This window comes from Rossellomorea yichunensis (assembly GCF_032337515.1).
GTDB classification, from domain to species: Bacteria; Bacillota; Bacilli; order Bacillales; family Bacillaceae_B; genus Rossellomorea; species Rossellomorea yichunensis.
Genome location: NZ_JAVYAD010000001.1, coordinates 730,450 through 788,120, shown reverse-complemented (window position 1 = coordinate 788,120; position 57,671 = coordinate 730,450). Strand labels below are relative to the sequence as shown.

General features: G+C 39.5%; 54 protein-coding genes, 1 tRNA gene, 1 riboswitch and 1 other annotated feature (2 of these 57 only partly in view). Of the genes, 7 read left to right on the top strand and 48 right to left on the bottom strand.

From position 1 onward, the window contains the following. From RSX31_RS03885 to selB, 12 genes are all read right to left on the bottom strand, one after another. A protein-coding gene (locus tag RSX31_RS03885; protein WP_315633390.1) for a bifunctional homocysteine S-methyltransferase/methylenetetrahydrofolate reductase crosses the window boundary here: on the bottom strand, window positions 1–834 show its 5' portion. It extends 1,017 nt beyond the left edge of the window; only the first 834 of its 1,851 coding nucleotides appear in the window; its start codon is at window positions 832–834; its stop codon lies beyond the left edge, outside the window. Window positions 835–850: 16 nt separating this feature from the next. Beyond that, on the bottom strand, window positions 851–2,035 hold the full coding sequence (gene metC / locus RSX31_RS03880; protein ID WP_315633388.1) for a cystathionine beta-lyase: 1,185 nt from the start codon (window positions 2,033–2,035) through the stop codon (window positions 851–853). Beyond that, window positions 2,028–3,149 (bottom strand): methionine biosynthesis PLP-dependent protein, encoded by a 1,122-nt coding sequence (locus tag RSX31_RS03875; protein WP_397548068.1) that lies wholly within the window; start codon window positions 3,147–3,149, stop codon window positions 2,028–2,030. Before RSX31_RS03875 ends, metC begins: the two co-directional genes overlap by 8 nt. Window positions 3,150–3,243: 94 nt before the next feature. After that, window positions 3,244–3,353, bottom strand: a riboswitch (SAM riboswitch). Between the two features lie 123 nt (window positions 3,354–3,476). Beyond that, entirely contained in the window at window positions 3,477–4,475 is a 999-nt protein-coding gene (locus RSX31_RS03870) for a tryptophan--tRNA ligase (protein WP_315633387.1), read from the bottom strand. Window positions 4,476–4,535: 60 nt separating this feature from the next. Next, window positions 4,536–4,778 (bottom strand) — a binding site (T-box leader). Between the two features lie 65 nt (window positions 4,779–4,843). Further along, window positions 4,844–5,470, bottom strand: a complete 627-nt coding sequence (locus RSX31_RS03865) for a metal-dependent hydrolase (protein WP_315633386.1) — start codon at window positions 5,468–5,470, stop codon at window positions 4,844–4,846. Between the two features lie 96 nt (window positions 5,471–5,566). After that, on the bottom strand, window positions 5,567–6,193 hold the full coding sequence (locus RSX31_RS03860; protein ID WP_315633385.1) for an NUDIX hydrolase: 627 nt from the start codon (window positions 6,191–6,193) through the stop codon (window positions 5,567–5,569). A gap of 13 nt (window positions 6,194–6,206) precedes the next feature. Beyond that, window positions 6,207–6,863 (bottom strand): HAD hydrolase-like protein, encoded by a 657-nt coding sequence (locus RSX31_RS03855; RefSeq protein WP_315633384.1) that lies wholly within the window; start codon window positions 6,861–6,863, stop codon window positions 6,207–6,209. Window positions 6,864–7,129: 266 nt separating this feature from the next. Then, window positions 7,130–7,309 (bottom strand): hypothetical protein, encoded by a 180-nt coding sequence (locus RSX31_RS03850; RefSeq protein ID WP_044337264.1) that lies wholly within the window; start codon window positions 7,307–7,309, stop codon window positions 7,130–7,132. Between the two features lie 88 nt (window positions 7,310–7,397). Beyond that, window positions 7,398–8,612, bottom strand: coding sequence for a cardiolipin synthase (cls, locus tag RSX31_RS03845; protein ID WP_315633381.1), 1,215 nt, complete (start codon window positions 8,610–8,612; stop codon window positions 7,398–7,400). Between the two features lie 150 nt (window positions 8,613–8,762). After that, window positions 8,763–9,320 carry a VanZ family protein gene (locus RSX31_RS03840; RefSeq protein WP_315633379.1) on the bottom strand — a complete coding sequence of 186 codons (558 nt, stop codon included), beginning with the start codon at window positions 9,318–9,320 and terminating at the stop codon, window positions 8,763–8,765. Window positions 9,321–9,398: 78 nt separating this feature from the next. After that, complete coding sequence (locus RSX31_RS03835; protein ID WP_315633377.1) at window positions 9,399–9,872, bottom strand: 8-oxo-dGTP diphosphatase; 474 nt, start codon at window positions 9,870–9,872, stop codon at window positions 9,399–9,401. Between the two features lie 7 nt (window positions 9,873–9,879). After that, the gene (selB, locus tag RSX31_RS03830; RefSeq protein ID WP_315633375.1) at window positions 9,880–11,766 is read right to left on the bottom strand and encodes a selenocysteine-specific translation elongation factor; all 1,887 of its coding nucleotides are present in this window, start codon (window positions 11,764–11,766) and stop codon (window positions 9,880–9,882) included. Between the two features lie 59 nt (window positions 11,767–11,825). On the opposite strand from selB, the gene RSX31_RS03825 reads away from it, so the two are divergent. Next, entirely contained in the window at window positions 11,826–12,029 is a 204-nt protein-coding gene (locus RSX31_RS03825) for a hypothetical protein (protein WP_148969220.1), read from the top strand. 143 nt (window positions 12,030–12,172) lie between these two features. On the opposite strand, the gene RSX31_RS03820 is transcribed toward RSX31_RS03825, so the two are convergent. The 10 genes from RSX31_RS03820 to RSX31_RS03775 form a co-directional block, all read right to left on the bottom strand. Further along, window positions 12,173–12,769, bottom strand: a complete 597-nt coding sequence (locus RSX31_RS03820; RefSeq protein WP_148969221.1) for an SCO family protein — start codon at window positions 12,767–12,769, stop codon at window positions 12,173–12,175. Between the two features lie 82 nt (window positions 12,770–12,851). Beyond that, window positions 12,852–13,673 carry a type II pantothenate kinase gene (coaW, locus tag RSX31_RS03815; RefSeq protein WP_315633371.1) on the bottom strand — a complete coding sequence of 274 codons (822 nt, stop codon included), beginning with the start codon at window positions 13,671–13,673 and terminating at the stop codon, window positions 12,852–12,854. Beyond that, window positions 13,670–13,966, bottom strand: a complete 297-nt coding sequence (locus tag RSX31_RS03810; protein ID WP_187443376.1) for a hypothetical protein — start codon at window positions 13,964–13,966, stop codon at window positions 13,670–13,672. Before RSX31_RS03810 ends, coaW begins: the two co-directional genes overlap by 4 nt. Window positions 13,967–14,078: 112 nt before the next feature. Beyond that, a complete protein-coding gene (locus tag RSX31_RS03805) occupies window positions 14,079–15,239 on the bottom strand; it encodes a Ger(x)C family spore germination protein (protein WP_315633369.1) in 1,161 nt (386 codons plus the stop codon). Next, entirely contained in the window at window positions 15,220–16,695 is a 1,476-nt protein-coding gene (locus RSX31_RS03800) for a spore germination protein (protein WP_315633368.1), read from the bottom strand. The genes RSX31_RS03805 and RSX31_RS03800 overlap by 20 nt, the downstream gene beginning before the upstream one ends. A 12-nt stretch (window positions 16,696–16,707) precedes the next feature. Further along, on the bottom strand, window positions 16,708–17,787 hold the full coding sequence (locus tag RSX31_RS03795; RefSeq protein WP_315633366.1) for an endospore germination permease: 1,080 nt from the start codon (window positions 17,785–17,787) through the stop codon (window positions 16,708–16,710). Window positions 17,788–17,994: 207 nt separating this feature from the next. Beyond that, on the bottom strand, window positions 17,995–21,129 hold the full coding sequence (locus tag RSX31_RS03790; RefSeq protein WP_315633364.1) for an SMC family ATPase: 3,135 nt from the start codon (window positions 21,127–21,129) through the stop codon (window positions 17,995–17,997). Beyond that, on the bottom strand, window positions 21,126–22,271 hold the full coding sequence (locus RSX31_RS03785) for an exonuclease SbcCD subunit D (RefSeq protein WP_315633363.1): 1,146 nt from the start codon (window positions 22,269–22,271) through the stop codon (window positions 21,126–21,128). Before RSX31_RS03785 ends, RSX31_RS03790 begins: the two co-directional genes overlap by 4 nt. 175 nt (window positions 22,272–22,446) lie before the next feature. Continuing rightward, window positions 22,447–22,584, bottom strand: coding sequence for a YvrJ family protein (locus RSX31_RS03780; protein ID WP_148969227.1), 138 nt, complete (start codon window positions 22,582–22,584; stop codon window positions 22,447–22,449). A gap of 107 nt (window positions 22,585–22,691) precedes the next feature. Further along, window positions 22,692–23,219: a hypothetical protein gene (locus tag RSX31_RS03775; RefSeq protein WP_148993700.1), complete on the bottom strand. Its 528-nt coding sequence runs from the start codon at window positions 23,217–23,219 to the stop codon at window positions 22,692–22,694. Between the two features lie 304 nt (window positions 23,220–23,523). On the opposite strand from RSX31_RS03775, the gene RSX31_RS03770 reads away from it, so the two are divergent. After that, a tRNA-Sec gene (locus RSX31_RS03770) sits at window positions 23,524–23,620 on the top strand. Between the two features lie 51 nt (window positions 23,621–23,671). Here the strand turns inward: RSX31_RS03770 and RSX31_RS03765 are convergent. Beyond that, a complete protein-coding gene (locus RSX31_RS03765) occupies window positions 23,672–24,997 on the bottom strand; it encodes an ATP-binding protein (RefSeq protein ID WP_315633360.1) in 1,326 nt (441 codons plus the stop codon). 200 nt (window positions 24,998–25,197) lie between these two features. Here RSX31_RS03765 and RSX31_RS03760 point away from each other — a divergent pair, with 200 nt between their 5' ends. Next, window positions 25,198–25,623, top strand: a complete 426-nt coding sequence (locus RSX31_RS03760; RefSeq protein ID WP_113968093.1) for a DUF2621 domain-containing protein — start codon at window positions 25,198–25,200, stop codon at window positions 25,621–25,623. A gap of 145 nt (window positions 25,624–25,768) precedes the next feature. Here the strand turns inward: RSX31_RS03760 and RSX31_RS03755 are convergent, their stop codons facing one another. From RSX31_RS03755 to RSX31_RS03740, 4 genes are all read right to left on the bottom strand, one after another. Beyond that, a complete protein-coding gene (locus RSX31_RS03755; RefSeq protein ID WP_148969230.1) occupies window positions 25,769–26,248 on the bottom strand; it encodes a site-2 protease family protein in 480 nt (159 codons plus the stop codon). A gap of 171 nt (window positions 26,249–26,419) precedes the next feature. Then, entirely contained in the window at window positions 26,420–26,899 is a 480-nt protein-coding gene (locus RSX31_RS03750; RefSeq protein WP_315633358.1) for a CcdC family protein, read from the bottom strand. A 122-nt stretch (window positions 26,900–27,021) separates the two neighbouring features. Further along, window positions 27,022–27,381 (bottom strand): response regulator, encoded by a 360-nt coding sequence (locus RSX31_RS03745; protein WP_148993695.1) that lies wholly within the window; start codon window positions 27,379–27,381, stop codon window positions 27,022–27,024. A 116-nt stretch (window positions 27,382–27,497) separates the two neighbouring features. After that, the gene (locus tag RSX31_RS03740; RefSeq protein WP_315633356.1) at window positions 27,498–28,205 is read right to left on the bottom strand and encodes a cytochrome c biogenesis CcdA family protein; all 708 of its coding nucleotides are present in this window, start codon (window positions 28,203–28,205) and stop codon (window positions 27,498–27,500) included. Window positions 28,206–28,471: 266 nt separating this feature from the next. On the opposite strand from RSX31_RS03740, the gene RSX31_RS03735 reads away from it, so the two are divergent. After that, a complete protein-coding gene (locus RSX31_RS03735) occupies window positions 28,472–28,648 on the top strand; it encodes an aspartyl-phosphate phosphatase Spo0E family protein (protein WP_148969234.1) in 177 nt (58 codons plus the stop codon). Between the two features lie 90 nt (window positions 28,649–28,738). On the opposite strand, the gene RSX31_RS03730 is transcribed toward RSX31_RS03735, so the two are convergent. From RSX31_RS03730 to yneA, 9 genes are all read right to left on the bottom strand, one after another. Then, entirely contained in the window at window positions 28,739–30,544 is a 1,806-nt protein-coding gene (locus tag RSX31_RS03730; protein ID WP_315633354.1) for an ABC transporter ATP-binding protein, read from the bottom strand. Between the two features lie 3 nt (window positions 30,545–30,547). After that, window positions 30,548–32,296, bottom strand: a complete 1,749-nt coding sequence (locus RSX31_RS03725) for an ABC transporter transmembrane domain-containing protein (RefSeq protein WP_315633352.1) — start codon at window positions 32,294–32,296, stop codon at window positions 30,548–30,550. Between the two features lie 143 nt (window positions 32,297–32,439). Continuing rightward, the gene (locus RSX31_RS03720) at window positions 32,440–33,561 is read right to left on the bottom strand and encodes a CamS family sex pheromone protein (RefSeq protein ID WP_148993692.1); all 1,122 of its coding nucleotides are present in this window, start codon (window positions 33,559–33,561) and stop codon (window positions 32,440–32,442) included. An 846-nt stretch (window positions 33,562–34,407) separates the two neighbouring features. Further along, window positions 34,408–34,629 carry a YneF family protein gene (locus RSX31_RS03715; RefSeq protein WP_044337285.1) on the bottom strand — a complete coding sequence of 74 codons (222 nt, stop codon included), beginning with the start codon at window positions 34,627–34,629 and terminating at the stop codon, window positions 34,408–34,410. 84 nt (window positions 34,630–34,713) lie between these two features. Next, window positions 34,714–35,151, bottom strand: coding sequence for a sporulation inhibitor of replication protein SirA (gene sirA, locus RSX31_RS03710; RefSeq protein ID WP_148969238.1), 438 nt, complete (start codon window positions 35,149–35,151; stop codon window positions 34,714–34,716). 271 nt (window positions 35,152–35,422) lie between these two features. Continuing rightward, on the bottom strand, window positions 35,423–37,426 hold the full coding sequence (gene tkt / locus RSX31_RS03705) for a transketolase (protein ID WP_148969239.1): 2,004 nt from the start codon (window positions 37,424–37,426) through the stop codon (window positions 35,423–35,425). A 185-nt stretch (window positions 37,427–37,611) separates the two neighbouring features. Further along, on the bottom strand, window positions 37,612–37,845 hold the full coding sequence (locus RSX31_RS03700; protein ID WP_148969240.1) for a DUF896 domain-containing protein: 234 nt from the start codon (window positions 37,843–37,845) through the stop codon (window positions 37,612–37,614). Between the two features lie 105 nt (window positions 37,846–37,950). Beyond that, window positions 37,951–38,601 (bottom strand): YneB family resolvase-like protein, encoded by a 651-nt coding sequence (locus RSX31_RS03695; RefSeq protein ID WP_148969241.1) that lies wholly within the window; start codon window positions 38,599–38,601, stop codon window positions 37,951–37,953. 11 nt (window positions 38,602–38,612) lie between these two features. Beyond that, window positions 38,613–38,939, bottom strand: coding sequence for a cell division suppressor protein YneA (yneA, locus tag RSX31_RS03690; RefSeq protein WP_044337290.1), 327 nt, complete (start codon window positions 38,937–38,939; stop codon window positions 38,613–38,615). Window positions 38,940–39,096: 157 nt separating this feature from the next. Here yneA and lexA point away from each other — a divergent pair, with 157 nt between their 5' ends. Beyond that, complete coding sequence (gene lexA / locus RSX31_RS03685; protein WP_148969243.1) at window positions 39,097–39,717, top strand: transcriptional repressor LexA; 621 nt, start codon at window positions 39,097–39,099, stop codon at window positions 39,715–39,717. A gap of 117 nt (window positions 39,718–39,834) precedes the next feature. Here lexA and glnA read toward each other — a convergent pair whose 3' ends face one another. The 4 genes from glnA to hflX form a co-directional block, all read right to left on the bottom strand. Then, window positions 39,835–41,169, bottom strand: a complete 1,335-nt coding sequence (glnA, locus tag RSX31_RS03680; protein ID WP_148969244.1) for a type I glutamate--ammonia ligase — start codon at window positions 41,167–41,169, stop codon at window positions 39,835–39,837. Window positions 41,170–41,206: 37 nt separating this feature from the next. After that, entirely contained in the window at window positions 41,207–41,623 is a 417-nt protein-coding gene (locus RSX31_RS03675) for a MerR family transcriptional regulator (protein ID WP_148969245.1), read from the bottom strand. Between the two features lie 139 nt (window positions 41,624–41,762). Then, window positions 41,763–43,040, bottom strand: a complete 1,278-nt coding sequence (locus tag RSX31_RS03670; RefSeq protein ID WP_148993689.1) for a methionine gamma-lyase family protein — start codon at window positions 43,038–43,040, stop codon at window positions 41,763–41,765. 17 nt (window positions 43,041–43,057) lie between these two features. After that, window positions 43,058–44,311 carry a GTPase HflX gene (hflX, locus tag RSX31_RS03665; RefSeq protein WP_315633344.1) on the bottom strand — a complete coding sequence of 418 codons (1,254 nt, stop codon included), beginning with the start codon at window positions 44,309–44,311 and terminating at the stop codon, window positions 43,058–43,060. Window positions 44,312–44,516: 205 nt separating this feature from the next. Here hflX and RSX31_RS03660 point away from each other — a divergent pair, with 205 nt between their 5' ends. Next, window positions 44,517–45,125 carry a trimeric intracellular cation channel family protein gene (locus RSX31_RS03660; protein ID WP_148969248.1) on the top strand — a complete coding sequence of 203 codons (609 nt, stop codon included), beginning with the start codon at window positions 44,517–44,519 and terminating at the stop codon, window positions 45,123–45,125. A 72-nt stretch (window positions 45,126–45,197) separates the two neighbouring features. On the opposite strand, the gene spoVK is transcribed toward RSX31_RS03660, so the two are convergent. From spoVK to RSX31_RS03640, 4 genes are all read right to left on the bottom strand, one after another. After that, window positions 45,198–46,151, bottom strand: coding sequence for a stage V sporulation protein K (spoVK, locus tag RSX31_RS03655; RefSeq protein WP_148969249.1), 954 nt, complete (start codon window positions 46,149–46,151; stop codon window positions 45,198–45,200). Window positions 46,152–46,535: 384 nt separating this feature from the next. After that, window positions 46,536–46,772 (bottom strand): RNA chaperone Hfq, encoded by a 237-nt coding sequence (hfq, locus tag RSX31_RS03650; protein WP_113968114.1) that lies wholly within the window; start codon window positions 46,770–46,772, stop codon window positions 46,536–46,538. Window positions 46,773–46,799: 27 nt separating this feature from the next. Beyond that, window positions 46,800–47,759: a tRNA (adenosine(37)-N6)-dimethylallyltransferase MiaA gene (miaA, locus tag RSX31_RS03645; RefSeq protein ID WP_315633342.1), complete on the bottom strand. Its 960-nt coding sequence runs from the start codon at window positions 47,757–47,759 to the stop codon at window positions 46,800–46,802. Window positions 47,760–48,058: 299 nt separating this feature from the next. After that, window positions 48,059–50,443 (bottom strand): penicillin acylase family protein, encoded by a 2,385-nt coding sequence (locus RSX31_RS03640; RefSeq protein WP_397548067.1) that lies wholly within the window; start codon window positions 50,441–50,443, stop codon window positions 48,059–48,061. 573 nt (window positions 50,444–51,016) lie between these two features. On the opposite strand from RSX31_RS03640, the gene RSX31_RS03635 reads away from it, so the two are divergent. Beyond that, a complete protein-coding gene (locus RSX31_RS03635; RefSeq protein WP_148969336.1) occupies window positions 51,017–51,454 on the top strand; it encodes a hypothetical protein in 438 nt (145 codons plus the stop codon). 197 nt (window positions 51,455–51,651) lie between these two features. On the opposite strand, the gene mutL is transcribed toward RSX31_RS03635, so the two are convergent. The 4 genes from mutL to RSX31_RS03615 form a co-directional block, all read right to left on the bottom strand. After that, on the bottom strand, window positions 51,652–53,541 hold the full coding sequence (gene mutL, locus RSX31_RS03630) for a DNA mismatch repair endonuclease MutL (RefSeq protein ID WP_315633340.1): 1,890 nt from the start codon (window positions 53,539–53,541) through the stop codon (window positions 51,652–51,654). A 13-nt stretch (window positions 53,542–53,554) separates the two neighbouring features. Further along, window positions 53,555–56,176, bottom strand: coding sequence for a DNA mismatch repair protein MutS (gene mutS / locus RSX31_RS03625; RefSeq protein WP_315633338.1), 2,622 nt, complete (start codon window positions 56,174–56,176; stop codon window positions 53,555–53,557). Between the two features lie 184 nt (window positions 56,177–56,360). Then, entirely contained in the window at window positions 56,361–56,981 is a 621-nt protein-coding gene (locus tag RSX31_RS03620) for a DedA family protein (protein ID WP_315633336.1), read from the bottom strand. 116 nt (window positions 56,982–57,097) lie between these two features. Continuing rightward, window positions 57,098–57,671 carry the 3' portion of a hypothetical protein gene (locus tag RSX31_RS03615; RefSeq protein WP_282137940.1) on the bottom strand. Its footprint extends 245 nt past the window's final position, so 574 of the gene's 819 nt are visible here — the last part of the coding sequence; its start codon lies off the right edge, out of view — the gene reads right to left on this strand; its stop codon occupies window positions 57,098–57,100.

Here is a 57,671-nt window from a genome sequence, read left to right as displayed (position 1 = left end):
TGCTACAGAACGAATGTGATCAGGTGTCGTCCCACAGCAACCCCCAATGATCCTTGCACCTTGCAGTCGCAATTCGTTGCTTATATCTCCAAAGTAATCAGGCTCAGCAGAGTAATAGAATCGACCTTCTTCATAGTTTGGCAGACTGGCATTGGGATAGACGGATAGAAATGCCCTTTTAGGTAATGGAACTTCCTCTAATGAGTTCACCATATGAAAGGGACCCATGCGGCAATTGATGCCGACAACATCGGCCCCCAATAACTCTAATTGTTGAAGAGCATCTTTTATCTCCATTCCATTTTGAAGAACTCCCGTTTCATGTAGAGAAACTTGAGCAATGACAGGAATGTCTGCTTCACGTTTTGTAATGTTCAATACAGTGGTTAATTCTTCGAAATCATAATAGGTTTCAAGCAGAATGCCATCTACACCCTCTAATAATAAACAGTATAGCTGTTCCCGAAAGCTTCTTTTGATTTCTTCCAGCGACACATTTTGTTTAATGCCCCTGATTCCCCCGATGGTGCCCAGAATATAGGTGTTTTCACCCGCTGCTTTTCTTGCCAGACGCACTGCAGCTGTATTTATTTCTTTAACCGAATCCTCCAATCCGTATCTGGAAAGCTTTTGATAATTGGCTCCATACGTATTGGTCTGAATGATATCTGCTCCTGCATCAATATACTCTTTATGGACTTTCAACACTTCATTTGGGTGAGAAAGATTCAGCTCTTCAAAGCATCTGTCCACTCCATATGAATACAACAACGTTCCAATCGCACCATCTGCAATTAAGATTCTCTCTTTCAGTGCTTCCAGCAACGGCTTCATGACATTCCCTCCTTTTTTATAAATTTATCACGTTATTTCTTTTGATCTTTTGTATACTATCTAAACCTTTTTGAAGATCCTTAATCAATTCGTCCACGTTTTCAAGTCCTACTGATAATCGTAATAAACCATCTGTAATCCCTCTTCTTTCCCGTTCTGCTTTTGGCATGGAAGCATGTGACATCCTTGACGGATAGGATAGAATTGATTCAACAGCTCCTAAACTGACGGCGAATACAGGAATGTTTACATTTTGAATGAGTTGCTTCACTTCCTCTGCCCCTTTTAACCGGAAGGAAAGAACCGCCCCGGGACCCTCTGCTTGTCGAACTTGAATTTCACGACCGGGATGATAGCTCAATCCCGGGTAATACACTTCTTCTACTTCCGTTCTCTTTTCTAAGAAGGCCGCAATCTTATATGCCGATTCTGATGATTCCTTCAATCGAACGTGCAGTGTTTTTAGTCCTCTTAAGAGCAGCCAGCAATCCTGAACACCGAGGACAGCACCAAACGAATTCTGCAAGAAAGCAAGTTTCCCGGCAATCTCTTCATTTCCCGTTACGGCAAGTCCTGCCAAGACATCACTATGTCCCGCAAGAAACTTCGTGGCACTGTGTAGCACAACATCCACACCCAGGCTGATCGGCCTTTGCAGCAGGGGAGTCATAAATGTATTATCAAGAAAAGTTAAACATCCATTAGCCTTGGCAAGCTTTACGACTCCTTCAATATCGGTGATATTCAGAAGCGGATTGGATGGTGTCTCCATATAAATCACTTTCGTATTGTGCTTGATTGAACAAGCCACTTCATGTAGATCTTTCATATTCACAAATGAATATTCAATTCCAAATTTAGTGAGGACCTCGGTAATCATTCTGTATGTCCCACCGTACACTTCTTCTGATACGAGAACATGATCTCCACTCGACAATAATAAGAAGCTAGTGGAGATTGCTGCCATCCCTGATGAAAAGGCAAAGCCTCTTACTCCACCTTCTAATTCCGCGATCGTTTCTTCAACGGTTTCCCTCGTCGGATTTCCCGAACGGCTGTAATCATACGTTCCATATTGATCAAAATCCTGTTGATGAAAGGTCGTAGCATGATTAATCGGTGTAGAGACCGCTCCTGTTTCTTTATCAAATCCGTGAGAATGAATGAGTGACGTTTGAAGTGAAAATGGTTTTTTACTCATACGTAAACACCTCTTTTTCCAATTGTTGAAAAACATTCTCCAGATCTTCTATCAGGTCATCAATAAATTCAATTCCTACAGAGAACCGCAGGAGTCTGTTGCAGATACCCAAACTCTTTCTTTCTTCTTCAGGAATGTCTGCGTGTGTTTGAGTGGCGGGATAGGTGATAAAGCTTTCGACCCCTCCTAAACTTTCAGCAAACGTTATAACTTTTAAGTGTTGGAGAAAGGGAGAAACCCATTCTTCCTTTGCGATACGAAAGGAAAGCATGCCACCTTTTCCCGGATATAATACGTCTGTTACACATTCATGGGCATCAAGATACTTCGCTAACTTTCTTGCGTTTTTTTCGTGCTGTGCCATTCTGAGACTAAGGGTCTTCATTCCTCTTAATAAGAGCCAACAATCAAAAGGGGCGAGAACCGCACCGATTGAATTTTGAATGGTGTAGATTTTTTCCGCCAACTCCTCTGTGTTTACAATCACAACACCTGCCAGCACGTCATTATGTCCCCCTAAGTATTTCGTGGCGCTGTGAATAACGATGTCTGCTCCTTCAGAAAGTGGCTTCTGCAGAATAGGTGTGTAGAAAGTATTATCTACAATTAAAAGCAATCCGTTATGCTTAGCGAGCCCGGCGACCTCAGAAATACTTGCTTCATTCATTAATGGATTGGTTGGTGTTTCAAGGAAGATGGCCTTTGTTCTCTTAGAAATTTGCTCTTCTATGGAGCCGGCATCACTTGTATCGACGAAATGAAATTTGATCCTATATTGTGCTTCATACTGTACGAATAATCGGTAGCTACCGCCGTATAGGTCTTTTGAAACAATCAATTCATCCCCGGTGGAAAATAAGCTAAGGATAGCCTGAATCGCTGCCATCCCCGAGCTGAAGGCAAATCCTCTGTGCCCTTCCTCCAATTGAGTGAGGGTGTCTTCTAAGGTGGCGCGGGTTGGATTACCTGTTCTTGTGTAGTCATAACCTGTCGATTGCCCAACTCCCTTATGTTCATAGGCAGTCGCTAAATGAATGGGTAAGCTCACAGCACCCGTGGCAGGATCTTTTCGATTTCCCGCCTGGACAAGCATTGTATCAATATGTTTTTTCAACCTTCTTCTCTCCTTTTCTATCTTGAATACGAAAAGGGAAAAAACAAAAAAACCTTCTTAATGAAAATAAGAAGGTTTTGTACGTTCGTTCTCCCTCTTATCGTCCAAGTTGACATCAACTTGCTGGAATTAGCACCATACCTAAAACTTTGGCTGGTTGCTGAGGTGTCTTCGGGCCAGTCCCTCTACCTCTCTTGATAAGAAACTATATGATTTTGTGAAAAATAACTTTCCCATAACTTATAACAAAGAAGAAGAAATGTCAATGAGAATTATGAATTATCTGAAAAACAAAATGATCATCGCGCTTCATCTCCCTGTTCTATTTCAATGATAAATTCCTATTTTCCTTTTAATCTCCTTCATGAATGGGATTGTTTTTTCCCGTGCTTTTTTTGCTCCAGTTTGTAAGATGGTATCAAGCATATGGGGACTCGCCATCAGTTCTTCATATTTCGATCTTGGTTCTTCGATAAAAGAGTTCATTACTTGGAATAGCTCTTTTTTGGCATCTCCCCAGCCTATTCCTTCTTGAAATCTCCTTCTCATTTCTTCAACTTGATCGGAAGTTGCAAATTCTTTATATAACGCAAAAATGACGGAGGAGTCAGGATCCTTGGGCTCCTCAGGGGGTGATGAATCTGTTTTGATTTTATTAATTAATTTTTGAAGCTTTTTTGATTCTTCAAATAATGGAATGGTGTTGTTATAACTTTTACTCATTTTACGTCCGTCTAGTCCCGGTAGAACAGCCGTTTCTTCTTGGATGACATATTCAGGAATGACAAATATTTCTCCATATTGTTTGTTAAAGCTTTCAGCTATGTCTCGTGCAATTTCAACATGCTGTATCTGATCTTTTCCGACAGGTACCATCTCGGTTTTAAAAAGGAGGATATCAGCTGCCATTAAAATTGGATAGGTGAATAATCCCATATTGACTCCAGCATCAACATCTTTGCCGCTTTCTTTATTTTCTTGGACCAATGATTTATATGCGTGGGCACGGTTCATTAATCCTTTCGGTGCAAAACAAGACAGAATCCAACTCAATTCAAAGATTTCAGGTACATCAGATTGACGATAAAAGATCGCTCGATCAGGATTCAAACCTAATGCTAACCAAGCTGCTGCCACTCCATAAGAAAGTTCTTTCATTTCATGCTTATCGTGTATCTTCGTTAAACCATGATAATCCGCAACAAAATAAGCTGTGTTGTAGGATTGGTTCTCAGCCAATTGTAATGCCGGTTTGATTGCACCAATATAATTCCCCAAATGAATACGGCCTGTTGGTTTAATACCAGTCAGAACTTGTCTTTTCATAACCATTCCCTCCGATGAAAAATAATAAAAATAAACACAAAAAGGGCTTCCCATCCTCTAAAAAAGGACGGGAAACCCGTGGTGCCACCTTCATTCGCTTACACTTTAGTAAACGCACTCATCTGTACAGAAGTCGCCTTCGATACATCGTCTCTTTTATCGGTGAGACCTTCCGCCATAACCTACTTAATTTCAGCATGGATGCTCAAAAGCCCATTCAACGATTTCACCATACTGATTCTCACCAGCCATCAGCTCTCTGAAATGTTTCGTTCGTCTACTCTTCTTCCTCATCGCATTTCATATTTAAAGTGTTTCCATTATTTTAATGTATAGGGAAATAATGGTCAAGTGGGTGCAAACACATTTTAGATTTCTTTGGATGAAAGGGGAAGGAAAAGCTTTATGCCTCTCTTATTGAATGGAAGAAATTTCATATCGGCGATCAGATGACTGGCATATCCGATTACACATGCTTCAAATACCCCATCAATCATTAAAGATGACTCTAGATAATGAGCAATCACGCCATAATATACGATTCCAAGTACAGAGTGAGTATAACTTCGATGTGAAACGAATGAGGCAAAGAAAATATAGATACCTAACAACCATAACCATGTTTCATTCAGCTGCCAACCGCATGCTGTCACACCGATGCCAGTAATCATCAGCATTCTTCGCTGAGTAATGAAACTTGAGAGAATCATCATTCCTGCACCATATCCAATACCTAGCCATCGTTCTTTCCCGATTCCTTCCAGATAGCTGTATACCATCATTAGAAACCCAATGATTTGTGCTACTGCTCTGATCATTTTAGGTGAAAAAGTAACCTTGTTACTAAGTTTTCCGTCAATATCCATATCAGGCATGAGTCCGGATATCCCACCTATTGCCACAAGTGCGGCCGTTATGTCAGGACCAGATCCAAATGAGTTGGCCACAATAAACCCTGTTGCTGCTCCAATTGCCATATGTGCTGTGCCGTTCAAGTGTGTCCTCCTACTCTCTTATCACATTATGTATATACTAGATTACTATAATAGCCTTTATTAACCATATTGACTATGGGAAGTACGAATTAATTTCTAAAGATGAGCCGATATGCGCTCAATAATTTCAAAAAGATAGGACCTTTCATGTGGAACAAAGTGATGGTAACTCACCCTTTGCTTAATGAAATCCTTTTTCCCTGTTTCATTAACAAGAAATCCTTCTATATCGATTTCCTCTTTCGTTTGTTGAACGAGTGCCTTAAAGTCTTGAAGAGTACAATGAAAAATACCGGACACTTCTTCTAACTGAAGTTGAAACTCGTCATATGCAACCGGCTTGGAATAAAGAAATACGTGAGTGAGTTCCCGATCGATCATATTCCGTTGAAATAACTGACCTTTTACAATTCCTAATGATTGCAGTTCATCTATCGTAATATGTAGTCCAAGCTCTTCATGAACTTCTCTCACACCGTCTTCAATATTCTCCTGTGACAGGATATGTCCAGCTGCGGTAATATCAAGTAAGCGGGGGAAATCCTTTTTCTCATCACTTCTCAGTTGGAAATAAATAATGGTCTCTCCCCTACTTTCATCAAGGTGCGCAAGCCAGCAATGAAAGGTTTCATGCCAATATCCCTTTGTATGCACCTCGGAACGACTGGCTACACCAATTCTATTACCGTGTTCATCAAAGACGGCTAGTTGTTCATCCTCCACCCGGATCCCTCCTTTATTTCATTTCCTCCAGATACTCTTTAACCTCCAAGAGATTTTCAACAACAATATCTGCTTCACTTAATTCATTTTCCTGAGAAAAATCAAAGGCACAACCTATCGAAAGAAAGTGATTTGCCTCTGCTCCTTTAAAGTCAGACAATCTATCTCCAATCACAACCCCATGTGTAAGATTATGATCCTCTTTGATTTTTCGAATCAACTCCCCTTTGTCATCTGAATGTATTTCCTGAATGCTGTAGCAGTCCATGATCCATTTATCCAAACGAAAGTACTCCACAATCGTCTTTAAATACTGAGGATATCCATTGCTTGCCACAAAGATTGAAAACCCTCTCCCTGATAAATAAGTTAATAGTTCCTCCGTATGTGGATAGAGAGCCCCATTTCCATTCTGAATATTATCAATCAGTTTTTCATGAAATACACCATTCACTTTACCATGTTCATGTAAGGAATGATGAGGTAAAAGTGTTTTCCACACGACAGAAAGAGGGACACCCATTATTTCTCTGTATATTTCAAGAGGTGTATCCCCTTTCCACATTCCTTCATCTCTAAGTAGTTGAAAGGTATCATGAAGTGAAGCTTCAAGAATACGATCCGTTTGAAATAACGTTCCATCCATGTCAAAAATCATAGCAGCTTTCATCTATATTCTCCTTTATTGCCTTTCGTACATTTATACGTTCGACGATTTATGCTTAAGTCACAATCTTGCTTACATCAAATAAACCTTCTCTTATCATACCAAATTCACTGCCGAAAGAAAGCAGCTACGTATAGATGAACAACTTCATACTGAGTATAGCTGTCCATTAGTGACAACCAATTCTTTTATAACAAAAAACACACAAGAACCTTTCTCCCGTGTGTTTAATCCTTATATCTTAAATCAGTGTATAGACGTTGCTTTCTTTAAGATGCATTTGGAAGATAAAAGAGGACCGTCAACATCATGCCGATAACAGAGAAGATCACGATACTAACTGCTACAGACTTGTGAGACTTTGATACATGTTTCTTCTTTAACACGTTAAAAAACTTAAAAGCCAATAACGAAAGAATAAACAAAGATACAAACAAGAGCTCGCTCATGGACAATCCCTTTCTTCAGTAAGGTGTATTCTTTATAAGATATGAAATCACTTTACCATATTTTCTTATTCAATAAAATTATTTATTCTTAGAAATAATAATATATCCATTCAGGCGTTTTACGGAGCGCTTTTTCCCAGGCAGGGAGTTCATTAAAATCCCTCATTGTCAGTTTTTTACTATCACTTATGTCTTTATGGATGAGTGATTCTAATTCGCCGGCAACTTTTGCATCCCGAATGATGCAGTTGCTTTCATCATTTAAGTAGAAGCTCCGTGGATCCCAATTGGCTGTACCAATATCAGCCCATTTATGATCAATGACCAGCACTTTACCGTGGAAAAATCCTTTTTCATACAAATAGATATCCACTCCGCTCTCTAACAAAGTTTTCTCTATTCTGTAACTTGGCGGCTTCGTGAACCATGCATCTGTATCGTTCGGGATGAGGATCTTCACTTTTACCCCACGCTTCACTGCCTTCTTTAAGGCTGATATAAGTTTCCTATTAGGCAGAAAATATGGTGTTGCAATTGTGACACTCTCTTCCGAACTGTTAATCCAGCTTACAGTCTTATCTACAATACTGTCTCCTGTTGAGAACAAGAATTGAACGCTGCTCCCCTCATTTTCATTTGAAGTACGAGTAGGATCTGCGCTCTCCATACTTCCTGCCCCATCCTCGATCCAGTCCCGTTTAAACTGCTCGGCCACTTCAATTCCTGCCTCACCCTCCAACCGTATATGATAGTCCCTCCAGTAACCAAGCTTCGGGTCTTTGCCTAAATATTCGTCCCCCATATTGAAGCCTCCAATATAGGCAATTCTTTGATCAATGGAAACGAGCCTGCGATGATTCCGATGATGAAGGGAGTAGAAGATATTCTTTAGGGATAGTGGCCTGCTTTTAACAATCTTCACCCCTCCTTCTTCCATCCTCTTTATACTTTCCTTCTTAATATCTGAACCAAGGAAGTCGACAGACAATCGAACATCTGCCCCTTCCTTAGCCTTTTCAATCAGCAAATCAAAAAACTCGTTGGAAATCTGATCGTCCCTGATAATGAAAAAATGAATCCAAACAAACTCATCTGCTGTTTTAATATCCTCAAACAACTTTTCATACAAGTCCTTCCCGGTATTGTAGACGTCGATTGCGGCTTTATGAGAGAGGGTTTCCGTAATGGGGTGAGTTCTCGCATAGTTCTTCACACCTTGTTTCACATCCCAGTGCATGATGAGGAACAAAATCACGATGCAAGCAGCCGTGATCAGGATTGCTTTAAGTACTTTTTTCAGCAAGAGAACTCACCTCCTTTTTATGTAGTGTTAGCTTTTGTTTAAGGAGAAGGACTATACATTTCCATTCAAAATATATCTAAGTTCCAGGCATCTTTTGTGCCGTTTTTATTATTCACAGAAAAGAAGAGCATTAACATAACGTTAATACTCTCAGTTTATCTTCTTGTTGATTCTCAATAGATTATAGATTAAGCGTGCGAACACAAAAAGAAGGCCACCAATAAATGAACCCAATGTATTCATTATCCAATCATCAATATCTGTTGCTCTTCCTAATGGAAGATAGTATTGAGCAAACTCAATTCCAAAGGAGAAAAGTGCTCCGATAAATGTCACCATCAGAATAATCTGTTTCGACTGCCTCATCCACCAAGCAATAAAAAAGGTTAATGGAATAAACAATATTATATTAGCCATCAAGTTTCGAATGGGCACATCTAAATGATTCCGGTAAATTAAATTCAACTTCAAGTTAGAAAATGGATCAAAATTCACAGATCCCTCTGAAACATTTCCACCCGTCAATGGGGTCATTGTGATTAAACAAATCGCTCCAATCGTTATACATGTAAACAGAACAGGCAGTAAATTCATCCATCTGCCTTTCCCTTTTCTTTTCTTCCAATAGGAGACCGCAAAGATAAGGGAAATCGTCACAACCACAATAATCGGAAGAACCCAACCAAATGCGCTCCATAATTCTTTCATGATTCCTTTTCCTACTTTCCTTTAAGCTACAACGATGATTTAGTTTATTTACGATGATATATGTTTGAAGGCGACGCATTATGACAAGGTGCGAATCATCACCTCAGCAGTCTCTTTATCCATTCCATTCCAGGAAGTGTGGATTTCAAAAGTACCTTCTTCGAAAAACAAAGGGAATTTTCGCTGGAAAAACTGCTGCATTGGTAAATCTAAGGCTTCTGACTTTGAGACCCAAACCAATTCACCTTCAGGAGGATTTTCGAGGAACTCACCTGTGGTTTCATAGGCAAGGTAATTATATACGATATATCGAAATCCCTTTTCTGGTACAACGTATTCATCTAACCCTTTATACCTTAATTTTTCTACCTGTAAACCTGTCTCCTCTCTTACCTCTCGGATTGCACCTGCTGCAGGACTTTCGGGGAAGTCAATTTTACCTCCCGGTGCTATGTAACCGGGATAGTCTTTCTTCTCCGGCCTATTTAATAACAGCAATTTGTCCCCTCGCTGTATCATTACTAACGAATACATCACTGTTTCTATCTTCATTCATTCCTCATCCCTTTATACTAGTTCCAATCCATTTACGAATACCCTCGGTCCTTAAAGTCAGACCATCCTTATCCAGCTTTTCTAAAAAGGGGATCAAGTATTTTCTGGATAATCCTAGTGCGGCTTTGGCATCTGCTATATCGAATATTTCGCCGGTTTTTTCTTTTAATTCTTCAACAGTTTTCAAAAAAACTTGATAGGAATATGATTTTTTATCATCCAATGAAACGATTTTCTTTTCCTGGATAAAAAAATGATAAAAATCAGACTGCCATTTTTCAGGTATACCTACTTGATGGAAATACTTCTCCATGTCTTTTACTTGTGTACCATCAGCCTCCATTAATGTAATGAGCTGATTGCATCGTTTCTCCCATTCAGGAGGTAAATGAGGAATGAATTCCTCTAAACTAAGAAAACCATTGTTTCTTTTCCAATGTTTTTGCTCAATCGCAAAGTCCACTAAAGCTCCTGAGTACCTTTTTAAAGATTGCTTTAACTCACCAATATTGATCCCTCGTAATAAAGGAAACTCCTCATGGAATCCTCGAAGAATATGTTCGATCGAATTCACGCATTCATCCACTATTTTCATATGAGTAACATTGGATTGTGAAAATACAATCCATTGATCATCACCCTCCAGAATATCACGCAGGTCTTTATGAGTTATAGATGCTTCTCTAATGATGAAACCTTCATCCACACATTTGTATTGTTCAACCAGCCTTAGAACTCTTTCCTGAGGTGAACCGTGCCGTTCAGACTGAAGAAGGGCAATCGTTTCCTCTCCGAATTTGTATTTCCCGCCATTCGGCTGAATAATCCAGCCTCCCCCGATCGTTTCCATTGGAGTGGGTCTTCTTAGTATAAAACGATCACCTCTTTTGGCCACAATCGTTTCATTAAGCCGGATTTGACATAAAATATCGTCGGATTCCGAATCGACTTTATTTCGATCAAAAAATACAAGCTTCCCCATCACTTCGGAAGTTCCTACATGAGCCACAATTGGCATTCTTTGTTTTATAGGATGGTTTACTGCACGTAATACTTTGAGACACACGTCAATCGTGTTGGTCACGGTAAAATGTGTGGATGTGACGAGTACGTTTCCTCTTTTTATTTCTTTGTAATCCACTCCAGAAAGGTTTATCGCTGCACGCTGACCGGCAAAAACACTACTCTCTTTCCTATGGTGGGCTTGAATTTGTTTCGCTTTCGTATGTATTCCTTGAGGTAATATGATTATTTCCTCTCCAGTGTCCAAGGTTCCTTCAAAAACAGTCCCTCTTACGACTGTTCCCTGACCCTTTACAGTAAAAACTTGATCAATCGGCAAACGAAAATCGCCTCTGACACTTTTCGAAGCCATTCCCTTTAGTGTAGTAATGACTATTTGTTTTAACCTCTTGACACCTTCACCTGATAGACTATCTGCCATCAAGATAGTAGCACCTTCAAATACTGTTCCCTTCAACTCATCTATCACTTCTTCAAGAGCCAAATCCCTTAGTTCTTCTTCAACTTTCGATATTTTCGTCAGCACGACAATGCCTTGAGTGATTCCTAGTAGCGCCAGTATATCAAGATGTTCCTTCGTTTGCGGCATTACCCCTTCATCTGCCGCTACCACCAACACAACGAGATCGATCCCTGCCACACCTGCGATCATCTGACGAATAAAACGCTCATGACCAGGAACATCCACTACAGAAATCTCCATTTCTGCATCATTATATAATGGGGCAAACCCGGGTTCAATCGAGATGCTGCGCTCCTTTTCCTCCTTTAATCGATCAGTATCGACAGAAGTAAGGGCCTTTGTGAGAGTGGTTTTTCCATGATCAATATGTCCGGCCATTCCAATCGTATAATATTTTTTCCCCATCCTCTCTCCCTCTCTTTTATCTTTTCTTTTTGAACCGGAAAAACAGGACGCCTGCCATTATGGCAAAACAAATGGCAAATAAGATTCCCTTCCATACATCTCCATCTGAAAAAGATTTCAATACCCATATCAATATAAATAACGTTATGGCTATATCAATCATCATCATACCTTTTGAGTTTCGAATGTTTCTTCACCTGCTGCCCTTTAGTTTAGTTGCGATTCTTTTACTTTATCATAATCCTGCCTCAACGTTCCATTAAGTCTAAACCCTGCCATACTATATTCCCGACATAGGAGCTCCCTTTTTTATCATGATAATCCTTGAAACCTTGATGTTGGAATGAAATTTTAATAGTAAAAAGGAGAATCACCTGACATTCTGTGATTCTCCCTCCTATAAAGTCTATTCAGATCCCTCTTCAATCAATGTTTTCATATCTTGGACAATTTCATCGTAAGGGACGTCACTATTGCCACTATACGTTTTTACGACTGTCCCTTTTTGATTCACCAAGTAGAAGCTGGTACCATGAATCATCTGATCGGAATTAGGATCGTCGGCTACTATCGAGCGGAAGGAATGTTCCGCAAGATCCTTTACCTCGTCAAATTCATAGCCTGTAAGCAGTTCCCATTTACTTGTATCTGCTTCAAAGTTTGAAATATACTCTTTTAATGCGTCCGGTGTATCATTTTCAGGATCTACGCTGAAGGAAACGATTTTGTAATCCTCTACCCCTTCTTTTTTCAGCTTTTCTTGAAGCTTCGATAAATTAAATGTCATTGGTGGACAAACGGTTTCACAATTAGTGAATATGAAATCTGCGATCCAGACATGTCCTTTCAAATCATTCAAACCGACTTCTTGATTATTTTGATTCGTATAAGAAAATTCTTTCACTTCATAATCTGTTTCTGCTTGAAAGTTACTATTACTGCAACCTGCAAGGAGAATACTGATGATGGTCATCACCACTAGGAATGGTTTGGTTTTTGACATCTTTATCTCCTCCGACTTTATCTATCTCTCCCATTCTATGTTAGTAAAAAGGGGATAAAAAAACAATCAGCAGAGGCAATATTCATTGTCTATTTTGTGAATGCTCTGCTTCCCTTCCAATTTCAAACGCTCCCAGACTTCCAGCGTATGAACCTTTCTCTGGAAAAATAGGGGTGTAGGATAACAACTCTTGAAATTGCGTAAGGTCTTCTTTTAAAGCAGGATTTGATTTCAACGTACTACCAATGAATACGAAATGCTCTAACTTATGGGCTTGAGACGCTTGAGACGCAAGCAGAATAATGGTTTCTGCAATCATATTCGTTAGAGCCCGCAGTTTGTCTTCTTTCTTAGAAGATGAATCTCCTTTAGCAAAATTAGAAGCTGTCAAATGTTCAGGAACCGGAGAATTCATTGCCTCATAGACGTCTCTCACTGATAAATCAACTAGTTCTCGTTTGCCTTCTTTTGATAACCGTACCAGCTCGTAATAGTCAGATTCTCCAGTCAGTAAACCTCCCAATCCCATAAAGGTTCCTCCCCCTAACCCACTACCAAGCAACCTTTCACATCCGTTTTCATCAACCTTAAAGATAGACGTCCCCGTACCTATATTTATAAGGATGAACTGTTTCAGGTCACTTTTTTCCTCTTTAAGGAGCAGTTTAGCTCCACTGCATACCGCTATGAATTCTCCAACAATATGTGCCTGTGGAAAGGTCTCTCCCCACTTCTCTGCTTTTCCTCCCGTAATGTAAAGTTTATGGTGTTTGGCCAAGAGTGTAAGCCACTGCAGCACATTCTCTTGCTGCTCACTTGAAAATGTTTTAAAATGCAGCCGGCCATTTTCCTTATACACGATCTTGGTTAACGTGCCGCCAGCATCGACCCCGACCACACTCATTCTTCCCGTTCCTTCATTTTTTTCTTGGAAAATAAATAGTGCAGGGTAAAGCCGTGAACGACCATTATCGTAAGGAAAGCAAGAAAATAATAGAAAACACCTATGACCCCATCTGAAGTATCCTCTGTAATGAGCCACCATACCGATGCAAAAAGAAGAAATAGAAATTGAAGAGCGACTCCCTCCAAGAATGGTTTTTTATAGGTATTGAAATCCAGCAGTCTCTTCCAGCTCCATCCAATTGCAACTACGGCTGATACTAACAATAATAATATGTAGATACTTATTTTCATCAATGATGCCTCCAATCTAATTCTTACTAGTTCCATGGTATTCAATTGATCTGGAAAATGAAAGAGAAAATGGGAAAAACACCAATTTATTTGGTGTTTTTCCGCCTTAATCCTATTCCAAGCTTTTATGATCATAACGATAGGCGTTGAAATGAGTGATATCCACCTTTACTTTCACTTCATCCAATGAATTGTCTGTTAAATAAAATGAAGGCTGTTCTTCAAGTTTGTTAAACTGTAGTGGATGGTATCTATACCATTTTTCACCTACATTTAGTAGATCCACTTGTTTGTCCAACCCAATGTTGTATACTTTTTCAATTTCATTTTCCAAAGACTTTTCAAGTGTACTTTTCACTTCTTTATATGGCGCATCCTGTAATTTTTCAATTAGCTCTGCTTTCACGCTGACTTCGAGTGAAAATGTGGGAAAATCACCTTTTTCTTTCTTATATTTTATTTTTGGCTCCTTCGTCAATAGTTTAAATGTAGATACCAATTCATCATCAATATACAAAGGATAATCTATTTGATTTTTTTTGGTAAGCAACCAATCAACGACGATTGAGGGTTTAGAAGGAAGGTCTCCTTTGAATTGTGATTGTTGAAACAGACTATACCCGTTCAAGTAAAGTACAGGATAAGGTTGATCCGCCTTCCAGGATTTTTTATCAATACTGATATTTGGAATGAAAGCCGTGCCCATCGGTTCATAGTATTCCCTTAAGAAATGCATTAAACTTGTAGCCCCGATATCATCTTGTAAAGACTCTATCGTTTCTTCTGTCAGCAAAACTGTATAAACGGGAGGATAATTAAATAAGCCGTTAACCTTAAAGATTTCTTCAATGCTCTCATCAGTTGTAAATATCTGCAGATTCGGCCTCAATGAACGATTTCTTCCCACATCCTCCAGGACCTCTTTAAATTTGTACTTCAACACATTTTTTGAGACAACGAGAGTTTTTGTATGTCCAAAAAATAATGATGGCCTTGATGCTTTATATAAGTGTCTTACAGCCAAATTCAGTGTTTTTCCAGAAGCAGAACCAATAAACGCCGGCACAGGTTCTGTAGGCTTACTTCCCTCCTGTTTTGCTACATTGGCAAAATTCAAACCTTGAAGATATGCTGTGTATTCCTGATTTTCTTCATTGTAATCCAGTCCGATCGAAACAATATACGTTAGATCCTGAATGTTTTTTGAACCGGTACATCCTGTCAATAAAAGGATTAAAGAAACGAAAATGAGTCTACCTGTCTTGTTGATCACTTTGATTTATTCCTTTCCTTGTACTGTCATCCGGACTGGTTGAAGGGGTACGGTTTTTGTAAAATTGAATAGGCAAACGGAAAAATGACCGAATGATTTCATTCCAACTGATGGGGGCTACTGAACCAAGAAATGGAGTACCAAAGGAAGATTTTGTCGCTAAATATAGAACCGTCAGAATAAAACTCATAACAACACCGAATAATCCAAAAAAAGTGCTAATGAGCAATACAACGAACCTTAATATCGTCGTCCCATACTTCAACGTTTGATTAACGAGTGTAAATGACGAAATATAAGTAATGGCTCCAATGACCAGCATGGTCGGGGATGTCAACCCGGCACGTATGGCGGCATCTCCTACAATCAGACCACCAAGCACAGAAACCGTCTGACCAATCGCCCTGGGTAGACGGACACCTGCCTCATTAAAAAACTCAAACAAGAATAGAACGATAAACATCTCAACAGGAGCGGAAAGTGGTAAGCCGAACCTGGAAATCGAGATCGTCGCCACGAGCAGATAGGGAATTTGTTCAATATTATAAGCCGAGAATGCAACCCATAATCCCGGTAAATAAGCTGAAATCAAAAGCCCGCTTACTCGCAGGATCCTTTCCAAAGATACATATACATAGTTGATACTTGAGTCTTCTGGTGACTTCGTTTGTAACAAGAGATTTATTGGCGCAATGGAAACTGTAGGATAGCCATCCACCAAGAGGGCAAATCTTCCCTGAACCAATGAATCAACGATAAAATCGGGTCGACCTGTGAAATCGAAATTAGTGAATATGGAATTAGGGTTGTCGTCCAGCATCGATTCCAACTGTTGATTGCTGGTTAAAACATCAATATCCACTTTTTCCAATCTTGTATATAACTCATTGAGAATACGCTCATCGATTACATCATTCAAGTACATAATGGCAATTTCTGTATGACCGCGGGTACCTATCTTGAATTTTTCCACTGAAAGAGTCGGAGTGAAAAGTCTTCTCCTAATTAAAGATATATTTGTATTCAAATCTTCAACGAATCCATCTTTTGGCCCGCGGATTGATGTTTCAAGCGAGGATTCTTCCGGCATACGTTTAGGAAAGTTTCCTGCATGTAAAGAGATAATTTTTTCATCGATGAAAAACAAAATATACCCATTGAATAGAGAAGTAGAGAGCATATCCAGGGGCTTACCTGTTTCATCTACCGCTTGGAAATTCCCCTCCACCTTTTTTGCATAGTACTTTTCAGGACCTTCTTCTAATTTTGGGAGAATGAATTGATCGAGGTAATGTCGATCGACCAAGCTCTCAAAATATACCAGGGTGACCACTTCATCATGAAAAAAATGTTCTCGAATAAGTAAATCATGACTCTTTGAAAATAATTGTTTTAACTCTTTCAAAGTGTCCTCTTTTTCTTCCTCTATCCGCTTTTCTTTCGAAGACTTCTTCATTTTGAACATCCTTTACTTTATAAATCGGAGGACCACTGCTGACGAAATAATTTGTACGGTGAAAAGGACAACGGTTGCGGGAAAAAAATACACATATAAGAACTTATAAAAAAAATACGTATCAACATCTATAAAAATAAGTACCAGTAGTATTAGAAAAATGGGCACCATCACTTTTAAAGAAATTTGATAACGATCCTTCTTTTTTGTAAAAAAAACAGCCAACAGAAACATGAATAAACTAATCCTGATAAGGGCACCACATAACCACTGATAGAGAGCAAAGAAATCTAAATGAGTAATAAATTCACCGATAGATAAAATTCTCCATTGTTCATATGCTGGATACCTCATATTTGCTGATTCTATATGTCCAAATTCCATGATGGAAGCGGATAATGGCCCCAACATCAAGCCCATTATAATTAGCCCAAGAACGATTAAATGGTGAAATTTAATTTTCCCTTCACTATAAGGTTGTATTAATACAATCAAATATAATTCAAGTAACCCGGATAATACATAAATCATCCCTTTAAAGACAGGCTCATATCCATTACTGAAAATTGGAAACAATAGACTGGGATCTTTCATATTGGTGTTTGTAAAAGCAATAAAAAAGCCAAATAACATAACCAATGGCAATAAGATACCACTCGCGATGGCCATATGTTTGATCCCTGACCAACTGATTAGGAAGCAGATAAGGAAGATGCTACCTACCACTAATAGTGATGGGACGTCTGCTAAGAAATATGCACTTAACCATATTATTAAATCAACAAAGGTTATATATGCACTTGATAATAAAAATAAACACATTGGCAGTGAGAAAAGGAAAACAAACCATTTGTTCCACTTTTGATTAAGTAGATGATAGAACCCTTCCTGAGGGGAATTCTTTACTATGTAATAGATTAACAATGTGAAGATAAATAATATTGGGTAGGTTAAGATAATACTGATCCATCCATCTCTCCCGGCAGCATTCAGGATACTTGGGATAAGCATGACATGATTTAATAAACCGGTTGAAAGGATGAGCAATAGGATTAATTGTCGGGGAATTAAAATGGGACGAATGCTTTTCATAAGTTATCTCCAAATTTCTGATTGTTTTATCTCTATTTATGTCCTACATAAAAGAAATCAAACCTCCTAATCCAATTAAGGACCTTTCATGACCGAATCAAATCTGAACAATGAATCGCATCTTTCCTTAAATAGAAAAAAAGGTCAAAGAGCTATTCTCTTTGACCTTTTTAGATGGAATTGTGAAGATTCAAAGTATTAATAAGCCTAAGCAAGAAATTGAAATTCAGTCCTGCTTCCGCTTTGAGAGGATATGACCTCTAATCTGGCGTCGATTCTCTCTTTTAACTCTGGAACATGTGAAATTAACCCTACTAGTCGGCCACTGCTTTGGATATCCATCAGTGCTTCAATGGCATGGTCCAGGGATTCTGGGTCCAATGTTCCAAATCCTTCATCAATAAACATTGTTTCAAGTGAGACGCCACCTGCATACTGCTGCACGACATCTGCAAGTCCGAGGGCAAGTGCTAACGATGCCTTGAAGCTCTCCCCTCCGGATAACGTTTTAACGTGTCGTTCCTGTCCTGTGTATTGATCAAATATGAGAAGCTCTAAACCGCTCTGGACGTTACCTTTGCTTCTATCCGTTTTTCGAATCAGCTGATAGCGCCCTGACGTCATTTTGATTAATCGTTCATTAGCCACTTGAAGAATATCTTCAAGGAATGATGCAAGCACATATCTTTCAAATGTTATGCGATTTGCATTCTGACCCCGGGATACTTCTGCCAGATGCCCGACCATTTGATATCTGGATTCTAAATGCTTTATTCCTTCATTAATGGATGTCACCCTTGCAAGAATTAGCTTATTCTCTTTCGTATTTGTCATGATTTTATTAAGTTTATCATTTACAAGCCTAAGTTCCTCGGTAACCCGTGTTACGTTTTCTTCAATGCTTTTCACATCAGGCTTATGTTTATCCTGTAAGTGCTTTTCAATGTCATATAGACGATCGGAAACGGAACGCAGGTCTTCACCATACTCCTTCACTTTTTCTTGAAGACCCAGGATTTCTGCTTCAGACTTTTTAGCTTCCTGGAATGCTCTATAGTGAGAAAAACCTTGTTCTGTAAGAAGCGTAAGAAATGCTTCACGTTCGGTTTTCAATTCTGCATTAACTTTTTGAATATGGGTTTCTTTGTCACTCACTTGTGACTCTTTTACGCTATACAAGTTCTCGAGCTCATAGTATTGCTTCTGGGCACGCTCGTATGCCGTCTTCAGCTCTTCTCTTTTTTGCTTTTGCTCTTTTAATACTTTATTAAATTGAAATTTTGATCTGAGCTCATAGGGAATATCTTCCTTCACCTTTTGAAGGGTAGTATCCTTCGTAAGGAACTGAGTATTAAGCTCCTGTAGCTTGTCCAAATTTTTCAATCTTGAGCCGTCCAGTTCTTCTAGCTTTTCCCTTCCTTTTCTTACTTCTTCCCTCATTACCTTTGCTTGTTCGACTTCCCTTTTCTTTTCAGCCATTGAACGGTTCAAGGCTTCAATCTCTGATGTCACTTGAGAAAGAGTATCATTTATATCATTCCGTTTAAAGTCGCTTTTCTTTTCACGAATTTTCCTAACGATACCGTCTATCTGATCCTGAATCCCCTGCATTTTTGTTTCCTCTTGAGCGATCGCAAGGCTCATCCTTTTCTCTTCCTGGTTGAGTTCCTCTTGCTTTTCCTTCGCAGCTTTCAAATCTTCCTGAGAGGGTAGTGAATCAACACCAGTGGCCGGGTGTGGATGATGCTCTGAGCCACAAACGGGACAAGGAACGTGATCAACCAGTCCTTTTGCAAGGTGTGCTGCTTGAGCAGAGTGCAACTTCTCTTCTAAATGGGCAAGAGTTTCAGACGCGTCCAAACTTTGTCTCTGAAGGTGACTATACTGTTCTTTTAATATTTGCTCTTGCTTAAGGACAAGTTGAAATTTTTGATCCATCTTCTCTATTTCGTTTATCTGTTCTAAAAAGGATTGATTCTTTTGTAACGATTTTTCTAATTGAAATAAATCTGCTTGACCATTTTCACCTTCTTCAAGTCGTTTTTCCCGGGATTTTATGCCTTCTTGTAAAAATGAAATCTGTTCTGTTTGTTTTTTGACAATTTCTTGCTGCTGCTCATATCTTTCTTTCATTTCTTTGGTATCTTTCATCAACAAATCCAGCGAATCTATATCTTTTTCCATTTCTTCGAGTTGAGTGATTTTCTTTGAAACGTCGTCCCTGAGATTTTCGTTATTTTTTTCTTCCTTAAATGTTTCTTTAGCTACTATAAGCTTTTCTGAAATTTCATTCTTTTCTTCTATAAGTTGAGCTAATTGACCCTTCAGTTCCTTCAAGTTTCGATTTAGTTTATGGCAATACTCATCTTGTGGAACTAAACGGGATGCTCGCTGAGCTAATATTATGTCTCGATCGATTGATTCGATTTCAGGCTTTAATTTTAAAAGGGATTCTTTCTCAGCCCTTAGTTTTTCTTGAAGCTCGTACTGATTGACCAACCCTTCCGCCTCTTGAAGCTGCTTCTTGAGGGCATCTCTTTTCTTCTGCACACTTTCATAATTAAGCTGCATTTCATTCTCCCTAATTTCCATGCTTTCTATGTGAGCTGGAAGAAGTTGAAGAATATGATGGTCATTCAATGGATTTTCTAATAAAAGTGACTGAAGCTCTTTATTTTCTTCAAAATGAATTCTAAGTAATTCCCTTGTTCGTTCTTCAATAGAGGTTTCTACTGACTTCTTTAAATCGTCTGCCTCCGATTTCAGTTTTTCCTGGATGGTCTTATAGAGCTCTGTATGGAATAGACGTTGAAGGATAAGCTCCTTATCTTTACTGTCTGAAGTTAAGAGCTTTCGAAACTCCCCTTGGGGAATCATAAGAATCTGCCTGAATTGATTGGCATCCAGTTGAATTAAACCTTTGATCTTCTCATCCACGTCTCTGACGTTAGCCGCCAGTACCTGTTCTTTTCCATCTTCATCATATACGTATAATTCAGAACGGGCATTTATGGTTGTGTAGCCTTCTCCTCTTGCTTTCTTTTTGTCCTGCTGAGGGGAGCGCCAAATGCGATACGATCTGCCTCTTAAACTGAATGTAAGTTCTACCTCCGTAATAACATCATTACTTGCAAACTGACTTCTCAGTTCAGTCGGACTGCGATCCTCACCACTTGCCTTCCCATAAATCGCATAGGATATTCCATCAAAAATAGTCGTCTTACCAGAACCTGTCTTCCCTGATATCACGAACATTGTGCGGTTCCCCAACGAGCGAAAGTCAACCGTTTCTCTTGCTGCATAGGGTCCAAAGGCTTGCATCACTAGTTGAAGGGGCTTCATGCTTGATCGACCTCCTTTCTGGCTTTATCAATAACGTTCTTAAGGACTTCTTCCTTTTCATTGGTAAATTCACCTGTGGTCATATCTCCGTAGAATTCTCTAAACAAATCCAGTTCCGACCTTTTCTTATCCTCCAATACTTTGAAAGTATTTTTCTTTTTGGCATCGGTGAGGTCCATTTTCCTCTCCAGATGTAAAACGTTCGGATAGACTTGTCGCAATTGATTAATGGGATCGATTAACGTACCTTCATCATGTAACGTGATCTTTAGATAGTCATCGACTTTCTGGGATTGATAGAATGCAGGGTCCAGAAGCTCTTCCATCAAACCCTGGAGTTCTCTCATATCCTGCTTCGGCTTTAGCACTTCTTCCCGTAAACGGAAGGATCCATCCCCATCCATTTCTACGATGCTCACTGACTTTCGCTGACTCGCTTCAGAAAATGAGTATTTTAATAGAGACCCTGAATATCGAATCGTTTCATGCTTAATAGCATCTGGACTATGAAGATGACCCAGTGCTGAATAATGGAAGGACTTAAACACATCTGCACCGACACAGCCGGATCCCCCAACAGAAAGGGTTCGTTCTGAATCTGTGGTTTTCCCCCCAAGCACAAACGCATGACCAACAAAAACATGCGGCTCATCTGGATTCATTTTCTCTTCGATTCTCTTCACAATGGCCTCCATCGCCGCATGATGGGAGTTAATCGAATCGTCTTCTAGTATTTGTCTGACATTACCAGGTTCAGCATAAGGAACACAGTGGAAATGAACCCCTTTAATGGTGATTGGGGTAAAGTCATTTGTCAGTTTTCCTTTCAAGTGGAATTGACTATGCTTGTACCATGATGAACCGAATGATAGTCGCTCCGCACTGTCATGATTTCCAGAAACAGCTACAATCGGTGTCTTTAATTCTACGTTAATCCGGTATAAAACTTCGTCCAACAACTCTACAGCTTCTGTAGGAGGAACGGACCGGTCATAAAGATCACCCGCAATGATGACTGCATCAGGTTCTTCCTTTTTTACAAGTTCTATAAACTCCTCTAATATGTATCGCTGTTCTTCTGTCATATATATGCCATGAACCAATTTACCTAAATGCCAATCGGCGGTGTGAATGAATTTCATCACTGTTGTCTCCTCTCCGGTCAATGAGTATCTCCTTAAATTATATCAAACTAATAAGTTATAAGTGAATGGAAATGTCACTTTCCAGGAACGTTTGTTCTTATTTCACCCTAAGGCAAAGTGAACCTCAAGAAATAAGAAAGGATACCCCTCAATAATGAGGGGTATCCTTCAATTATTCTTTTAACTGCTGTGGCAGTGTTTGGATCGATGTAATCACGGCATCCAGCTTTGTCTCAATACGATACAGGAGATACATTGTGACAACAATCGGAAAACCCACCTCAGACACAAAAGCGATAATGGTCTCCATCCTATTCCCTCCTCTCGAAATTAATATAGGGAATTTATAAGAAAAAGGTTACGTTATTGTTTATAGTAAAAAAGCGAATCCATAAGCTTCTGGATTCGCTTTTTTGATTAACCGTTTAAGTCACTGATTAAGCTGGAGCTAACTAAGCCAGCCTCATCAAGAATTTCTTTGATTTGGTTTTCTGCTTCGTTTAATTTTTCATTGGCTGCCGTTAAATCAGTTTCGCCTTCTTTTGAGAGTGCTTCAGCTTTCATATTATATGATTCTGTCAAAGTCGATCGGAATGATTCCACCGCGTCCTCTTGATCACCAAGACCTTCAGGGATCTGCAGTCCTTCTACCGCTTTAGCAGATTCAGTTGCTGATGCAGCAGCAGCTTCCTTCATTTTCTCCAACTCTTCTCCTGCAGGAGGCTCTTCTCCTGCAATCGCTTCTTCATATCCATTAAGGTCAATATCAACACCATTGACGGTTGTTGTTAAATTCAAATAAAAATCCATTAAATCTCCAGCAACATTTTCGTTTTCTTCCGATGCATTTGTTGTTTCCTCTTTTTTAGCTTCGTCAGAACCTGAATCGGAGCATCCAACCAGTGCTAAAGATAGACCCAGACCTAAAAACCATACTTTTTTCATACTTGTTTTCCCCTCTCTGTCTCAATCAACATGTTCAAGTATAGAAGGTTAGCAATTCCTATTGGAAATCGCTTTCTTCAATTTATGATAAGCCGGCAAAAAGTATCTTATCACGGGGAGAATCGACTGGTAAAGAAGAATTTTCTAATTTCTACAAAGTTTAAATCTTGTAAATATTTTAAATATACAGCCTATTGTTCTATCTGTTCATCAAACTTTTTACACTGGACAATGGTACCTATAGATTCTAAAAACATTTGAACAAGTTTTTCTTCTATGGTATAACATATATATACTTATTTTCGGGGCTGATTGTAGAGCTGGTGCATGCCTAGGTCTTCAAAACCTCTTGGGAGGCGCGTGCCGTCTCCGCTGGGTTCGATTCCCAGGCAGTCCCGCCATATCTTCACAAATGAAAGAGCCCTTATATTCGTTCTATAAGGGCTCTTATTTCATTGGTTTTGTAAGGTTTCCCTCTTTTTTCTTTCTGAAGCTTGAACAGCTTCAAACATGATATGGAAGGTGGTACCTTCTCCCTGCTCACTTTGCACCCTGATATCCGCTCCATGATCACGAAGAATTCTCAGACATATGGTGAGGCCTAAACCCGTGCCTTTCGTCTTCGTTGTGAAGAAAGGCTCCCCGAGTTTATCCAGCGTTTCTTTTTTCATGCCTACTCCCTCATCTTTGAAGGTTAATTGAACCTTGTTATAAGAGGACAAGTCTGCACTAATCGTAATCGTTCCCCCATGAGGCATTGATTCTATGGCGTTTTTAAGTAAGTTAATAAATACTTGTTTTAGCTGATTTTCATCCCCACGAATATGAAGCTCCCTTTCATGGAAATCGGTTTGGATTTCAATATTATATAAAATAGCATTCGTATTTAATAATTTCGCAACATGATCAAGGGTCTCAATGATATTGATTCGTCTATATGTAACGGATTGCGGCTTTGCGAGAATCAATAATTCGCTCAGCACAAGTTCAATCCTCTTGATTTCAGAAAAGACAATCCCTAAGTATTCCTTCGTCTTCTCATCGGCATCATCTCTTAATAACTGTAAGAAACCGTTGATCGACGTAAGGGGATTACGTACCTCATGTGCAATTCCGGCTGCTAATTGCCCGGCGACAGATAGCTTTTGAGATTCTATGGCTAACGTTTCATTCATTTCTATCAATTCTTCTTCATTATGTACTCTTTCGGTAATGTCTGAGATGGTTCCCACCGTCCCAAGAAGTTCACCGTTTTCATTGTAGTTTAACTTTACATTCACTTCACCCCAACGAAACTGCCCATCCCTCTTCTGATAAGAGAAGTCCATTTTCATTTTTTCCCTCCTCATGCTTATACTTTGTCTGACCATACGAAGTATTTCATGACGTTCATGCAGGGATATAAAATGAAGTGCATTCTTATGTAAACTTTCTTTAACCGTATATCCAGTGTAGTCTTCCCAGGATTGATTCAGAAATTGAAACTCTCCCTTAGAATTGGTATGAAAGACAACTTCATCGATACTCTGAAGCACATGCTGCATTTCTTCATTTAGAAGCTTCACTCTCTCCTCACTCTTTCGCAGGGCAGCGAGAGTTTTATAGCTTGTGTCATAATTTTTCCCCATATAGTAGCTGATAAAGAGAATCAATAGAGTGAACACCAAATCCACTTTCAAATCCACTGGATAATGCAGAACAAAGTAATAAATAAAATCCCATGTTAAGACTAGTAAAAGTCCAATAAGCACTGATACTATTCTCCCTCTATATATCATCCTGTGAGCCCCCTATCCATCCAAGCACGAGAATCGAAATAGAAAGAATTTTCGCGATATTTGTTATTTATTAGTATATCATTTCTAATTAAGAACAGTATAGACTTCTTTTGTAAAAACGACGATATTCTTGTCACAAGCTTTTCCCTTGTCTATAATGAATACGATACATACGCTTTTTGAAAAATTGAGGTGAAAGCATGCTTGAAGGTTGGTTCTTATATTTCATACTGTTTTGGGTCGTATTTTTAGTGGCTTCATTTGCTATTGGTGGATTCTTTATGTTCAGGAAATTCTTAAAGAGATTTCCTAAAGAGGATGGAAAATCCGATTTGGACTGGGAAGAACATTATGTGAATGAAACCATCCACTTATGGGGTGATGAGGAAAAGAAAATGCTCAATGAGTTGGTCACACCCGTACCCGAATTATTTAGAGACGTAGCGAAACAAAAAATTGCAGGTAAAATTGGAGAATTGGCTTTAAAAGAAAGAGCCTCTTCCATTACTCAGGAATTGGTCATAAGAGGGTATATCCTGGCGACTCCGAAGCGGGATCATAAGTTTCTTCGAAAAAAACTGAACGAAATGCAAATAGATGTAACCCCTTACGAACATTTATTCTAGGTGACAGGAAGGAAAGCGAATGGGATCGATACTGATTATTCCGATTGTGCTATATTTAATTTTTATTATAGGTGCTGCATTTCTCTTTTATAAATGGAAGAAAGCAAAAAAAGGTAAACGATAGTCGTTTACCTTTTTTATATGATTAATCAATGGGATCCTCTGCCTTACCGTATCGAATGACGTCAAGTATCGCTTGTCCATCACTTGGTTTCCCCTCCCCATTCCGAAACGGAAACAATGAAAAGAATATGAAATAAACGGAGAAATACACAAACTGATAGAAAAAGATGTGAACAGGTATGACTCCTTCAAATATTAGGAAGTTAATGGCTAAAATCGCAATCAGGTTAAATAAACTTCCAGATAGATAAATAAGCACATGAACCCACACCTTGTTATACTTCAATTCTGTATATTGACACCAACCTTCCATAAAATACATTCTCTTCACTTCCAATGGACCAATGCTCATTAAATGCTTACCTGTTCCAATACAAAATTTTATCTTTGCACCGAATATGCGTGCAACGAGGATATGACCTGCTTCATGGACGATGGTGACCAATGGCAGCGTTAAAAAGAATGCCAGAAAAAACGTCCAAATATCTGCTAGTGTAAACAATACTTATCCCACCAATATCTCTTGTTATTTTCTTCATCTCTCTCTTTGCCCTAATTGCCTCAACACTAAGCATATTGGTTTCCTTTGTAAAGAAATCGTAATCTCATGTGAATAAATTCCCAAATAAAATAGCAGGGTGATAGAAATCACCCTGCTATTTTTCCCATTGAATTAAATTGAATTCGTTGTTAAATCTTGTTGCTCTTGTTGCAGCTTTCTATATTGAAGATACATGGTGATTCTCCACGGAACGATCATACCAAAGGCAAGAATCCAAAACATCCCACTAAGTTCACCATAATCGATCGATGCACTTAGAATGGACTTGGCCAATATTCGTATTAATAGGAGTCCAATCAAAATAAATGCGAACGCTTTAGAACGTTTTAAATAAATATCATTATCACGAATTTCGAACTTGGAAGTCTTGATCAACAATATAGAAAAGATCATTCCTACGGTAATCGCTTCTAGAAACTCTCCTAAAGTGACTCGAAAAACTGGAAATAAGAACATTAACGCACCTGTACTCATAAACAAAGGAGGTAAGATAATCTTCTTGCTGTTAACAGGCTTTTTCTGAGCCTTCATTCTAATAAATATCACCATAAAACCCATGCAAATCGCAACAATGGATGAAGCAATCATCATAAACCATCATCATCCTTTTATTTTCTACTTTCATACCTTTCCCTATTATAGCCCAAGTTTGATAAAAACGAAAACACAAAAAAGAGAGATTAAATAGAGCTTTAATCTCTCTTTCGATTTTATCATCCTAATACTCTTTTGATGGCTTCTTCTACCCTCACTTCGTCAAAGGGTTTCACAATAAAGTCCTTCGCTCCCGCTTCAATGGCTTCCACCACTACCTTTTGTTGACCCATAGCAGAACACATGATTACTTTAGCTTGGGGAAACTCTGATAGAATTCTTCTAACCGCTTCTATGCCATCCAGCTCAGGCATCGTGATGTCCATTGTGACCAGATCCGGCTGAATCTCACGATACTTTTCTACTGCGATAAGTCCATTCTCTGCTTCCCCTACAACTTCGTGACCGCCAGAGGAAAGCATGCTTCCAAGAGTCATTCTCATAAATTTCGCATCATCCACTACAAGTATCGTTGCCACAGATGTTTCCTCCTCGTATACGCTACCGATGTCTATTGCACCTTATTTCCTAATTCATCCATTTAAACTATACCATAAAACGTAATGAACTGTATATTCTATTCTATTATTTTGGTTTAAAACCCAGTGAATCCTCCAAATACAGAAGTAAAGTAAGCTAGAATGACGGTCATCCAATCAAAGAATAGCATGATCCCTACCGCAATCATCACATATCCTCCTACCTTAACAATCTTTCCACTGTTTTTTCTGACCCATTGCATTCTTCCGATAAAGAATGACAGAATGAAAAACGGAATGGCAAACCCTAATACGTAAGCTGTCATATACATGACTCCAGAACCTGGATTAGAGGCGGCAAGAGCCAGAACGGAAGCAAGAATCGGCCCGGTACATGGTGTCCAGCCGGCAGCAAATGCCATTCCGATTAATACGGAGCCAAAAAGGCCTGCCGGTCTATTCTTGAATTCAATGCGACGGTCCTTCATCAATGTTTCCGGTGTGAAGACGCCGATGACTACCAATCCAAATATGACAATGAAGATAGCTCCAAGCTGACGAATGAGATCTTTATAATCTAAAAAGAAGTTTCCGATAAGGGAAGTACCAAAACCGATGGCGATAAAGATTGCCGAGAAACCGACTAAGAAAAATAACGTATGTAATAAACTTCTTCTTTGAAGCATTGCGTTATCCGTTTTGAGCTCATTTACACTCATTCCAGTTATATAAGAAAGAAAAGCGGGATATAATGGAAGGCAGCATGGGGAGATGAAGCTTAGGAAACCGGCCCCAAATGCTAAGAAAATATTAATATCAGACATTTTTACAACTCCTACATTTCAGTATATATCTCTATTCTATCAAACAAACCCGGATTCTATGAGGAATGTTTGTGTGAAAGATTTGTGACCATTATATTACATGCACATTTTACTTTTTCAAATGTGTTAAACTCTCTTTTCTTTTTAAAAAAACCAATAATTTTGTTTTGAAAAACAGTTCGATTTTCGTTATACTAATAAAAAGTTACAGTTATTACTAGTTTTGTATTCCGTTTGTAAGGACATACAAAAGAAAGGAAACAGCCGTGTCTAAAAAAGAGCTTCTCCAACGAATTGAAAAAAAGCGTGCTCAATTAATTGATATTGTTGCTGAAAATGGACTCACGTCACCTCAAGCTATTCAATTTAGTCAGGAACTTGATCGTCTGTTAAATAGCTACAACTCCCTATACATAAAAAAATGCTCACCTCAAATGAGCTAAGGCATTATTGATTACAATTATACTATTCTAATATAAATATTAACCAACAAAGGGCAGACCCCTCATCTATAGGGTCTGCCCTTTATACGTTTAAGAACCAGTTACGGTATCTTCCATGCCATCTACTAAACCATTTTGTAGAAGATACATTTTATGATAAATACCTTTTTGAACAAGTAATTCCTGATGACTTCCTCTCTCTACAATCTCCCCTTTATGAAGGACCAGGATCAGATCTGCATCTTGAATGGTAGAAAGCCTGTGAGCAATGGCAATCGTTGTTCTTCCTTTTCTCATTCTTGATAATGCCTCTTGAATGGCTTCTTCCGTTTCTGTATCGATGTTGGCCGTTGCTTCATCCAGGACAAGGATTTTCGGTCGGGTTGCGATGGTTCGCGCAAATGCGATTAATTGCCTTTGGCCACTCGAAAACGTTGATCCCCTTTCAACCACTGGCTGCCCATATGCTTCAGGTAGTTTTTCTATAAAAGTATTGGCTTGAACGAATGTGGCAGCTCCCTCCACCTCTCTATCCGTCATCTCTTCGGAATGAAGCTTAATATTATCTCTGATGGTTCCGAAGAATAGAAATGGATCCTGCAGGACAAGCCCCATTTTCTCTCGGAGCTCTTCTACTGGATAAGACTTAATGTTTTGACCGTCTATTAGAATATTTCCACGTTCAAATTCATAGAACCTCATGAGTAAATTGATGATTGAGCTCTTACCACTTCCTGTGTGCCCTACTAGAGCAACTGTTTCTCCCTGGCTTGCAGTAAATGAAATATTCTTAAGTACATCTCTCTGCCCATCGTAAGAGAACGAAACATTGTCAAACGTTATTTTCCCTTCAATGATTGTACCTTTCGAAAGATTCTCCACATTCTGTGCAGGTGAAAGTTCATCTTCATCGAGCAGCTTAAAGACACGGGAAGAGGCAATGATGGCCTGCTGAAACATGGATAGCCTCATCATGATTTGATTGACAGGCTCAAAGAAACGGTCCAGATAATTTACAAAGGCATATAATACCCCTATTTCAATGGTCTGATTGAATGATGTCACGCCAAAATAACTTAACACAACTATCAGGGCAGCTACATACACCAGATCAATGGCGGGTCTTAATAATAATCCATCAACTTTAATATTTTTCATTCCTGCTAAATAATGTTTTTCATTGATATTGCCGAATTCTTCTCTTAGTCTTTTTTCCTGCCTGAAGACTTGAATGATGGACATTCCCTGAAGCGATTCACTAAGCTTTGCATTAAGCTGACTCAATCTCTCGCGCATATCCTGATAGAAGATAGCACTAAACTTGCGGTAAAGATTCATAATCATAAATATGACCGGCAATATGAATAAACAAAAGAAGGCAAGACGGGGATTGAGTGCAAACATGGCGATAAAGATGCCTGTTAATAGGAATGCTCCCTGAATGAATGATACCAGCACACTCACAAACATATCTTTAATCGCTTCCGTATCATTCGTCACTCGTGAGACAATGCTTCCTGCCGGGGTTTTATCGAAATACTTCATTCCTAATCCCTGTACCTTAGTAAAAACATCCACCCGGAGCTGCTGAATGATTTTTAGTGCTATTTCCTGGAATTTCAATAATTGAAAGTATGAGATCAACACGTTTCCAATTTGTATGAATAAATAGGTCGCTCCCAATCCTACAAGGGGACCGTAGGGAAATTCTCTTGGGGTTAAATAATCGTCTATAAAGACCTTGATGATGATTGGTCCAAAGACATCGCCGATTGTTGTCAAAAGTAATAATGAAAATGCAAATAAAATCGTTTTCTTATGCGGCTTTGTATATTTCATTAGACGAAAAAATATGTTTCGCTGTTCTTTCGCCGTTAACGTCGGTATCGTATCCATAACTTATCCCCCATGTTCCACTATTTCTTCTAACTGTTGACGCAGATACATTTCCCTGTACCATCCTTTTTTCATCATCAGTTCACTATGACTGCCTCTCTCCGTGATCTTACCTTCTTCAAGGACGATGATTAAGTCTGCATGTTGAATCGCACTTAATCGATGAGACGTGATCATGGTCGTTTTTCCGGCTCTATTTTCCTTTAATGATGTCAAGATGGATTCCTCTGTCTTTGCATCAACAGCTGACAACGAGTCGTCAAGTATGAGTACCTCTGGATTCATTAACAGTGCTCTCGCAATCGAGATCCTTTGCTTTTGTCCACCAGATAACGAAACACCTCTTTCACCCACCACAGTACCGTATCCGTCGCTGAAATGAATGATATCATCATGGATATGCGCAAGTACAGCCGCCTCTTCCACTTTTTCTTTCGGGGTAAGTGGATGAGTGAAAGCAATATTCTCAAGAATCGTTGCTGAAAAAAGAAAATGATCCTGAGGCACATATCCTATACTTTCACGTAAACGGGTTAATTTATAATCCTGGATCTTTTCCCCGCCGAACGTTATTTCGCCCTTATACCCTTCAAACTCCCTTAGTAATAATCTTAGGAGCGTTGTTTTACCTGCTCCCGTTTTTCCTACGATCCCTATCGTTTGACCTTTCTTTAAGGAAAATTGAATATTCTCTAAAGTATGCTCATCTTCATTTGGATAAGCAAAGGACTCAATCTTGTATTCTATATCTCCTGAAGGCACTCGACCCAGCACTCCTTCTTGATCTTTAATATCTACCCTTTCATTTAATAACTGAGAGACACGGTCGTAAGACGCACGCCCTCTTTCTACAATATTAAATAACCATCCGAATGCGAGCATCGGCCAAATGAGAAGTCCCAGGTAGGTAGTAAAAGAGATTAATTCTCCTATTGTCAGTTCTCCACTCACGACAAATCTTGACCCAAATACAATGGATAGAAAGAAAGAAACTCCTACTATTATTGAAATGGTTGGATCGAAAAGGGAATCCACTTTTGCAACAGCTATATTCTTTTGCACTACATCTTCAGATTGCTTTCGAAATGATTCGATATCCTCTCTCTCTTGTCCAAACGTCTTAAGAACCTTGATCCCCGTTACACTTTCCTGTGTTTTATCATTTAAGGATGAGAATGCTTCCTGTGCTTTATGAAAGCGTTTATGCAAAAGAGTACCATAATAACTCGTAAGCATAGCCATGAACGGCATTGGGATCAAAGCAATAAGGGTAAGCTTCCAGCTGATTGTAAAAGCCATGGCCAGTATCACGAATCCTCCTGTAGATATGGAGTCTACAAATGTCAATACTCCAACTCCTGCGGTTTGTTGAATCGCTTGAAGATCATTTGTGGCATGCGCCATCAAATCACCGACTCTTCTCTTTTGATAAAAGGAGGGCGACATTTTGGTAAAATGATGATACAAACGATTCCGGAGCAAGCGGGAAAGTTTGGTCGCCGAACCAAAAATCATGATCCTCCATACGAACCGAAGGCCGTACATTGATAGAGCCGTGGTGATGAGGATAAGAATCCACTTCAGCATGTCTTGACGGGTCAATGTGTTCCCTTTAATACTGTCCACAATGATCCCTACAATCTTTGGTGGGATCAATTGAAGAAATGCTACAAATAAAAGCAGGATGGTACCTGTGATATATGACTTTTTCTCTTGCAGAAAAAACCACTTTAAATCTAAAAAGACTCTCATTCTGTCTCCCCCGTATCTATAATAAATCGACTCTTTATTTTACCAAACTTCAAAAAAATGAGAAATCTTTTTTTGATAACACTTATACACAAAAAAGAACACCTCTTAATGTTTTAAGAGATGCTCTTTTTGTTCATCTTATGCTAATGGATTTGAACAAATGGTTCCTGGTCCACTTCTTTTACAATGGTTGCTTTCAGACCCTTCGGTGTTTTCACATATAGGTAAACGGGTGTGTGAGGGAAGTAATCAACAATTTCAGGGCCAATCGCCTGAGAAAAGCCTATTAGTTCTGTTTCTTTCACCATCCCTGTATGTACATCAATCACGAGTTTATTCAAGGTGTCTTTTTGGTATAAGGCTTTTCCGACAAACTCAATATCCTGGTGTGAAAAATATTTCGAAACATAATCTTCTAAATCACGTATCCGATTATGTAAATCTCGATCTTTCTCTTCCCCTTCATCACTAGGAAAGTAATAATATTTATCCGTTACATCGTTCCATTTTTTTGCAGTCTTATCATTTTCGTCAACATAGCTTGAGGTAATATAGTTGCCTGACACTACGCTATTCAATGGTTGAAGTTTGTATAGGGATATCAGAACAGGAACATCTTTTAGTTCCTTATTTGCTTTCAGCCTACTGACAACGGTGTTGGCTATCTTTTTTCCGTATTCTTCTAACTGTTGATCATCGATCTTTGCCTCATCAAAATGCATGAGCTTATTTTCATCTTCGACTCGAATATAATCTACGGTATTCATAGCAAGACCGAGGGAAATCCCTTTTATTTTACCTTCTGAGTCAACGTAGTTCTGTTCATGGATATAAGCGAGATACATGGGATTCTTTTTTTCAAGCTCCATTTGTTGTTCCCAGCCCATATCATCCTTAATCTCCAGAGCAGGATTAAGCCCTAATTTATTTGATTTAGACTTTCTTCCAAGCCATGAATTTAGATCCTTAAGATATTGACCTTCCTGGTATACATAATCCTCTGGAGAAAAATGCTCGGTGGATAAAGACATGAGGCCAGTCTCGATTTCATCCATATCACTGCGATTATTAATCATCATCGTAATGAGACCACGATTGATTGATTTCTTCTCTTTGTTCACTTTATAATTTAGATATTCGCGCGCTTCTCCAGCTGCACTATTTTGAATTTCAAGTGTTTCTTCATCCATCACTTCTTGAGGCTTATTGCTGCAGCCGGCAACAAGAATCATGAGAGACAGTGAAGCAATCATCCATTTTTTCATATGACTCCCTCCGGACTTTATTCTATCATAAATTCAATTTCAATCTGAATGATAATCATTAAGTTTTTATGAATTGACTAAAATAATCATTTTAGCCTAAATGCTAAGGCTCTTTTCGCAAAGGTTGTTGTTTTCTAGTATAGAATCTGCAAGGGCTCTGTCAACCAGTTTATGCTGGATGGTGAGGGGAACTGCTTCGCTTTCCGCGGACGTTCGGCCGAGCCTCCTCAGCTTCGCTTCCGGGGTCTCGGCACGCCCAAAATCCGCCGGAGTCTGCGCAGTTCCCCTCACCATCTTTAACAGAGTTTTCATGACAGAGCTTCAAGGTGTGCAAGAAAACAATGTAACTAGAAAAAATAATTCTTTTTCTTAAAAAGAACAATATCTACTTACCTTGAATGAGATGGTTTGCTAAAATTTTTGTTTTTATTGTTTACCGTTGAGGATACATGTTCAGAAAGTTGATTGGAGCGGAAGGAGGCTCGACTCCTGCGGGAATAGCTGGACAGTACGAAAAGCGGAGGGGCTTTGCCCAGGGGCGACAAGCATAAGACGAGTCTGCCGGAAAGGCGCTCTTTGCCTTTTTGGCAGACTTGGCTTATGACCTCGAGCCCCTAAGCCCCGTAGCTAGACAGGTGAGACCCCGGAGGCGCAGCCGAGGAGGCTCACCGCCAGCCCCGCGGAAAGCGAGCTTCCTGGAGCGGAAATCAACTATTACTTTCTCATCTACAATTGCAACAAAATATACGAAAAGAGCCATTACGAAAGAACGGGTTATAAGCCCTTTATCGTAAGTAGTATAGTCACAAATAGAAAAAGCACTCATTACCTGAGTGCTTCTAACTATTACTTCATGTTCTTATTCATTGCATTCATCATTTGATTGATTTTCTTTTGGGAAGGTTTTTGACCCATTTGCATCATCATCATGCGTAACATTTGCTCGTTGATTGGTGGATTTTTCTTAAGATAGCTCATCATATATTTACGAGCAATGAAAAATCCTAGTGCAACTCCAGCAAGTAATGCTAGAACTCCAACTAGAATAAGTAACCCAGTCGTTGACATACTCTTACTTCCTCCTTCATGTTGTCCTTATAAAAGTGTACTAAACCATGAAACATTATACAATATTTCTGTCATAATTTCTTATTAATATATAAATTTTCTTTGTTTAATCGGTTTTAACCACCCAAAACGTTCATTTTGGATATCAATTGCGAGGAGCTGACCCATATTTCTGCGCAGGATTTCAAAAAAGACATATTCAGATTCATCGTGACCCCAAGCATTCAGCGTCATCCATTTCTCATTGAGAACAAGTGTAGCACCTGAATCGACCCTTTCAATCGTTGCAACAGAATCAACCCAAGCTGCTCCTTCAATTTTAATGATCTCGTGCTGCAGGAGTCTTTGTGTAGGAAGGTATGGAATAGGCCTAGTAATGTAATTTACTTGTTTCGAGATGATATCGTGAAGCTCCCCTGTACTTGCTTCCCACTCGGAAAACAGCTGATAGAATATTCTTTCCCGACCATAATAGTGCTGAACAAACATTTCCTCAATCCAATAGATTTGATAGTTTCGCACCTTTACACCCTCCTACCTTTCTTTCATATAGTATAAATCAACTAGATAGGAGTCATTGTCGGAAATTGTTGAAAATCTACACTAGTTTTGTCGAAGAGCAAGTTAACTCAAAAATATCGGTGATTGGCTCAAGTTGTAATATTTAGGGACTTTTCATCATTTACCCATTCTCTTCCAAACATACTCATTTTATCGACAATTACATTCAGCTAAAAAAAAGGTCGACTCCTTAAAGAGTATTAAGGAGTCGACCTTTCATGTCTTTAATTCATTACTGTATCAACGCTTTGATTCTTGAAACTACATTGTCTGTTGTAAAGCCGTACTCTTCCATGACTTTTGCTCCAGGAGCAGATGCACCATATCCATCAATAGCTAAAATATCGCCTTCGTCTCCTACATAGCGGTCCCAACCCATTGGAGATCCCATTTCGATAGCAAGACGTTTTTTCACACTCTTCGGCAGAATAGATTCTTTGTATTCTTTTGATTGTTTCTCGAAGCGATCCCAAGATGGCATACTAATGACAGATACGCTGATTCCATCTTTTTCAAGTGCATTTTGAGCGTCTACTGCCAAATGTACTTCAGAACCAGTTGCAATCAGTAAGGCATCAGGCTGTTCCTTGCCAGATGCAGATACGACATATGCGCCTTTGTCTACGCCGTTATACGCTTTATCTGCAGTACCTTTAAGAGTTGGGAGGTCCTGACGAGATAGAACTAACATCGTAGGCTGATCCTTAGACTCTAATGATAATTTCCATGCTGCAGCAACTTCATTTCCGTCACCAGGGCGGATGACAGAAAGGTTAGGCATCGCACGAAGTGAAGCAAGCTGTTCTACAGGTTCATGGGTAGGTCCATCTTCTCCGACTGCGATACTATCATGTGTGAATACATATGTCACAGGTAAGCCCATTAGAGCAGCTAAGCGGATTGCAGGTCTTAAATAGTCACTGAATACGAAGAATGTTCCTCCGAATACGTGCAGACCGCCGTGAAGAGCCATACCATTCATGGCTGCACCCATACCGAACTCACGAACACCGAACCAGATATTACGACCTTCAGGCGATTCATGTGTAAAGTCTGCTTCATCTTTAATCATCGTCTTGTTAGATCCGGCTAAGTCAGCTGATCCACCAATGAATGAAGGGAGATTCTTTGCAATCGCATTTAAGACTTCACCGGAAGAAGCTCTGCTAGCCAGTGCTTTTCCTTCTTCATATACCGGGATATCTTTATCCCATCCTTCTGGAAGATCGCCTTTGATTGCTGCTTCTAATTGGACAGCAAGCTCTGGATGCTCTTCTTTATATTTTATGAATAGGTCAGCCCAAGCTTCTTCTTTTTCAGAACCTGCTTGTTGGATTTTTTCCTCGAATCTGCTGTAAACTTCATCAGGTACATGAAAATCCTGCTCAAACGTCCATTGATAAGCTTCTTTCGTTAGCTTCATTTCGTCTTCACCAAGCGGAGCACCGTGAACTGCAGATTTCCCTGATTTATTAGGAGCTCCGTATCCGATGACCGTCTTAACTTCGATCATAGTTGGACGGGTAGTATCACCTTGAGCCTCTTCGATTGCTTTGGAAATTTCATCAAGGTCATTTCCGTCTTCAACACGAATATATTGCCAACCATATGATTCAAATCGGCCTTTCACACTTTCAGAGAAAGATTTGTCTAACTCTCCATCAAGTGAAATATCATTTGAATCATAGAGAACTACTAGACGACCTAATTTCAAGTGACCTGCCAATGAAGCTGCTTCAGAGGCCACACCCTCCATTAAGTCTCCATCTCCACAAATAGAATATGTAAAATGATCTACCATATCGTATTGATCCTTATTGTATGTAGTCGCTAAATGCCTTTCAGCTAGTGCCATACCGACTGCCATACCGATTCCTTGTCCTAATGGTCCAGTCGTAGCTTCTACTCCTGGAGTATGTTTGTATTCCGGGTGACCCGGAGTTTTACTTCCCCATTGACGGAATTCTTTAAGATCTTCCATTGAAACGTCATAACCTGATAAATGAAGCAGGCTATATAATAGCATGGATCCATGACCGGCAGATAAAACGAAGCGGTCCCGGTTAAACCACTCAGGATTTTTCGGATTATGGTTCATGAATCTTGTCCAAAGAGCATACGCCATCGGAGCTGCTCCCATAGGCATTCCGGGGTGGCCAGAACCTGCTTTTTCAATTGCATCGATAGATAATGTACGGATTGTATTAATTGCTAACTGATCTGTGTTATCAAACATATGTCAGACATCCTTCCTTTTAATGTACCTTATTAATATTAATCTTCTTTGATAGTTTATACAACTATCTTGAATGATAACATGACTTTATGATCGTTGAAAATAAAAAACCTTATGATTTCATAAGGGGTGAAGATGAAAAAAACTGCCAGGTCCATATAATATGGACCTGGCAGTTCATTCATTTAGTTCATTTTCTTCTTAGTCTGTATATCCTGAATCTTCTTAGGCGTCACTTCATTACCTTCCGGATCAAATATTCTTGTATTTTCAATGGTCCCTTTCATCGATTGACGAAACGTTTCCAGGTATTCTTTTCTCAACTTGGACTGCTCTTTTGCTTCTTGTTCGGTTAGTCCGCTACTCTTGGACTTCTTGGCAAGTTCATTGATTCGATTCATTTTTGTTTTTGAAAGCATCTATAAAAACTCCTTTATTGCATAGTAAGCAAAATCTAATACACAACCAATAGTAAAGCTTAATTCTATCGTCATGTTACTAGATTAAAGGAGATAAAACAAGAGTTACGCATTTTCCAATGAAGACATATATTCTTTGAAACGCCTATGTACGGTAGCTTTGGAGACATTATACCCAAACCCTCTTAAAGTGGCTGCAATTTCAGCAAATGTCAGTTCGTTCTTTCTTAACCTGACAATTTCCTCAACGGGTACTTCAATCCGCTCTCTTCCATCTGCATTCCCTTTATTTTTTAGATTTTTATGAGGTTGAAAACCATTTTCCACTGCCCTTTTCATACCTCGTCTGATTTTTAAATTATGGAGTTTCCTTTGATACTCCTCAACCATACTTACAATATTAATCACCATAGAATCTGATTCAGATAAGTGAAGCTCCCCACTATGTGTTTGACTGATGATCTTGACTTCCTCTTTTAATAAACAATGAATAAGAGCAATTTTGGCATTCCCTCTACCAATTCTTGTTTCGTCCTGTATGAGAACAGCCTCAATCGACTCCTCTTTAATCAAATCAAGAAGTTCAAGAACACCAGGGCGATCCAACTCAAAACCGCTTGCTTGATCTTTTATGATAGCAACCACTTCGTATTGGTGTTCTTGTGCTAATTTCACTAATTCCTCTTCTTGACGTTCCAAGGATGTTTCCTGCGTGTCTTTCTTTGTACTGACTCTGCAGTAAATTACTGCCTTCATCTTCTATCCCTCTATTCTTCGTTCATTACCAATTCATAGTCTGAATGGGTGGATAATGTTGGATTTTCTATAGGTAACACAAGTGATTCACCGGGTTTGATTGAGAATGATGTGAGATTATTTTCCTCTCCGACCCAAGCGATAAATTCTTCCACCGTCATAGAATATTCTTCATTGTACTGTTTGGCAATAGTCCATAGTGTGTCTCCATCCTGAACGGTGATGCTTTGATATGACGGCTGGTTTGCCATGACCACTAGCAAATAGGCTGCAGATAAAAGCGCTAAAATAAATAATATAATAATGTAAGAGAAACGATTCCAAATGTGTGTTAACATAAAAAATACCTCCATACGAATGTTTGTTCTGTTTTTGTTATATTCATTGTAATACGAACATTCGTTTGGTGTCAACAGAAATTCGAACTTATGTTTGTATCGGCTGGAAAGACATGCTATAATGGGAACATAAGATCTATAATAGAGGTGCGTGAACATGACAAAATTGTCTAAAAGACAGCAGGACATACTAGAATATATTAAAATTGCAGTAAGAGAAAAAGGGTACCCACCTTCCGTACGGGAAATCGGGGAAGCCGTTGGTCTTGCTTCTAGTTCCACCGTACACGGACATCTGGCCAGGTTAGAGAGTAAAGGTCTTATTCGTAGAGATCCCACTAAACCAAGAGCCATCGAAATCTTAAATCTTGAAGAGGATACGATACCGCGTCAGCGGGTTGTTAACGTTCCTTTAATCGGTAAGGTTACAGCCGGTCAACCCATCACGGCTGTTGAGAATGTCGAGGAATTCTTCCCACTGCCTGAGCGTATGGCACCTTCGGATGAACAGGTCTTCATGCTGGAAATCATGGGTGACAGTATGATAGAGGCCGGGATCTTGGATGGGGATTTTGTTATCGTGCGTCAGCAACAAACAGCGAACAATGGAGATATCGTCGTAGCGATGACTGAGGAAGATGAAGCGACTGTAAAACGCTTCTTTAAAGAAAAGGACTATGTCCGATTACAACCAGAGAATTCAACCATGGCTCCGATCATTTTACGAAATGTATCCATTTTAGGAAAAGTTGTCGGAGTTTATCGTCAAGTACATTAATATGTAATAAGCCGCTATGTATACATAGCGGCTTATATTTTTGATGGCCTAAAAAACGAGTGGAGGCAGCATTTATGCTGCCTCCACTCCTTTTGAATAAAATACACTTTTTTAGGATTAATACATTTGAATGTATTGCTCGCGCTCCCATGGGTGTACTTGTGTACGGAACATATCCCATTCGATTTCTTTCGCTTCAACGAAGTGTTCGAAGATGTGTTCTCCAAGGGATTTAACGATTACTTCATTTGTTTTAAGGTTTTCTAATGCAGCGTGTAAAGTTGCTGGAAGATCTACGATTCCCGCTTCTTCACGCTCTTTTTTATCCATAACATAAATGTTGCGGTCGATTGGCTTAGGAGCTGGAAGGTTATTCTTGATTCCATCCAATCCAGCAGCCAGTAATACAGCCATCGCCAAGTATGGGTTTGCGGCCGGGTCAACACTACGGACCTCAACACGTGTGCTTAATCCACGAGAAGCAGGGATACGGATTAATGGGCTGCGGTTACGAGCAGACCATGCAACATAACAAGGTGCTTCATATCCAGGTACTAAACGCTTGTATGAGTTTACAGTCGGGTTAGTGATCGCTGTAAAGTCAGTTGCATGTTTAATGATACCTGCAAGGAATTGACGAGCTGTATCGCTTAATTGCAGATCTCCCTTTTCATCGAAGAAAGAGTTTTCCCCATTTTTGAATAGGGACATGTTACAGTGCATTCCCGATCCATTTACACCAAATAGAGGCTTAGGCATGAATGTTGCGTGTAATCCATGCTTGCGTGCAATCGTTTTAACCACTAGTTTAAATGTTTGGATATCATCACATGCTCTTAATGCACTTGCATATTTAAAGTCGATCTCATGTTGACCAGGTGCAACTTCGTGGTGTGATGCTTCGATTTCAAAGCCCATTTCTTCTAGTTCTAATGCGATATCCCGACGGCAGTTCTCCCCTAAATCTGTAGGAGCTAAATCGAAGTAGCCACCGTTATCGTTCAATTCTAATGTCGGCTCACCATTTACGTCTAATTTAAAGAGGAAGAATTCTGGCTCAGGTCCAAGATTGAAGTCAGTAAACCCTAGCTCTTCCATTTGACTTAAGATGCGCTTTAAATTGTTACGCGGATCTCCTTCGAATGGAGTGCCATCTGGATTGTAGATATCACAGATCAGTCGGGCTACTTTTCCTTTTTCAGCTGTCCATGGGAATACTAACCAAGTGTCTAAATCAGGGAATAGGTACATATCTGATTCTTCAATTCGAACAAACCCTTCAATTGAAGAACCGTCAAACATCATCTTGTTATCTAGTGCCTTCTCAAGCTGACTAAGAGGGATTTCTACGTTCTTAATCGTCCCCAGAATGTCAGTGAATTGCAGTCGGATGAACTTTACACCTTCTTCATTCGCTAATCTTAAAACATCTTCTCGAGTATACTTTGCCATTTACGTGTTTCCTCCTCAAGTTTATTAAAGGTTTTATTTAATGAAAAAAGCGAGACATGTCACCTTGACGCAAAGATGCTTTAGTAAATCGACCGGAATGCATCAATTCATTTCGAAGTAATTTACGCAACTCGTCATCGGATAGATCCTGTCGTGCTTTTTCTTCCTTTTCATTGCTTACGTCAGATACTACTTTACTTTCATTATGACTGGATACCGCATATATCTTCTTAATCCCAGCCATGTTGATGCCTTGATCTAACAGATCCTTTACTTCTAATAACTTATCAATGTCATTCAAGGAAAAGAGCCTGCGATTCCCCTCAGTACGTGCAGGGCTGATCAATTGGTGCTCTTCATAGTATCGAATCTGACGAGCTGTTAGGTCCGTGAGCTGCATGACAATACTAATTGGGAATAATGCCATCGTTCGACGAATTTCACTACCGCTCATCCTGATTCCTCCTTTTGTTTTCCTTCTTGACCTTATTATATGTAATGTAAGGAGTTCTGTCAATGAAATGTTAGATTTTCTTACATAAGAATTCAGTAGAAAAGGATAGTCAGATTTAGACTATCCAATTACTAATTTATTATCCTATTGTCACAGTGATTAAACCTTTTTCAATCAAATTATCTACTGCTGAGCAAACGGCAATTTTTACATGGGCGTAAGTTAATCCCCCCTGAACATATGCCACATAAGGTGGTCTTATCGGACCGTCTGCAGATAATTCAATGCTGGAACCTTGAATGAATGTTCCTGCTGCCATAATGACATCATCCTCGTAGCCGGGCATATAGTTGGGATAGGGAGTAAAATGAGAATTTATAGGTGATGCAAACTGGATTGCCTGACAAAATGCGACCATCTTATCTCTGTCATCGAACTGCACAGACTGAATTAAATCTGTTCGTTTTGCATGAGGACTTGGATTTGTATTCATGCCAAGTTCCGTTAAAAGCGCAGATGTGAAGACGGCCCCCTTTAATGATTGTGCCACTACATGGGGTGCCAAAAAGAAGCCTTGATACATTTCTTGCAAGCTATAAAGAGATGCACCCGCCTCTGCCCCTATTCCAGGAGAGGTCATTCGATATGAACATGCGTCAACGTATTCTTTCTTTCCTACAATGTAACCCCCGGTTTTAGCAAGACCTCCACCAGGATTTTTGATAAGGGAGCCTGCCATTAAATCTGCTCCGATGTGACAAGGCTCACTCTCTTCTACAAACTCTCCGTAGCAGTTGTCTACGAAGACAACCATTTCAGGGTTTATCTCTTTTACAAAATCAATCATTTCTTTGATTTCTTCTATAGTAAAGGAAGGTCGGTTGGCATATCCTTTAGATCGCTGAATCCCCACCATTTTTGTTTTGGAAGAAATCGTTTTTGCCACCCCTTCAAAATCCACCTTTCCAGACTGGAGTAAATCTACACTTTGATAGCCAATTTGAAAGTCTTTCAGTGACCCGGTTCCTTCCCCGCGAATCCCAACAATTTCTTCTAACGTATCATATGGTTTTCCCGTTATGTACACTAATTCGTCCCCAGGTCTGAGTACACCAAATAAGGCGATGGAGATTGCATGAGTACCTGAAATAATCTGAGGACGCACTAGTCCTGCTTCTCCTCCGAAAACATCGGCATAAATACTTTCTAATGTGTCTCTTCCTGCATCGTCATACCCATAGCCAGTTGAAGGTATGAAGTGGGAATCGCTTACACGGTGCTTTTGAAAAGATCTAAGCACACTGAACTGGTTATTTTCGGCCCGTTCTTCAATTTGGTTGTGTATATCTTTAATGCTTTCTTCAACTTTTGTTACCAATGGTTTTAGAGTGTTTCCGTGCACTAATTGTTCAAACATGAGGTTTTGTTTCCCTTCTACCTTTGAAATTTCTTGATGCTGCCTGCGATTGGATGATCTTCCAGGTGATAGCCCGTCAATTCATAAACCTGGTTTTCTTCAATAAATTCCAGCTTTTTTAAGATGGTTTCATTCTTTAATTGTGAAAGGACCTTCCCTTCACTCGCTGGAATGAATACATGATAAGATGTCATATGTTTTTTTACGATTTCTTCTATTTTTAATAGAAGCTGCCCGCGATCGTGTTCGTTTAAGGCACTGATCATGATACGATCCCATTCGCTGCTTGGGACAAAGTCATGGTGCATCACATCTTTCTTGTTGTAAACCGTTAACTGAGGCAGTCCAAACATGTCCAGGTCTTGTAATAAAGATTGAACGGTTTTTTCATGCTGACTGTAATCGGGATTAGAACTATCCACTACATGGAGAAGAAGATCCGCCTCTCTCACCTCTTCCAGTGTAGAGCGAAAAGCCGCTACTAATGTAGTCGGGAGATCTTGGATAAATCCGACTGTATCCGTTAGTAATGTCAAGTAGCCACTGGGCAAGGGCATTTTTCTGGTCATCGGGTCCAATGTTGCGAAGAGTTGATTCTCTTCATAAGAGTCTGCTAATGAAATTCGATTAAACAAAGTCGATTTCCCAGCGTTTGTATAACCTACCAGTGCAATTTGAAAGGTTTTGTTACGCTTTCTTCGTTCACGATACCTTTCTCTGTGTTCAACAATGATTTGTAGTTGTTTCTTAATATCATCAATCCTGCGATGAATGTGACGACGGTCACTTTCGAGCTTTGTTTCACCCGGCCCTCTTGTACCAATTCCTCCTCCCAACCTTGAGAGAGAAGCTCCTTGACCGATTAATCGAGGAAGCAGATATTGAAGTTGAGCAAGCTCTACTTGTAATTTCCCCTCTCTTGAACGGGCGCGGCCAGCGAAGATATCCAGGATCAGTTGAGTACGATCAATCACCCTTGCATTTAAATCTTTTGATAAATTTCTAATTTGACTCGGAGATAGTTCATCATTAAAAATGATTATATCCGGTTCAAATTGCTCTTCTAAAAGGACCAACTCTTCCACTTTACCTTTTCCTATATATGTACCAGGATGAACACGATCCCGTTTTTGAGTTAGTATAGCCATTACTTGACCTTGAGCCGTTTCCGTCAATTCTTCAAGTTCGTCTAAACCATACTGAAAACGCAAGTCATCTTCCTCGAGTTGACACCCAACAAGAATGACTTTTTCCTTTACTTCATTCTTCAATAAACATCCTTCTTTCTGTACAATTCATTATTATTTTCATCATACCAAATTCGCCTCGTAAACTCTATGTAAAAAGGAATGAAAAATGGTTGCAATTAAGTGCAGACGTGTTAAAATCAGTATGTTTGAATTTACGATATCACACTCATTCAAGAATCTACATAATGGCATGTAGCATATTGTAATAGGGTTAGGAGGAATGTGTATGACGTGGGAAGTATTAAGTATTATAGGTACCATTGCTTTTGCTATTTCAGGAGCTATCATTGCCATGGAAGAGGAATACGATATCCTCGGTGTTTATATATTAGGAATTGTCACAGCATTCGGTGGAGGGGCTATTCGGAATTTACTGATTGGCGTCCCTGTTTCCGCTCTATGGGAGCAAGGCATGTTGTTTCAGATTGCCCTCCTTTCCATAACAGCTGTCTTTCTTTTCCCTAATAATCTCCTAAAACACTGGAGAAAATGGGGAAATTTCTTTGATGCCATAGGTCTTTCAGCTTTTGCTATCCAAGGAGCACTGTATGCTTCTGAAATGAATCATCCAATAAGCGCTATTATTGTAGCAGCTGTGCTGACAGGGAGCGGGGGCGGAATCATTCGTGATCTCCTTGCCGGTCGGAAACCATTAGTGCTTCGTTCAGAAATTTATGCTGTCTGGGCAGTCCTGTGCGGAGCAGCAATCGGGCTCGGGGTAGTCCATTCAGCATTTGAACTCTACTCTTTATTCGTGATCACAACAACATTACGTGTTCTATCCTATTTATACAAATGGAGGTTACCGAATAGGAGCTTACGGGCACATGTATAATAAAAAAATGCATTCACTTTTGAATGCATTTTTTTATAGATTATTATATTACTAGATGTTTACTAAGTATAGTCATTCAGATGATCCTTTGTTAAACACTAAATCATTGCTGCGGATTGTTAATAAATCATGTCGATCATAGCAATTTTCCATTAGCAGCCGCATGGCCTGAGCACGAATTGACTTTTCTAATACATTCCGTACATACCTTCCATTTGAGAATGCCATAGGAGATAATGTATTTTTTGCTGAGTGAAGATGTTCCCGGATCTTTCTTTCTGCATCATGACTTAATAAATATTCCTTTTCTTCTAACATCCTTCTGCCGATTTCCATCAGCTGATCAACTGAATAATCCGGAAAGTGAAAGACGAGAGGGAATCTTGATTGGAGACCGGGATTCAAGGTAAGAAAGTGTTCCATTTCCCTCGAGTATCCTGCCAGGATCAAGATGAATTCATGCTGCTTATCCTCCATATGTTTGACAAGTGTATCGATGGCTTCTTTCCCGAAATCCTTCTCTCCTCCTCTGCCCAGTGAATACGCTTCATCGATAAACAAAATTCCACCCAGGGCTTTTTTGACAAGGTCTCTTGTTTTCTGAGCTGTATGACCAATATATTCACCAACCAGATCCGCTCTCTCTGCTTCAATTAAATGACCTTTAGAAAGTACATTCATTTTCAAGAACAGTTTTCCGATAATCCTTGCGACAGTAGTCTTTCCTGTACCGGGATTTCCTTTGAACATCATATGAAGGGCTTGTTTTCCTGCTTTCAACCCCATTGTTTCCCGTTTCTTATTAACATATATCCATGCATAGATTTCTTTCACCATTTTCTTCATTTCTTCCATTCCGACAAGTGATCCAAGTTCTTCTTCTATTTCTTTTAATGCGACATGCTCTTGAGGGAGCGACTGAGGAATGGAATCATGTCTTATCGTATCTTTTACTGAACTCCGTTTTTGAGAATTCAATACAATGCTGATTTGACCATTATTTTTCATTCTCATTGGTTGATCCAATGGATTCACCTCACCATTCTTAAGACAGTATACGCTCCTGAAGATTTTAGGGTGATAAACGCCTATATTTCACCTGGTTTTTTCGACAAATTAGAAGAATTCTGTCTATTTCTGCGCTTTCCCGAGAAATAAAAAGAAACACGGAATCTTTTGCTTCGTTTATTTTTCATAACGATTCATCATATTCATAACGTGAAAACTAATTTGGAACTTGATAAGTGAGGGACATAAAAAAAGCCTCTCTTATCATCCTATTCAATTACTTTTCGTTTCATTAATTAATTCTTGCAATCACGAATCAGATTCATGCCCCATATGATAAATATACTGATAATGACTACAAAAAAAGCTGCCCATTGAGGCAGCTTTCGCAGTCTTTTAATATTAATTGCTTTGTTCTTCAAAATTTATTTGGACATTTCGCTGTGGAGCGAATGTTGAAATGGCATGCTTATATACAAGCTGCTGTTTTCCTTCGCACTCAAACAGCACTGTAAAGTTATCAAAACCTTTCACTTGTCCACGGATTTGGAATCCATTCAATAAAAATACCGTACATAGTGAACTCTCTTTTCTTAATTGATTAAGGAATTGATCTTGGATATTAATGGATTGTTTCATGGTTAGTCCTCCTCTTCTATCTCTACGTTACTTATTCGACTTTAATTGTAGCTTTCCTGCAATAAATTCTGAAATATCCTCAATATTTTTGGTGTGCTGACTCTCAATTGTCATATCGAACCAGGCAACATCCATTTTATTTCTGAACCATGTAAGTTGGCGCTTTGCATATCTTCTTGAATTTTGCTTTAGGCTTTCTTTTGCCCGTTCCAAGCTGACTTTACCATCAAAATAATCGTAAAGTTCTTTGTACCCAATGGCTTGAACAGACTGAACATTTCTTATTCCTTTATCGTATAACTCTTTTACTTCTTCTAATAAACCTTGTTTCATCATCAGATCAACACGGAGGTTTATTCTTTCATAAAGTTTTTCCCGATCCATGATTAACCCAATTAAAGCCACTTCGTACTGCAGCTCCTGTGATTGCTCTTCTTGATACTCAGACATTGTCTTGCCGGTACAATGATAGATCTCCAATGCACGAATGACTCGTCGGGTATTATTCCGGTGTATATTCCCTGCTGACACGGGGTCGACAGATACTAATTGATCATGAAGCCACTCGGAACCATTTTTCTCAAGGCTTGCTTCTAATTCCTCACGATAGTGTTCATCACCTGGAGTTTCAGTGAATTGATAATCGTATAATACCGACTGAATATATAGCCCTGTCCCCCCTACTATAAGAGGGACTTTTCCACGTGAGTGAATCTCTGAAATTTTCTTTCGGACAAGTTGCTGAAAGTCTGCTACAGAAAAAGATTCCACGGGCTCTCTAATATCAAGGAGATGATGTGGGACTCCTTCCATTTCCTCAGGGGTGATTTTCGCGGTACCGATATCCATTTTTTTATAAATCTGCATGGAGTCACCGCTTATGATTTCGCCATTATACCTCTTGGCAAGTTCTATACTAGTTTTGGTTTTACCTACAGCAGTCGGACCAATAAGAACGATCACTTTCTCTTTTTCAAATCTTGTCATACGTTCACTGCTTTCTATGTAAATGTTTCGTTACATATTATCGTACCATAATGATAGATGTTGTTAAATCACATCTTGCCAGTATGCCCAATTCTTTTATGATTATTCAATATAGGAAGCTGATTTCCTCCCTTCTTCTTAGAAGTGAATGTACCCATTTCTATAGGGGATAAAACTCATCCACATTAAACTCTTATACTATAAACAGCCTGGAAAGGCTCTCCAGGCTGTTTATAGATGTTAATAATTCTTCTTGTAGGAATTGTTTTTTAACCTTTGATGACCAGCTGCTTTAGACTTTAATTTGCTTTTAATATTAACTTGTCCCCATCTCGGTTTGAGATGGATGTTTGATGATAGTCCCCGTTTTTCCACGCGTCCATTTGATTTTGATACCATTTACTTTTATAATGCCCCGCTTGTCCAGGGCCTACAATATGATAGCCATTGTTCATGTTCTCTGTATCAATAACAAATCTCCATGAAGCACCATGATTGACGATTCCACTCTCATTGTAACTTGCAGCACCCACCGTCACTCTACTTCCTCCCACCGGCTCAGGATCCCTGTCATTTAAGAACCATTTCAACACGGAAGAAGCTCCCGATAAAGGGTGTTCAAAGTATACTCTATGATACAGTCCCCACTCCCACTCGTCCATAGAAGAACCATATGCTTCTTCCAGCTCATCTAATGCTTGGGTAAGTGAAGCTGTTAGGAAAGTCTGGTATCCCCCCCTGTCCACAAACCACTGAGATTCCTCTCCGTTATGAGCTTTTCGGATGAGTTCATCCACGACACTTTGACGGCCTTCAAACAGTTTCATCATATCTTTTGGAATATCCTTTTTAAATAGGCCAGTGGAAATTTCGTTCATCCATTGATGAAAAACGAGTGGAGCAGCTTGTTTTTTATCATCTTTATTGTTCCAGGACTTCAGCAGCTCAACAGCTTCTTTTTCTTTAGCAGTTAATGAGCCGCTTTCCATATCTTCAATCAGAATAGGAACCATTTCACGTGCATGTAAATTCATCTGATCCATTTGAAGGTCTTTCATATCGGAAAGGGAGAGATCCTTTACCGCTTCTAAATACTCCGATATTCTCATGTACCGATATGGCTGAGCCCAGTGATGACTAATATGATATGGATATTCATCGGTAACTACTTTATTATTCGCTGTTGCAATGAAACCCGATTCTGGATTGATGACTTTTGGAAGCTCTTCGAATGGTATAAATCCTTCCCATTCATAATCAGGATCCCACCCGGGAACAGGCAAAAGTCCGTCCCCTTTTTTCCTGATAGGAATTTTCCCATTTGCCTTATACGCAATCGTCCCATCCTCTGAGGCAAAAACGAAATTTTGTGTAGGAACATGGAAGTCCTTTAAGGCTTCTTCAAATTCATCCCAATCCTTTGCCTTATTGATGTTAAGGATTGCGAGAAGTTCCAGACTTGGATCAAGTGCTGTCCATCTCATTGATAGTACTTTTCCACTCTCATTTTGATGAGCAAATTCTGAAATCACCGGACCATGTCTTGTGATCGTGACTTCATAAGGAATGGTGTCACCATCTTTTACTTTAATGGGCTCTTCTATGACCGTTGCCCTTTCCCACTTTTCATCATATAAAAACAGAGAAGGATCTTCTTCATTTTGTTTTTCTACATATAAGTCCTGAACATCAGGTCCCGTATTTGTTACCCCCCATGCAATTTGCTCATTATGACCAAGGATGATTCCTGGAATACCGGCAAAAATCACTCCACTCACATTGACTTGTGGTGATTCCAGGTGCATCTGATACCATATGGAAGGAGTTCCTAATGAGAGGTGGGGGTCGTCTGCCAGGAGGGGTTTACCACTGGCAGTTTTCTCTCCGCTTACCACCCAGTTGTTACTCCCATTAAATTCAGGGGGAATGACTGCACCGGCAAATGATTGTTCCATATCAACCTGAACTTCTCCTATATCTGATAGAATGGCAGGAGCGTCTTCAGGGTATGAAGGGAACAAATCATACGCCTTATCCTTAGGCAGGTTTTCTAATGCCCAATACCTGAAAGCCTGACCTTGCCAGTGGCCCCCTAAATCAAATGCCATATACTTCCCGATGGTTAATGAATCGATGGGAGTCCATTTTTCAGGTTTGTAACCAAGCAGGGTGAATTCTATAGGGAGCCTTCCTTCATCTGTGGCTTCTTGCATATAAGCGTTGACCCCAACTGCATACCATTCGAGAAGCTGCTTCGCTTCATCCGGATATGCAGTGAATGAAACCTCCGCTGCCCTCCGCAAACCAAATGTCCGGAAGAACTTGTCCCGATCAATTGCTTTCTCACCGACCACTTCACTCAATCGCCCTGAAGCCTGTCTTCTGCTTAGGTCCATTTGGAATAGACGATCCTGGGCCTGTACATAACCCTGTGCCATATACAGGTCTTTTTCATTTTGAGCTAGAATATGGGGCACGCCGTCTTTATCCCTGATCACTTCTACATCTTGGGATAACCCATTTAAAGAAATGGTACCAGATGTTACAGGCAGAGATCTGTCAATGTAATAATTTGCAAAAATAAGGATTCCAAGCATGATAAATAGAATGGATCCCGTTGTCCATAATGTAATTTTAAGGCGTTTATTCTTTTTCTCCCTTAGAAGCTCTATGCCTCCATTCATTCCATTTCCCCCTATTTATATATTGAATTTTCTGAAAATATCTATATCTTAGTATTAGCTTTTTGTGAGAAGAATTCCTTCAACAAAAATTGCATTCTGATAAATTTCATATATAGATAACGAAATGGCAATAAAGTACTTTCATATAATGGAGAATAAGTATGTGTCAGACTCGTTCACTTTAATACTGTTTCTTTTTGAAAAAAACGCTAATAATCTATTACTAAATAATTATTGAAAGAATGGAAACGGAAGTTATATAAGTTTCCATAATATAATTATTGTAATCAATATCATTCAAGTGTAATACTCTTATTACATTTAGCATTAAAATCATTTTAGGCATACCACTCTTATTATCTCCCTTTTTGTGCCTATACCCACTTATCTCATCTAATACTTTTTTTAAAGATTGATATAATTACAAATTACTACCGTCATCCCCTACCAGTATGATCCAAAATCAACTACACAGCGTCCGTTTATGTATTTATTCATTTATAATCAACCAGCACAATCATAAATAGTAGAATTACATAACATATACTAGATTAGAAAAAAGGAGGTGAGATGATGGGCATCTTTCTAGATGGTAGAACAAGTCAAAATGCCAGTTTGGCTAACACCTTAACTACCCCAATCCTTGTAGGTACCGATTCTTTATTTGGTGTGGTGGGGTTGGACGTAACAAAGGCAACTGTTGGACAGATAAGAGTCGAGTTCAGTGGAACTGTCGCTGTACAGTTACCTTTAATTCCGCTTGCAACTAGTGTCACTATCACTGTAGTAAGGGGGACGCAACAATCAGGTTTAACAACTGTATATTCTGCTGAACAGCAATTGAGTCTGGAGATATTGGGACCACAGCTTATTACATTTTCTGGCGCAAACTTTAACGCGCCTAAGCCGGAAAGTGGACCTTTAGTATATACCGCATATATAAGCGCCTCAGCTATTGGGACTATCAGAGTCGGTCCTGAGAGTTTCAGTGCTATTGCAACATCTGGATGATTATTAAAATTGGACAACCTATGCCTCATCTTTATTGGGTGAGGCATATTTTTGATACAAAATCACCTATTCAGCATCATCTTTTCGGTACCTTGCATGCTGTTGGTAGGGTATTTAAACGAATTATTCCTTTTGACACTGGTGTTTAAAACTAAATAGAAACAGCCGATGGATTCGCAGTATTCCACCGGCTATTTTTACATTATTCGTTTAAACATCTTTTCCATTTCATAAGTTGAATAGTGGATGATAATAGGTCGCCCGTGCGGACAGGTAAATGGGTCACTGGTTCTTCTCAGTTCTTCCAGTAAAGCTTGCATGTCTTCATTGCGCAAATGATGGTTCGCCTTGATCGAACCTTTGCAACTCATCATAATAGCCGCTTCTTCCCGGAGTTTTTTGATATCAACCCGGTTCATTTTCAACACCTGTTCGATCATATCTTCGATGGTTTGCTGTTCTTCCCCTTTTGGGAACCATTGAGGATGAGCCCGGACAATAAAGCTATTGTAGCCGAATTCTTCCAGAAACACACCGACTTCTTCCAGAAGATGGCGGTATTCATTAATTTTAATGTACTCATCTGTAGAAAATTCAAGGGTAAGAGGGACCAGAAGTTCTTGGAGCTCCTTCGCAACCTCCCCTACTTTTTCTTTAAAGAACTCATATTTTATTCGTTCTTGAGCTGCATGTTGATCAATGATATATAGGCCGCGCTCATTTTGGGCAAAGATATAAGTACCGTGCATTTGGCCAACAGGATAAAGCGGAGGAACTCTGTGAGAGTGACCTTTCTCATCGAATGCTTCTTCCTCATTTATATCCTGGAATTCCACTTCTTCCTCAATTGTGTGCGTTAAGTCCGGAACTGCTGGTTCATCTGAAACAGGAATTTTTGCCTCGTGAGATTCGTTTTTTTGTAGTTCTGACTCATAATGCTTTTCCAGCCCTTCTTGAGGAAGCAACCGTTCACGAACCGCACCTGCGAATCCCGCTCTTTCCTCTTTCGCCTGAAAATTAGCCGAATGATCCAGGTTCATAAACGTTTGCTCTGATTTCGGCTGAACAATCTTCGGTGCCACTGATCCTGAAGGAATCAATTCTTTTCCTTTGAACACCTTTTTGATTCCTTCAGTAACTAATCCATTTAATTCACTTTCTTTACTAATGCGGACCTCCATCTTGGAAGGATGTACATTCACATCTACCAGAATGGGATCCATCTCTATGCTAAGAAGGACGATGGGGTGACGACCAATAGGAAGAAGTGTGTGATACCCCTCGCCGATTGCTTTCGCCAAAGCATAGTTTTTTATAAACCTTCCATTGATCATCGTTGAAATATAATTTCTGGAAGCACGTGTAACCTCCGGCAGGGAGATGTAGCCCTTAACCTTGAAGTCAAGTGAGCTCACTTCAATCGGAACCATCTTTTTGGCAATTCCTACCCCATAGATAGCTGCCAGAACCTGCAGGACATCTCCATTACCATTGGTGTGTAATAGTGCCTTACCGTTGTGCAAAAGCTTGATTGAAACGGTAGGATGTGCCAGGGCAATCCGGTTCACCACATCTGTAATGTTTCCCAGCTCAGTATGAATGGTTTTCATATATTTTAATCGTGCAGGTGTATTGAAGAACAAGTGTGAAACTGTGATATCTGTGCCTTTTCTTGACGATGTTTTTTCGAGTGAGTTGATTTCTCCACCTTCAAGTTCGATATACGTACCTGGCCCATCTCCCGTACTCGTTTTCAGCTCAAAATGGGAAACGGAAGCAATACTGGGCAGGGCTTCTCCTCTAAATCCCAATGTCCGGATACGGAATAAATCATTTTCGTCTTTGATTTTACTGGTTGCATGTCGTTTGAAAGCTGTTTTCACATCATCCTCTTCGATACCGTCACCATTATCAATGATGCGTATCGAATGTAAGCCTGCTTCTTCGATATGAATTTCGATTACGGATCCGCCTGCATCTATGCTGTTTTCAAGGAGCTCCTTCACGACAGAAGCCGGTCTTTCTACAACTTCACCGGCGGCAATTTTATTGGAAAGCGAATCATCAAGCTGAAATATTTTCACCACAGTTTCACCTCCATTAATTTTTTATCTTCTTTTGGATCACGTAGAGAGTGTTCATTGCATCCAAGGGAGTCATCTCCAGGATATCGAGTTTTTTAAGCTCCTCTAAGCATTTCTTTTCTTTAGAAGTAAGCTTTTCTTTGATCTCCTTTTTCTCATCAGAAAAAAAGGAGAGCTGGGCAAGTTCTTCTTCACTTGGCTCGTGTTTCTCAACAGCTGATTCCCTCGCAACAGCCACTTCTCTGTAGTGAGAAGTCTCATCCTTACGCTCAAGCTCAAGAAGGATTTCGTTTGCTCTTTCAATCAGGGCTTCAGGTAGTTCTGCAAGTTCGGCAACATGAATTCCATAACTTTTGTCAGCTGCTCCCTCTTTGATTTTATGAAGGAATACGAGCTTCCCGTTTTGTTCCATGGCACTTACATGTACGTTTTTCACCTTTTGTAATTCTTCTTCAAGAACCGTCAGCTCATGATAGTGAGTGGAGAATAAAGTTTTTGCCCCTATATGTTCATGAATGTATTCAATAATCGCTTGGGCCAATGCCATGCCGTCATAAGTGGAGGTACCGCGTCCAATTTCATCAAATAATATTAAACTCTGCTGAGTAGCGTTGATGATCGCATTTTTTGCCTCTAACATCTCCACCATGAAAGTACTTTGACCTGAAATCAGATCATCCGCTGCCCCAATTCGCGTAAATACTTGATCAAAGATTGGCAGGTTTGCTTCACTGGCAGGAACATAACACCCAATTTGAGCAAGAATACTCGTTAAAGCCACTTGTCTCATATAAGTGCTTTTCCCCGACATATTCGGTCCTGTTATAAGAAAGACTTCTTTTTCTTGATCCATATAGCAGTCGTTCGGAACATATTCCTGAGCGCCCATCACCTTTTCCACAACCGGATGACGTCCGTCCCTCAACCTGATTATTCTTTCTTCATTAAAGACAGGGCGGATATAATGACGCTTTTCACTTACCGTTGCAAAGCACTGGAGAACGTCCAATTCACTTACGAGTTTCGCGAGCTTCTGCAGGCGGGGGATGAATTCCTTGACTCTCTCACGAATTCCAAGGAACAGTTCATATTCCAGTTCCACACTTTTTTCATCGGCCTGAAGGATAAGCGCTTCTTTCTCCTTTAACTCAGGGGTGATGAAACGTTCAGCATTCGTTAATGTCTGTTTTCTTTCATAGCGTTCTTCTTCCAGGTGTTGAAGGTTTGCTCTCGTTACTTCGATATAATAGCCAAAGACCCTGTTAAATCCAACTTTAAGAGACCGGATTCCAGTCCTTTCCCTTTCATCACGTTCGAGCTGAGCAATCCAGGTCTTCCCGTTTCTACTTGCATCACGATATTGATCAAGCTCATTATGATACCCATCCCGAATCAGACTTCCCTCTTTAATTGTAAGAGGAGGATTTTCCACTAAAGCCAGGTCAAGAAGATCTGTCAGCTCTTCACATGGATCAAGTTTCCTTACGAGATCATCGGTTGCTTCATTTTCGAGTGATCCCACCAGGTGTTTTAACACGGGTACTTGCTGAAGTGATTTTTTCAGCTGAATCAAATCACGTGCATTCACATTACCGAACGCAACCCGCCCCGCAAGCCTCTCTAGGTCATACACTTCCTTTAATCTTTCTCTAAGGTCCTGCCTCTCAAAGAATCGCTCCAATAGCACCTCAACAACCGTTTGACGTCTTTCAATGTCCTGTTTATGAATAAGTGGTCGATCGATCCATTGCTTGAGTAACCGGGCTCCCATAGCCGTCATCGTTTCATCTAATAGCCAAAGAAGCGAACCTTTCTTTCCTTTTGAGCGGATCGTTTCCGTCAACTCCAGATTTCGCTTCGAATAGTAATCCATTTTCATAAATTGATGCAGCTGATATGTCTCAACAATTTGTAAATGATCAAGGCTTCTCTTCTGTGTACGGAAGAGGTAGTGAAAAAGGAGGGAGGAAGCTTTTATTAGTTTATCTTGTTTTAAAGGGGCAACGAGATGAGCAAAATCTCCTCCACCTTCAGCTCCTTTCTCATATGACAAGGTAACTTCGTTTCGTTCTTTAATCTTTCCTTGTACCGCTTCATTTAGATCGGGGTGAATGACGACTTCCTTCGCACCAATCGTAGATAATTCATTCAACAATGCTTGAAGACCATCTGTGACCAAAGTCACTTTTGTTTCCCCTGTTGTTAAGTCACTATAAGAAAGTCCGTAAGTTTCATCTTTAAAATCTGTTACAGAAGCAATATAGTTGTTCTCTTTGTCATTCAGGCCTTTACCATCCATAACCGTACCGGGTGTAATGAGCTGAACAACTTCTCTCCGCACAACTCCCTTAGCTTGTTTCGGATCTTCGGTTTGTTCACAAATTGCTACTTTAAAGCCTTTATCGATGAGCTGCTCTATGTAATTAGGAGCAGAATGATAAGGAACACCACACATGGGAATACGTTCCTTCCCTCCCCCATCACGACTTGTTAACGTTATTTCAAGTTCCTGTGATGCTGCAATGGCATCGTCAAAAAACATTTCATAAAAATCACCTAAACGAAAAAATAAAAAGGCATCTTGGTATTCTGCCTTTACTTGTAGGTATTGTTTTATCATTGGGGTATATTGTGTCATGGTTTCATTCAAACCTTTCCATGTAAATCTACTAATCTCGACTATTCATTATATCACACGTAAAAGGGTTGGAGCATGTAGTAGATTGAGGAAACCGGTTCTGGTCAACTTACGATCAGTGTGTGCATCTCCTTTTCTCACAAAAAAATCCGCTTCCCAAATGAGGAGCGAATCGATGTCTTGTTTATTCGGTTTGTTTTGCTATGCTTGACTCATCTTCCAAGCAGCTGGTGTTTTTTGCCTTAAATCTATAAAAGTATTTATATGATAAGAAACCAATCAACAGTATAGCCCCTCCAATGAGAAGGTAGGTTTGTATGTTACTCATCAAAGACTGTACATACTTGAGATTTCCATTCTTGCCGACTATTAACATCGTGAGGGTAATTGGAAAGATTCCGATGAACGTTAATCCGCCAAATGTCCATTTATTCACTTTACTAATACCTGCAACATAAGAAATATAGTTACCAATGCCAAGCGGTCTCGTGATGGCAATACTCCACAATCCACATTTCCGAAACCATTTCTGACCTTTAGCCAATTTCTTTGAGCTGGTTTTTTCATTGAGTTTATCTTTTAATTTATATCCTATTCCATATGGGATGTAACTACATACAGTATAAACCAAGCTGCTTGTGAATGCTAAAATGATCAGCTTCGTCCAAGATGGATCTAAAAGGTAACCATATGTCAGTGTCACGAGGGCTCCCGGAAATGGCAAGGATGACGCTTCAATTGCATTTCCAGCGAATAACCCCCACATTCCAAGCTCCTTAATTAAATTTATTACAAAATCAAACATCGGTGTGTTCCCTCCACGATTTATTTTTATACCCTTTTCCCTATTTTGCATATTAAAAACGCACATAGAGAATAAGAATTCATCCACTGGAGGTAAATAATGTATATGATTGATCCTTAATCCATTTCCTCAAGAAATGCATGACCATCAATTTTCCATTGATCTTCAATCGCATCTTTCCGAATGATGAATTGAACGTTATTTTCTTCTTGAGATTGATTCGATCGTATCCATTTCACTCTAACCTTTAGCTTCATCCCAACAAGTGCAGGTAAATCCTCTACAGGAAGTATCGATCTTTTAGTAACATCCATATGTTTCACTCTTTTTAGGGTTTCCTTTAAGGACCCATTACTTCCAGACATCACTTGTGAAAGTAGCTTTTTATCATGCTGATTGACAGCAATCTCCATGACACTGATCAACTCATAGGGATCTAATTTGTATAGAAACCCATCCAGTTTTCCACCTGCTTTTAAAATCATGATCTTATGGGCCAAATCAGGCGTTGGTGTCTTATGGGTTGTACTTCCATAAAAATGCACGCAGAAATGTCCCGGAAAATTGTTTTGGAGAGCGCCTGCTCCGTGCGGCATTCCGTTCATTGAGGCAGATATAAGTTGATCATGTACTAAAACGAGAATTGCACGACGGTCCCAACTCCATTTTCCCCCATAGATGGATTTCATG

Bases quoted from the DNA above. Each gene is read 5' to 3' on its own strand.
- RSX31_RS03730 (WP_315633354.1), bottom strand. From the start codon at position 30,544: ATGGATACGATACCGACGTTAACGGCGAAAGAACAGCGAAACATATTT.
- RSX31_RS03765 (WP_315633360.1), bottom strand. From the start codon at position 24,997: ATGATATATAGAGGGAGAATAGTATCAGTGCTTATTGGACTTTTACTA.
- RSX31_RS03750 (WP_315633358.1), bottom strand. From the start codon at position 26,899: ATGATGATTGCTTCATCCATTGTTGCGATTTGCATGGGTTTTATGGTG.
- RSX31_RS03640 (WP_397548067.1), bottom strand. From the start codon at position 50,443: ATGAATGGAGGCATAGAGCTTCTAAGGGAGAAAAAGAATAAACGCCTT.
- RSX31_RS03810 (WP_187443376.1), bottom strand. From the start codon at position 13,966: ATGAAAATAAGTATCTACATATTATTATTGTTAGTATCAGCCGTAGTT.
- RSX31_RS03835 (WP_315633377.1), bottom strand. From the start codon at position 9,872: ATGAAGATAGAAACAGTGATGTATTCGTTAGTAATGATACAGCGAGGG.
- RSX31_RS03840 (WP_315633379.1), bottom strand. From the start codon at position 9,320: ATGAAAGAATTATGGAGCGCATTTGGTTGGGTTCTTCCGATTATTGTG.
- RSX31_RS03660 (WP_148969248.1), top strand. From the start codon at position 44,517: ATGACGTGGGAAGTATTAAGTATTATAGGTACCATTGCTTTTGCTATT.
- RSX31_RS03695 (WP_148969241.1), bottom strand. From the start codon at position 38,601: ATGAAGGCAGTAATTTACTGCAGAGTCAGTACAAAGAAAGACACGCAG.
- miaA (WP_315633342.1), bottom strand. From the start codon at position 47,759: ATGACAAGATTTGAAAAAGAGAAAGTGATCGTTCTTATTGGTCCGACT.
- RSX31_RS03725 (WP_315633352.1), bottom strand. From the start codon at position 32,296: ATGAGAGTCTTTTTAGATTTAAAGTGGTTTTTTCTGCAAGAGAAAAAG.
- RSX31_RS03795 (WP_315633366.1), bottom strand. From the start codon at position 17,787: ATGAAAAGCATTCGTCCCATTTTAATTCCCCGACAATTAATCCTATTG.
- RSX31_RS03675 (WP_148969245.1), bottom strand. From the start codon at position 41,623: ATGAGCGGTAGTGAAATTCGTCGAACGATGGCATTATTCCCAATTAGT.
- RSX31_RS03760 (WP_113968093.1), top strand. From the start codon at position 25,198: ATGCTTGAAGGTTGGTTCTTATATTTCATACTGTTTTGGGTCGTATTT.
- RSX31_RS03620 (WP_315633336.1), bottom strand. From the start codon at position 56,981: ATGTTTGATTTTGTAATAAATTTAATTAAGGAGCTTGGAATGTGGGGG.
- metC (WP_315633388.1), bottom strand. From the start codon at position 2,035: ATGAGTAAAAAACCATTTTCACTTCAAACGTCACTCATTCATTCTCAC.
- mutS (WP_315633338.1), bottom strand. From the start codon at position 56,176: ATGACACAATATACCCCAATGATAAAACAATACCTACAAGTAAAGGCA.
- RSX31_RS03800 (WP_315633368.1), bottom strand. From the start codon at position 16,695: ATGAAGAAGTCTTCGAAAGAAAAGCGGATAGAGGAAGAAAAAGAGGAC.
- yneA (WP_044337290.1), bottom strand. From the start codon at position 38,939: ATGTTAACACACATTTGGAATCGTTTCTCTTACATTATTATATTATTT.
- lexA (WP_148969243.1), top strand. From the start codon at position 39,097: ATGACAAAATTGTCTAAAAGACAGCAGGACATACTAGAATATATTAAA.
- RSX31_RS03635 (WP_148969336.1), top strand. From the start codon at position 51,017: ATGGGCATCTTTCTAGATGGTAGAACAAGTCAAAATGCCAGTTTGGCT.
- hfq (WP_113968114.1), bottom strand. From the start codon at position 46,772: ATGAAACAATCCATTAATATCCAAGATCAATTCCTTAATCAATTAAGA.
- RSX31_RS03670 (WP_148993689.1), bottom strand. From the start codon at position 43,040: ATGTTTGAACAATTAGTGCACGGAAACACTCTAAAACCATTGGTAACA.
- RSX31_RS03740 (WP_315633356.1), bottom strand. From the start codon at position 28,205: ATGTCTGATATTAATATTTTCTTAGCATTTGGGGCCGGTTTCCTAAGC.
- RSX31_RS03820 (WP_148969221.1), bottom strand. From the start codon at position 12,769: ATGTCAAAAACCAAACCATTCCTAGTGGTGATGACCATCATCAGTATT.
- RSX31_RS03785 (WP_315633363.1), bottom strand. From the start codon at position 22,271: ATGAAATTCATTCACACCGCCGATTGGCATTTAGGTAAATTGGTTCAT.
- RSX31_RS03855 (WP_315633384.1), bottom strand. From the start codon at position 6,863: ATGAAAGCTGCTATGATTTTTGACATGGATGGAACGTTATTTCAAACG.
- selB (WP_315633375.1), bottom strand. From the start codon at position 11,766: ATGGGGAAAAAATATTATACGATTGGAATGGCCGGACATATTGATCAT.
- RSX31_RS03790 (WP_315633364.1), bottom strand. From the start codon at position 21,129: ATGAAGCCCCTTCAACTAGTGATGCAAGCCTTTGGACCCTATGCAGCA.
- RSX31_RS03850 (WP_044337264.1), bottom strand. From the start codon at position 7,309: ATGAGCGAGCTCTTGTTTGTATCTTTGTTTATTCTTTCGTTATTGGCT.
- RSX31_RS03870 (WP_315633387.1), bottom strand. From the start codon at position 4,475: ATGAAAAGACAAGTTCTGACTGGTATTAAACCAACAGGCCGTATTCAT.
- RSX31_RS03700 (WP_148969240.1), bottom strand. From the start codon at position 37,845: ATGCTTTCAAAAACAAAAATGAATCGAATCAATGAACTTGCCAAGAAG.
- glnA (WP_148969244.1), bottom strand. From the start codon at position 41,169: ATGGCAAAGTATACTCGAGAAGATGTTTTAAGATTAGCGAATGAAGAA.
- RSX31_RS03715 (WP_044337285.1), bottom strand. From the start codon at position 34,629: ATGTCAACGACTGGGTTACTTATTCTAGTTGGAGTTCTAGCATTACTT.
- coaW (WP_315633371.1), bottom strand. From the start codon at position 13,673: ATGAGTGTGGTCGGGGTCGATGCTGGCGGCACGTTAACCAAGATCGTG.
- RSX31_RS03720 (WP_148993692.1), bottom strand. From the start codon at position 33,561: ATGAAAAAATGGATGATTGCTTCACTGTCTCTCATGATTCTTGTTGCC.
- RSX31_RS03775 (WP_148993700.1), bottom strand. From the start codon at position 23,219: ATGAAAAAAGTATGGTTTTTAGGTCTGGGTCTATCTTTAGCACTGGTT.
- tkt (WP_148969239.1), bottom strand. From the start codon at position 37,426: ATGTTTGATAACACAGATCAGTTAGCAATTAATACAATCCGTACATTA.
- RSX31_RS03780 (WP_148969227.1), bottom strand. From the start codon at position 22,584: ATGGAGACCATTATCGCTTTTGTGTCTGAGGTGGGTTTTCCGATTGTT.
- RSX31_RS03825 (WP_148969220.1), top strand. From the start codon at position 11,826: ATGGCAAAACAAATGGCAAATAAGATTCCCTTCCATACATCTCCATCT.